This window comes from Granulosicoccus antarcticus IMCC3135 (assembly GCF_002215215.1).
GTDB lineage: Bacteria > Pseudomonadota > Gammaproteobacteria > Granulosicoccales > Granulosicoccaceae > Granulosicoccus > Granulosicoccus antarcticus.
Window position 1 is genome coordinate 2229414 of record NZ_CP018632.1, and the last position, 57671, is coordinate 2287084.

42 protein-coding genes and 6 pseudogenes (1 of these 48 only partly in view) are annotated in these 57671 nt (G+C 50.0%); 22 read left to right on the forward strand and 26 right to left on the reverse strand.

Features of this window, described 5'->3' with window-relative positions; translation table 11 throughout:
• From doeA to IMCC3135_RS09745, 3 genes are all read left to right on the forward strand, one after another.
• Positions 1-65: the 3' end of an ectoine hydrolase DoeA gene (doeA, locus tag IMCC3135_RS09735; RefSeq protein WP_088917431.1), read on the forward strand. Its footprint begins 1123 nt before the window's first position; 65 of the gene's 1188 nt are visible here — the last part of the coding sequence; its start codon lies beyond the left edge, outside the window; the stop codon is at positions 63-65.
• Positions 66-67: 2 nt separating this feature from the next.
• A complete protein-coding gene (gene doeB / locus IMCC3135_RS09740) occupies positions 68-1060 on the forward strand; it encodes a N(2)-acetyl-L-2,4-diaminobutanoate deacetylase DoeB (RefSeq protein WP_088917432.1) in 993 nt (330 codons plus the stop codon).
• A gap of 153 nt (positions 1061-1213) precedes the next feature.
• Positions 1214-2587, forward strand: a complete 1374-nt coding sequence (locus tag IMCC3135_RS09745) for an aspartate aminotransferase family protein (RefSeq protein WP_088921778.1) — start codon at positions 1214-1216, stop codon at positions 2585-2587.
• Positions 2588-2615: 28 nt separating this feature from the next.
• Here IMCC3135_RS09745 and IMCC3135_RS35455 read toward each other — a convergent pair whose 3' ends face one another.
• Complete coding sequence (locus IMCC3135_RS35455; protein ID WP_418251437.1) at positions 2616-2879, reverse strand: winged helix-turn-helix transcriptional regulator; 264 nt, start codon at positions 2877-2879, stop codon at positions 2616-2618.
• On the opposite strand from IMCC3135_RS35455, the gene IMCC3135_RS09750 reads away from it, so the two are divergent.
• Complete coding sequence (locus IMCC3135_RS09750) at positions 2868-3083, forward strand: IS4 family transposase (RefSeq protein WP_088917433.1); 216 nt, start codon at positions 2868-2870, stop codon at positions 3081-3083. The genes IMCC3135_RS35455 and IMCC3135_RS09750 overlap by 12 nt on opposite strands.
• A 355-nt stretch (positions 3084-3438) precedes the next feature.
• On the opposite strand, the gene IMCC3135_RS09755 is transcribed toward IMCC3135_RS09750, so the two are convergent.
• The 6 genes and pseudogenes from IMCC3135_RS09755 to IMCC3135_RS33995 all read right to left on the reverse strand — a co-directional run bounded on the left by IMCC3135_RS09755 (position 3439) and on the right by IMCC3135_RS33995 (position 9574).
• A complete protein-coding gene (locus IMCC3135_RS09755; RefSeq protein WP_088917434.1) occupies positions 3439-3909 on the reverse strand; it encodes a YaiI/YqxD family protein in 471 nt (156 codons plus the stop codon).
• Positions 3910-3992: 83 nt separating this feature from the next.
• Entirely contained in the window at positions 3993-4373 is a 381-nt protein-coding gene (locus IMCC3135_RS09760) for a hypothetical protein (protein ID WP_088917435.1), read from the reverse strand.
• Positions 4374-4592: 219 nt separating this feature from the next.
• Positions 4593-5936, reverse strand: a complete 1344-nt coding sequence (locus tag IMCC3135_RS09765; RefSeq protein ID WP_157735886.1) for a hypothetical protein — start codon at positions 5934-5936, stop codon at positions 4593-4595.
• A 378-nt stretch (positions 5937-6314) separates the two neighbouring features.
• Positions 6315-7715: pseudogene (locus IMCC3135_RS09770) on the reverse strand (IS701 family transposase).
• Between the two features lie 240 nt (positions 7716-7955).
• Entirely contained in the window at positions 7956-8498 is a 543-nt protein-coding gene (locus IMCC3135_RS09775) for a VF530 family protein (protein ID WP_088917438.1), read from the reverse strand.
• Positions 8499-9403: 905 nt separating this feature from the next.
• Complete coding sequence (locus tag IMCC3135_RS33995; protein ID WP_157735887.1) at positions 9404-9574, reverse strand: hypothetical protein; 171 nt, start codon at positions 9572-9574, stop codon at positions 9404-9406.
• A 231-nt stretch (positions 9575-9805) separates the two neighbouring features.
• Here IMCC3135_RS33995 and IMCC3135_RS34000 point away from each other — a divergent pair, with 231 nt between their 5' ends.
• Positions 9806-9994 (forward strand): hypothetical protein, encoded by a 189-nt coding sequence (locus IMCC3135_RS34000; protein ID WP_157735888.1) that lies wholly within the window; start codon positions 9806-9808, stop codon positions 9992-9994.
• 197 nt (positions 9995-10191) lie between these two features.
• Here IMCC3135_RS34000 and IMCC3135_RS09785 read toward each other — a convergent pair whose 3' ends face one another.
• The 6 genes from IMCC3135_RS09785 to IMCC3135_RS09810 all read right to left on the reverse strand — a co-directional run bounded on the left by IMCC3135_RS09785 (position 10192) and on the right by IMCC3135_RS09810 (position 25076).
• The gene (locus tag IMCC3135_RS09785; protein WP_088917440.1) at positions 10192-11655 is read right to left on the reverse strand and encodes a hypothetical protein; all 1464 of its coding nucleotides are present in this window, start codon (positions 11653-11655) and stop codon (positions 10192-10194) included.
• 14 nt (positions 11656-11669) lie between these two features.
• The gene (locus tag IMCC3135_RS09790) at positions 11670-15932 is read right to left on the reverse strand and encodes a hypothetical protein (protein WP_088917441.1); all 4263 of its coding nucleotides are present in this window, start codon (positions 15930-15932) and stop codon (positions 11670-11672) included.
• Positions 15929-18526: a hypothetical protein gene (locus IMCC3135_RS09795; RefSeq protein WP_088917442.1), complete on the reverse strand. Its 2598-nt coding sequence runs from the start codon at positions 18524-18526 to the stop codon at positions 15929-15931. The genes IMCC3135_RS09790 and IMCC3135_RS09795 overlap by 4 nt, the downstream gene beginning before the upstream one ends.
• Positions 18523-21873, reverse strand: a complete 3351-nt coding sequence (locus IMCC3135_RS09800; RefSeq protein ID WP_088917443.1) for a DUF6603 domain-containing protein — start codon at positions 21871-21873, stop codon at positions 18523-18525. Before IMCC3135_RS09800 ends, IMCC3135_RS09795 begins: the two co-directional genes overlap by 4 nt.
• Positions 21870-23684, reverse strand: coding sequence for a hypothetical protein (locus tag IMCC3135_RS09805; protein WP_088917444.1), 1815 nt, complete (start codon positions 23682-23684; stop codon positions 21870-21872). Before IMCC3135_RS09805 ends, IMCC3135_RS09800 begins: the two co-directional genes overlap by 4 nt.
• 369 nt (positions 23685-24053) lie before the next feature.
• Positions 24054-25076 (reverse strand): IS5 family transposase, encoded by a 1023-nt coding sequence (locus IMCC3135_RS09810; protein ID WP_088917445.1) that lies wholly within the window; start codon positions 25074-25076, stop codon positions 24054-24056.
• Between the two features lie 189 nt (positions 25077-25265).
• Here IMCC3135_RS09810 and IMCC3135_RS34955 point away from each other — a divergent pair.
• The 3 genes and pseudogenes from IMCC3135_RS34955 to IMCC3135_RS09820 all read left to right on the forward strand — a co-directional run.
• A pseudogene (locus IMCC3135_RS34955) lies at positions 25266-25457 on the forward strand (IS3 family transposase); the annotation flags it as partial.
• Positions 25458-25501: 44 nt separating this feature from the next.
• Complete coding sequence (locus tag IMCC3135_RS09815) at positions 25502-26740, forward strand: ISL3 family transposase (RefSeq protein WP_169727435.1); 1239 nt, start codon at positions 25502-25504, stop codon at positions 26738-26740.
• Positions 26741-27257: 517 nt separating this feature from the next.
• Positions 27258-28169: a pentapeptide repeat-containing protein gene (locus tag IMCC3135_RS09820; protein WP_088917446.1), complete on the forward strand. Its 912-nt coding sequence runs from the start codon at positions 27258-27260 to the stop codon at positions 28167-28169.
• A 339-nt stretch (positions 28170-28508) separates the two neighbouring features.
• On the opposite strand, the gene IMCC3135_RS09825 is transcribed toward IMCC3135_RS09820, so the two are convergent.
• The 4 genes and pseudogenes from IMCC3135_RS09825 to IMCC3135_RS09840 all read right to left on the reverse strand — a co-directional run.
• Entirely contained in the window at positions 28509-29627 is a 1119-nt protein-coding gene (locus tag IMCC3135_RS09825) for an SEC-C domain-containing protein (RefSeq protein WP_088917447.1), read from the reverse strand.
• 246 nt (positions 29628-29873) lie between these two features.
• Positions 29874-30677 (reverse strand): hypothetical protein, encoded by an 804-nt coding sequence (locus IMCC3135_RS09830; protein WP_088917448.1) that lies wholly within the window; start codon positions 30675-30677, stop codon positions 29874-29876.
• Positions 30678-30857: 180 nt separating this feature from the next.
• Positions 30858-32104: pseudogene (locus IMCC3135_RS09835) on the reverse strand (IS256 family transposase).
• A 353-nt stretch (positions 32105-32457) separates the two neighbouring features.
• Positions 32458-32664, reverse strand: a pseudogene (locus IMCC3135_RS09840) (transposase domain-containing protein); the annotation flags it as partial.
• 88 nt (positions 32665-32752) lie between these two features.
• On the opposite strand from IMCC3135_RS09840, the gene IMCC3135_RS35460 reads away from it, so the two are divergent.
• The 4 genes from IMCC3135_RS35460 to tnpC (IMCC3135_RS09860) all read left to right on the forward strand — a co-directional run bounded on the left by IMCC3135_RS35460 (position 32753) and on the right by tnpC (IMCC3135_RS09860) (position 38427).
• Positions 32753-32917: a transposase domain-containing protein gene (locus IMCC3135_RS35460; RefSeq protein ID WP_157735889.1), complete on the forward strand. Its 165-nt coding sequence runs from the start codon at positions 32753-32755 to the stop codon at positions 32915-32917.
• 366 nt (positions 32918-33283) lie between these two features.
• The gene (locus tag IMCC3135_RS09850; protein ID WP_088917449.1) at positions 33284-35749 is read left to right on the forward strand and encodes an SIR2 family protein; all 2466 of its coding nucleotides are present in this window, start codon (positions 33284-33286) and stop codon (positions 35747-35749) included.
• A 576-nt stretch (positions 35750-36325) separates the two neighbouring features.
• The gene (locus IMCC3135_RS09855; protein ID WP_157735890.1) at positions 36326-37210 is read left to right on the forward strand and encodes a hypothetical protein; all 885 of its coding nucleotides are present in this window, start codon (positions 36326-36328) and stop codon (positions 37208-37210) included.
• A 200-nt stretch (positions 37211-37410) separates the two neighbouring features.
• On the forward strand, positions 37411-38427 hold the full coding sequence (gene tnpC / locus IMCC3135_RS09860; protein ID WP_088917451.1) for an IS66 family transposase: 1017 nt from the start codon (positions 37411-37413) through the stop codon (positions 38425-38427).
• A 106-nt stretch (positions 38428-38533) separates the two neighbouring features.
• Here tnpC (IMCC3135_RS09860) and tnpA (IMCC3135_RS34005) read toward each other — a convergent pair whose 3' ends face one another.
• Positions 38534-38863 carry an IS66 family insertion sequence element accessory protein TnpA gene (tnpA, locus tag IMCC3135_RS34005; RefSeq protein ID WP_157735891.1) on the reverse strand — a complete coding sequence of 110 codons (330 nt, stop codon included), beginning with the start codon at positions 38861-38863 and terminating at the stop codon, positions 38534-38536.
• A gap of 573 nt (positions 38864-39436) precedes the next feature.
• Here tnpA (IMCC3135_RS34005) and IMCC3135_RS09875 point away from each other — a divergent pair.
• The 6 genes from IMCC3135_RS09875 (at position 39437) to IMCC3135_RS09900 (ending at position 46664) form a co-directional block, all read left to right on the forward strand.
• Positions 39437-39898 carry a hypothetical protein gene (locus IMCC3135_RS09875; RefSeq protein WP_088917454.1) on the forward strand — a complete coding sequence of 154 codons (462 nt, stop codon included), beginning with the start codon at positions 39437-39439 and terminating at the stop codon, positions 39896-39898.
• Positions 39899-39912: 14 nt separating this feature from the next.
• Positions 39913-41169 carry a hypothetical protein gene (locus IMCC3135_RS09880; protein WP_088917455.1) on the forward strand — a complete coding sequence of 419 codons (1257 nt, stop codon included), beginning with the start codon at positions 39913-39915 and terminating at the stop codon, positions 41167-41169.
• Between the two features lie 59 nt (positions 41170-41228).
• Complete coding sequence (locus IMCC3135_RS09885; protein ID WP_088917456.1) at positions 41229-44651, forward strand: hypothetical protein; 3423 nt, start codon at positions 41229-41231, stop codon at positions 44649-44651.
• Positions 44648-45484: a hypothetical protein gene (locus IMCC3135_RS09890; protein ID WP_088917457.1), complete on the forward strand. Its 837-nt coding sequence runs from the start codon at positions 44648-44650 to the stop codon at positions 45482-45484. Before IMCC3135_RS09885 ends, IMCC3135_RS09890 begins: the two co-directional genes overlap by 4 nt.
• 12 nt (positions 45485-45496) lie before the next feature.
• On the forward strand, positions 45497-45916 hold the full coding sequence (locus tag IMCC3135_RS09895) for a hypothetical protein (protein ID WP_088917458.1): 420 nt from the start codon (positions 45497-45499) through the stop codon (positions 45914-45916).
• 124 nt (positions 45917-46040) lie between these two features.
• Positions 46041-46664 (forward strand): hypothetical protein, encoded by a 624-nt coding sequence (locus tag IMCC3135_RS09900; RefSeq protein WP_088917459.1) that lies wholly within the window; start codon positions 46041-46043, stop codon positions 46662-46664.
• A 225-nt stretch (positions 46665-46889) separates the two neighbouring features.
• Here IMCC3135_RS09900 and IMCC3135_RS35465 read toward each other — a convergent pair.
• Both IMCC3135_RS35465 and IMCC3135_RS09905 read right to left on the reverse strand, forming a co-directional pair.
• Positions 46890-47024, reverse strand: a pseudogene (locus IMCC3135_RS35465) (ISL3 family transposase); the annotation flags it as partial.
• Between the two features lie 177 nt (positions 47025-47201).
• Positions 47202-47498: pseudogene (locus IMCC3135_RS09905) on the reverse strand (transposase); the annotation flags it as partial.
• A gap of 98 nt (positions 47499-47596) precedes the next feature.
• Between IMCC3135_RS09905 and IMCC3135_RS09910 the strand changes: the two are divergent.
• A complete protein-coding gene (locus IMCC3135_RS09910) occupies positions 47597-48484 on the forward strand; it encodes a hypothetical protein (protein ID WP_088917460.1) in 888 nt (295 codons plus the stop codon).
• Between the two features lie 265 nt (positions 48485-48749).
• Here the strand turns inward: IMCC3135_RS09910 and IMCC3135_RS09915 are convergent, their stop codons facing one another.
• The 3 genes from IMCC3135_RS09915 to IMCC3135_RS09925 all read right to left on the reverse strand — a co-directional run bounded on the left by IMCC3135_RS09915 (position 48750) and on the right by IMCC3135_RS09925 (position 51041).
• Positions 48750-49550: an HNH endonuclease gene (locus tag IMCC3135_RS09915; RefSeq protein ID WP_157735892.1), complete on the reverse strand. Its 801-nt coding sequence runs from the start codon at positions 49548-49550 to the stop codon at positions 48750-48752.
• Positions 49551-49675: 125 nt separating this feature from the next.
• Positions 49676-50275, reverse strand: coding sequence for a hypothetical protein (locus IMCC3135_RS09920; protein ID WP_088917462.1), 600 nt, complete (start codon positions 50273-50275; stop codon positions 49676-49678).
• A gap of 169 nt (positions 50276-50444) precedes the next feature.
• A complete protein-coding gene (locus IMCC3135_RS09925; protein ID WP_157735893.1) occupies positions 50445-51041 on the reverse strand; it encodes a hypothetical protein in 597 nt (198 codons plus the stop codon).
• A gap of 552 nt (positions 51042-51593) precedes the next feature.
• On the opposite strand from IMCC3135_RS09925, the gene tnpA (IMCC3135_RS09930) reads away from it, so the two are divergent.
• The 3 genes from tnpA (IMCC3135_RS09930) to tnpC (IMCC3135_RS09940) all read left to right on the forward strand — a co-directional run bounded on the left by tnpA (IMCC3135_RS09930) (position 51594) and on the right by tnpC (IMCC3135_RS09940) (position 53983).
• The gene (gene tnpA / locus IMCC3135_RS09930) at positions 51594-51917 is read left to right on the forward strand and encodes an IS66 family insertion sequence element accessory protein TnpA (RefSeq protein ID WP_088917464.1); all 324 of its coding nucleotides are present in this window, start codon (positions 51594-51596) and stop codon (positions 51915-51917) included.
• Positions 51914-52282, forward strand: coding sequence for an IS66 family insertion sequence element accessory protein TnpB (gene tnpB / locus IMCC3135_RS09935; protein ID WP_088917465.1), 369 nt, complete (start codon positions 51914-51916; stop codon positions 52280-52282). Before tnpA (IMCC3135_RS09930) ends, tnpB begins: the two co-directional genes overlap by 4 nt.
• A 69-nt stretch (positions 52283-52351) precedes the next feature.
• Positions 52352-53983 (forward strand): IS66 family transposase, encoded by a 1632-nt coding sequence (gene tnpC, locus IMCC3135_RS09940; RefSeq protein WP_205737987.1) that lies wholly within the window; start codon positions 52352-52354, stop codon positions 53981-53983.
• 493 nt (positions 53984-54476) lie between these two features.
• Here the strand turns inward: tnpC (IMCC3135_RS09940) and IMCC3135_RS09945 are convergent, their stop codons facing one another.
• From IMCC3135_RS09945 to istA, 3 genes are read right to left on the reverse strand one after another with little or no spacing between them, the layout of a single operon-like run.
• On the reverse strand, positions 54477-54986 hold the full coding sequence (locus IMCC3135_RS09945) for a hypothetical protein (RefSeq protein ID WP_088917073.1): 510 nt from the start codon (positions 54984-54986) through the stop codon (positions 54477-54479).
• Positions 54983-55774: an IS21-like element helper ATPase IstB gene (gene istB / locus IMCC3135_RS09950; RefSeq protein WP_088917074.1), complete on the reverse strand. Its 792-nt coding sequence runs from the start codon at positions 55772-55774 to the stop codon at positions 54983-54985. Before istB ends, IMCC3135_RS09945 begins: the two co-directional genes overlap by 4 nt.
• Entirely contained in the window at positions 55755-57296 is a 1542-nt protein-coding gene (gene istA, locus IMCC3135_RS09955; protein WP_088917075.1) for an IS21 family transposase, read from the reverse strand. Before istA ends, istB begins: the two co-directional genes overlap by 20 nt.
• Positions 57297-57671 lie beyond the last annotated feature (375 nt).

Sequence of the window (57671 nt, forward strand, 5' to 3'; positions counted from 1 at the left end):
GCATCGGATCCAATGGGCCTGAATGTCTTTCCGATGTTCCACGCAAGATGTTTGTGAAAGACTGATCATGACTACAAACCCGATAAGTCCGACCATCGCCCTGGATCAGGATGGCAAGCACCACGGATTTCTGAAACTGCCTTACAGCCGGGATGATAGTGCCTGGGGGGCCATTATGATGCCCATAACGGTCATACAGAATGGCGAGGGTCCGACCGCACTGCTTACTGGTGGCAATCATGGGGATGAATACGAAGGTCCGGTGGCGCTGCAGGATCTGGCATTGACGCTCGAGCCTGCGCAAGTTTCCGGGCGCATCATCATCCTGCCTGCACTGAACTATCCGGCCTTTCGTGCTGGTACGCGTACATCACCGATTGACAAAGGCAACATGAACCGATCGTTTCCGGGGCGGCCAGGTGGTACAGCGACACAAAAGATCGCGGATTATGTGCAACAGTGTCTGTTGCCACTGGCCGAGTTCGTTCTGGATTTTCATTCGGGCGGCAAGACGCTGGATTTCGTACCGTTTGCTGCCGCTCACATTCAAGATGATAAACGCAACGAGAACGCGTGTTTCGAGGCCATGAAAGCCTTCAACGCGCCTTTTTCCGTACAACTGCTGGAAATAGACAATGTAGGCATGTATGACACTGCCGCCGAGGAAATGGGTAAGGTGTTTGTATCGACCGAACTAGGCGGTGGTGGCAGCTCCTCGGCCAGATCCAACGCCATTGCCAAGAAAGGCGCACGCAATTTCCTGATTCATGCCGGTATCATCAAAGGTGAGATGGAAGTCGCTGCAACGGTCAATCTGGACATGCCGGACGGCGACTGTTTCACGTTCTGTGATCGGGATGGCATGCACGAGCCCATGGTCGATATGGGGCAGAGAGTGAAAAAAGGGGATGTGGTGGCAAGAGTCTGGCCACTGGATCGCACCGGAGTAGCCCCTACGGAGTATCACGCCAACCGAAGCGGTCTGCTGATCAGCAGGCATTTCCCGGGTCTGATTCAGTCGGGGGACTGTATTGCAGTTGTGGCAGTAGAAGTGGATTGACAGCCTTGTCACAGGCTCGCATCAGAAAAGATTGCAGAACCTGATATTTCCGGCTGGGTATATTGAATAGCCCGATTTATCAATCAGAAAATAGCAGTAAACCTATCATTGATTTTCAACATGCTGAAATTTCGGCATTATTCAGGACATGACATGAGCACAAACGATTTTCTCGCCGAATGGGACCGAGACAATTTCTTTCACCCATCCACACATCTGGCGCAGCACGCTCGCGGGGAAACCCCCACCAAAGTTATCAAGACTGCATCGGGTGTCTACATCGAGGATCGGGATGGCAATCGCCTGCTCGATGCCTTCGCAGGCTTGTATTGTGTCAATGCAGGCTACGGTCGAAAGGAAATTACTGATGCCATTGCCCAGCAGGCAGGCGAACTGGCCTACTATCATTCGTATGTTGGTCACGGCACCGAAGCCTCCATCACACTGGCCAAAATGATTCTGGACAGAGCTCCTGCGAATATGTCCAAGGTGTATTTCGGGCTGGGTGGGTCTGATGCCAATGAAACCAACGTCAAGCTGATCTGGTATTACAACAACATACTCGGACGTCCTACCAAGAAAAAGATCATCAGTCGATGGCGTGGATATCACGGCTCGGGTCTGGTAACCGGTTCCCTGACCGGTCTGGAATTGTTCCACAAGAAATTTGACTTGCCAGTTGAGCAGGTCATTCATACGGAAGCTCCGTACTACTTTCGTCGTGAAAACCTTGATCAGAGTGAATCAGAATTTGTAGCTCATTGCGTAGCAGAGCTGGAATCCTTGATCGAGCGGGAAGGGGCAGACAACATCGCCGCCTTCATCGGCGAGCCGGTATTGGGCACTGGCGGCATTGTCCCCCCACCCGAGGGTTATTGGGCTGCCATTCAGGCGGTTCTGAAAAAACACGATATCCTTCTGATTGCTGATGAAGTGGTGACAGGTTTTGGTCGACTCGGCACCATGTTCGGCAGCGAACACTACGGCTTCGAAGCTGATATCATTACGATCGCAAAGGGCCTGACATCCGCCTATGCGCCGTTATCGGGTTCCATCGTTTCTGACAAGGTCTGGAAAGTCCTGGAGCAGGGTACCGATGAAAACGGCCCCATCGGTCATGGCTGGACTTATTCGGCTCACCCGATCTGTGCCGCAGCCGGTGTGGCCAATCTGAAACTGATTGATGATCTGAACCTGATTGCCAACGCCGGTAGCGTGGGTGCTTACCTGAATCAGTCCATGAAATCGGCGCTGGCGGATCATCCGCAGGTGGGTGATATTCGCGGTGAGGGCATGCTGTGCGCCGTTGAATTCGTCAAGGATCGTGATAGCCGGACCTTCTACGATGCGGCGGACAAGATAGGTCCACAGGTGAGCGCGGCCTTGTTGTCACAGGACAAGGTGATTGCCCGGGCCATGCCACAGGGCGATATCATCGGCTTTGCTCCGCCGTTCTGTCTGAGTGAACAGGAAGCAGATAAGGTTGTTGCAGCGACTGTGCGTGCGGTAAAGACCGTACTGGGGTAAGTGGTCAGCGCGGTTTCAACAAAGGCAGTCAGTTTATGATCCGCCCGTTGAAACCGCACTGGTGTTCATGAATCCAGTCTGCATACGTCAGTAGAACGGGTTTCCAGGCCAAGCCTTTCTCGGTAAGCTCGTAGGCGTAGCGGCGAGAGGCGGCTTCCGAGTCTATCCGCTTTATCACGCCGTGCCGGGTCAGCAGTGATTTTGGACTTCGCTTTATAGCTCTTCGATCTTGTCGTCCCAGGCGATTCCCGACCCAACGCCCTGCAACCGCTCGGAGTAAATGGGTCGTCAGTGTCCTGACATGAAGGCGTCACTGATATTTGAAGCCGAGGAAATACGAGCGATCTATGCCATGAATCGAAAGCAAGTGCCGAAAGATACAGTGCCGACGATAAACGGAGTCGTTCGGTTAGTTGCCATGGCGGAAGGCTTTAACGGGCGCAAGAGTGACGGAGAGTCTGGTGCAAAACGTTGTGGCGTGGCCTCGAGAAAATAATGAGCTTCGCTGACGGGCTGCGTTATGCAGGTGCCAACCCTGAGAGGGGATGACTTAGGGGTCGTGAAATAATTACCTAGACATTTCGGTTGGTCCTGCGCCTGCCCGGCAAGGCGTGAGGAGGGCGAATAGCCTGCTATTCAACCGACAAACAACGCAGAAGGGCAGGATGCAGGGGCGGCTGAAATGTATAAGTAATTATTTCACGACCCCTTATGTATTACGAGGTGATCTGAACATTAGCAGGCTAGGCATGCGGTGGATGCGATTTGAATCAGTCATATTCAAGTTTGAAATGAAGCCGGTATTCAGGTAACGATTACCTGCTCTAGCCAAGTCAAACTGTCTGCAATCACTAAGTGCGGTTTGCCGCGACCAGCCTTATTAAAAGACGATCAAGTTGATTGGCAAAATTACGCCGATCTGTCTGGTTGAGGGCGGGTGGTCCACCAGTTTCAACGCCACTGCCGCGCAAAGTGTCCATGAAGTCGCGCATGTTCAAACGTTCTCGAATGTTGTCGGCTGTGTACAACTCTCCCCTGGGGTTGATCACCGCACAGCCTTTTTCCACCAGTTCTGCGGCCAGTGGAATGTCCGCTGTGATGACAAGATCACCTGAATTAGCGTGTTGCACGATGTAGTTGTCGGCCACATCGAATCCACTACCGACCTGGACAGTTTTAATGAACAGAGATTTTGGCGCCGGTATTGGCTGATTTGCGACCAGTGTGACCGTCAATTCCAGCCGCTTCGCGGCCCGAAATAGAATGTCCTTGACCACGCGCGGGCAGGCGTCGGCATCTACCCAGATTTTATTGTCAGACATGATGTTTCCGTTTGGCTGGTCGACGGGAATATTCGTTGATGATATAGGAGGCGAACACGATAGGCTGGATGCGTAGCATTATCCTATTCGTTGAGCTGCAAGTTGTCCGTCAATAAGTGGAAGCGCTTATAACGCGACACCTTTTGGAACATGGCTGGTAACTCTTCACCATCAAATTCAACAGATACTTCAATGTCATCAGCTGTCATTTTCTGGCGCAGATCTTCAATGCTCGGAACCATATCATCAGGGGCGTATGGCGCAAGAATCAGTGAAACTGCATCAGGGAGTTCAACGCCGATTTTTCCTATCCAACCTGGATTCCAGTTACCGCCGACGAAATCATTGGCTGCATCGAACCCGTGCGACCTGCATTCAATATTGTGGGGGTGGGCCGCCCAGTTATTGATCGGGGGGCTAGTTGTTTGATTGAGTGGGCTGACGGTGCTTGGCAGAGGCGTCATCCACCATACTGTTCAAATCATCCGGAAATAGGTTTCCCGTCTGGCCAAAAGCCAGTCCTATCGCTGCACGCTCGGATAGTCTGTCTCGTGGTCGGAACGGGCAATTTCCACCAGCAGGATTGCACTGACACGCTCTATATCCAGAGCAGAGACGACCTCGGCAGCATGGGGTTCCCACGCTGCTGAGATCTTGTTTCGTCTCCAGCCCTAAGCAGGGTATCAGTGGGTATGACGGCGCCGTTCGCCTTCTAGTTGACGTCGGGTCGCGGCGTTTAGTTCAAGCGATTCAGCGCCTGAATTTTTCAAGGCAGCAATCGTCGTAACGCCATCTCGGTTGCTACACCAGTCAAGTCCAACGGTCATGGGAACAGCCTCCCCCAGTTCGTTGGCAAAGAAACCGTCTATCAATGTATTTGGTCCATAGATACTTTCCGCTACCCAGCGTGCACGCGCCGCAACCAAAGTATCTGCCAGTCGATTCTTCACACCCCATCCGACAAGCAATTCGTCGCAACGATATTGCGATTCGTCCACGGGTTTGTTAACAAACGCTGAATAATAGTCGATATTGAATTCACGTTTCATCATGCCTGCTGTAAATAAAGTCGCAAAATCTTCGCGCAGAGTGTTATATCCGTAGAACTCAGCAGCCCCATCATTCGCCATCTCAGAGCCAACGAAAGTAGGTGTGAAACCTTGCTGCTCTTCCGTGGCTATCTCGCCTTGGAAACTAACCTGCCCCAAGTCGTAAAGCGTCTGAGAATACAATGGCAAATCCAGATTAAGCCGAGGCGACAGGAAGAGCTGACTGTTATTGTCGAGCGCCCTTGCTGGCACAAGACTGCTATCAAGTGTAGCGATGCTTTCAGTTGGCAGGTAATCAACCGCATGCGATAGCTCGTGATACAGGAGCCTGTAAACCGGTATCTCTATGTCTTTGAGAGTGCGCTCTTCTCTATCGCTCAGATCGAAAAATTGAATGGCGGGAGCATCCCCTATGCGCATGGAAACAAATTCCCAGAACTGCAGATCCTTGTCAAATTCGCTGCGATAGTCGTCGGCTATGGAGACATTCGCCTTTTCTTCCAGACTCAACCAGAGCGTCGCCGGGTCCAACTGAATTCCGCCGGTGCCGGCCCAGTAGTGAGATGGCCGCACGGTACTGCCAATAACTATTGAAGTCAGTGACCCAAAAAGCGGAATCATGCTATCGGGGGCATCCTCCAGCAATGTTTCAAAACGCTCCCCCATCCAGTCGTGAGTGACCAGGAGGCGGTTCATGATGTCCTCCTTCGTAAAATCAGGCGTTGCCTGAGCAATGAACGGCAGTGCTTCCAGCGTACACGCCTCATCAGCAGTTTCGACCAGTGCACATTCCTTGATCAGTGAGGCGTATGGACTGTCTGTGCGGTAAACAGCAAGTTCATCGACATCCCGGATATCGTTCCTCGCCAATACGTCTGGGTCATCATTTTGTGGTTCGGGTGTATCACCACCTGAGCCGCCGCAACCCGTTAAAATCGCCGCGATAAGTAATACCCACATCCTTGTCTTTATCATCATTACTGCCTTTCAGGTTTGAACTTCGAGGCTGAACCTTACTTCAATTTAATCTCCTTGCCTTGATTCAATGCACGGCCGTTGGCCGTGTTGTTGCTGACGAGGCGTACTGAGCAAAGGTTACACATTAACATTCAAGTGTTTTCTTGCCGACAATGGTGCCATACAGAAGTCGTCGACACTCAGGGCAGAGACGGAATGGTTAGGGATTGTGAAATAATTAAGTATCAATTTTCAGTTGGTCCTGCGCCTGTCCGGCAAGGCGTGAGAAGGGCGAATAGCTGGCTATTCAACCGCCGAACAACGCAGCAGGGCAGGATGCAGGGACGACTGAAAATGATAGTTAATTGTTTCACGATCCCTTAGTCCCACTGTGTTAAATTATTTTACGATGGTGCCGGTCGATTTGCACAGCAGGGACAGCGAACCAATGTTGCTGCAATGGCTTGCGCAATATACCAACGCAGTGTGCTGATCGAATCATCGACATGACGTTGTGCTCGCTGGGGAACCGCGTGGGATGTAATCGTCGGGTAGGGCAGATTCTTTGCGTGGTTGGGTACTTTTTTTTTCCTCTCCCGGGTGCGTCAAACGCTCGGCAACCAAAAATGCGTAGGCCGCTATGCACAAGCTGGCATGGTGATGAAAACCACGCCAGTTACGTCCTTCATAGTGATTCAAACCCAGCTCGTCCTTGAGCTCCTGATAGTCTCTCTCAACTTGATAACGCATCTTGATGTTATAGACCAGTTCCTTGATTGGCGTGGATGCTGGAAGCGTGCCTAGCGAGTACTTGGTCGGTGCCTCCTCACCCTCTGGCCATTCCACCAAGAGCCATTGTGTGGCTCTGAGGGTGCTTGTCAGATGATCCCTGTGGGCTGCTCGCACGCGTAACGCGATAAACCAGGAGCTCAACGTCTCATTGGTCCCCTCACGCCATTCCACGAATTGCCAATCCTGCTCGCTTACCGCCAATGCCACCTCTTCACAGCTTTGTGGTTCGTGACCTTCGGCAAAGCGATGTCGGGTTGGCGTCCTGCCTCGAGTGCCTGGTTCCTTGGACTTCGGTGGCAAGGGTTTTACACCAGGTGCCCAGATGCTGGTACTGGGATTGACGCCCACCATATACTTCAAACCCAATGCATCAAGCCCTTCGCGAAACGCCGTGTTGTTGCCATAGGCAGCATCGGCAAGCACCACGCCGGGTGTCACATCACGCTCAAGGGCCGCTTGTATTTGCTGCAAGGCGATCTCGGGCTTGGTCGCAAACTCTATCTCCTCGGGTATGCCTACTGTGTCCCGACGTTCGCTATCCTCACACCACAGCTCTGGCAGGTAGAGTCGATAATCCACTGGCAAACTCGCCTTTTGTGTGGCGATGGATAAGCTCACTGCCACCTGACAGTTGGCCTTTTTACCCAATTGCCCGCAGTATTGGCGAGCCACTCCGGCAGAGTGTTTACCCTTCTTTGGGATACCCGTATCGTCCACGATCCAGTACAGGGCTTCACCCGCGCCCATTCTTGCCACCACCCATGACCAGCACTTATTCAGTATTTTTCGATCAGACCAATTGGAATCGGCAACGAAGTGATGTAGCCCTTGATGCTGTGATCGCACGTTGTACGGATCCACGGCTGCCGCCATGGGCTCAACGCTCTTTCGATCAAGCGTCAGCATCAATGCTGAGCAATAGTTGATCAGGTGCGGATGTCGAGTGGCATGACCCAGCCCTTCGCAGAGGTATTTCAAGTACTCGTTCAATTTATCCACAGAAACCATGATCGCCTCAATTAAGTTTTGACACATGGTTTTATATAGACTATAAATTTAACACAGTGGGATTAGGTATCGAACCTTCGTAAAGCTGGCCGCGAGTCAGTAATGATTATGCGTTGCCAGAAGCTCTATTTCGCACGACAAAATATCGACCCGATTCCCCTCACGAGGGATTCGATAGCTTGGAGCACGCGAGGCAATGCGTGCGCTCAATTTGTCCAGTGCAAGTGTCAACCAGATTGGCTACTTTTTTGGAATCCCCCATGGGTTTTCAGTCGTGCTAGGCAATCGTCTTGGTGATGCAGGCGAATTGCGGCTATCTCTGGCAGCTTCTTTGTTGTCTTGACTGCTGGAGCGCAGACTGATTTTATCAGCATTACTATTCTTGCTATTTCTTGGGCCAGAATTCGAATCAAATTCAGCTGCTCTGATTTCACGCTCTTTGCTCAACCGTTCTGCACCTTCCAGGCTTAGCTCAGCTGGCTCGCTCACAGTTTGATCATCTGGAATAATGCGATCTCTAGGCGGTAGTTGAGACTGCTGGTATGAGGCCTTGGGCAGATTTTTAAAAGAATATAAATAAAACCCTTCTACTTTTTCTCGCGCCCAGTCTGTTTTTTTCAAAAACTTCACGCTGGATGCAAGGCTTGGATTGTTTCTGAAGCAATTGATATTCAAATAGGCCAAGAGAATATCAAAGCCATAATGGTCTATCAGCTCAGTCAGCATATGTTTCAAGCCAACACTATTTAGTGGGTTGTTTTTGTAGTTGATTTCGTCATTCATCGTAGGGTTCATTAAATGTGGTTTAGTTTTCTGTATGGACGCAACAAAGGGGATTGAGTGATTTCGACGAATAAAGCGAAATCAACACCTCCGCCTACTTTATTACTGACGTTAGCAGCGAGAGTAAGCGGGAAGTATACGAGTCATTAGATGTTATGGCCAAACTGGCAGCGCTGGTGCGGAGACTGTCTAATGCTTCCTGTACTCTTGCAAGCGAGTGATCAGATCGGCTCGGGACTTAGCAATAGAACCTGAATGTGAGTTTATGGTCACAAGGCTTTTTCCTCAGGTAAGGTTACCCCCAGATATCGCTGTAAGCAAGACCAGTCAAAACCGGAAAAGATACAATTCCACAGGCATCGCTACGGTACAATTCGCCCACCGCCAAACGGACAGGGCGGCTATTCAAACTTAGGAGAAAAACATGGCACGTGGTGTAAATAAAGTCATTTTTTATCATACGCAATAAACTATACGTTAAATCTATAGTTTCATTGATTTGTTCATATCACAGTTTGTACAGGTAAATCTGATTGCGGTCTATTCCATCTACAGATAAGGTTCTGGGTCGAAGATTGAACACACTGAATAAAGCAGGCTGAAGAACTATCAGAGCCTCCAGAGTCGTCTAAGTAGTGTTTCGCTTTATTGGTGAATTCCAATCAGGCACAATTGGAGATATTTCAATTGGCATTGACAGTAATACGTCGATCAAGACAGGCCTAGCAATTCGCACTGGCGTGTGAAGGAGAGCAATTCCTCTTTACTCACTAACTTCTTCCTCTGGGCCCGTGAACCCGTTCGAGCCCTCTTGCTAAAAATTCACCTCCATGGTCAGTTCTCCGACCTAGGCACATAATTCGAGTACGGTTTTCTAGTTGTCTTCGGCGACCTTGTCTCCCTTGTCAAAAAGTATCCCCGGCACTGGCCAACAACTGTTTCTTCCATTGGGTAACCTGAGGGGTTTGAACATCGAATTTTTTGACCATTTCCGCCATGGTCAATTCACCTTTGATTGCGGTTAGAGCAACCTTGGCTTTGAGTTCAGGTTTGTGCAATCTTCCTGTCTTTCTCATCTGACTCTCACTCCAGAATAATGGAAGAGAGCGCTCAGGTTATCCTTGAACTGTCCAATGACTCGGGTCCACTACTATTTACTGTGCGATTCGCGGAAATCCAAACTGTGGATTGCGTCGTTTCAACTCAACAACTGTATCTATGATTTCATTTGAGGGGCCTTTCGGGCCAGGTTTGGTTTTTCTAGCAGACGCTTAAAGCAGTCAATATTTGCGCTGTTTGAGAAATTTATGAAGTTTCAACAAAGTGGACGGCCTGATGATCACTGTCGCTTGTTGAATTCTGCGGTGAATGAGGACAAGCGACCAGAATCCCAGCAGGAATCGATCCAGTGGCGTAAGTCTCGGTGCACGCTTGCGATGGCGTTTGATGATCAGGAGCTGCTGTTTCATCAGCAGGCTGTCGGCAATAATGGCTAGTGCGCCGCCAGGCCCCAGAAGTTTGGCAATCGTGGTCAACAGATGTGCAATGGGTATCAGCAAGTCCTTAGTGATAGAGCAGAATAGTGAAAGTTTCTGACAAGATCAAGACTATTCAAATGACCGAATTCACGTCATTATTTGTAGTTCGCTATGTACAGCTCCTCATAAACCTGTATATTCCGATTGCGCGTAATTTAGAGGGCGGGTCGCATGATGACGTCATGTGCGAGTCCGCTCGACGAGCCCGGACGCGGTGCCGGTCTTGCGTATGCCACCAACCATGCCAGCCGACGCCCCGACGGTGCGCGGCCAAGCATTGGGCAAAGCGCGTAAGCAAAACCGCGCGCTCCGATTTGAGAGGAGCGCAAAGTGAAGCGAGCTTTGGCAAAGTATGTATGGCCCTCGCCGGGTTGCCGACCTTCTTGAAGCGGCAGATGCTGCAAAGCGTCACCGTCCACCGCGAAGGGCAAAAAGTTTTCCGGCGGCGCTTTTCGAATAGCCAGTACGGGCTCGTCGGATTCGTCAAATTTGGGACGTGGCCGCCACTCCGTCCCGCGACCTGCGCTGTCGCGGACGGTGGTTTCCTCCAGCCACGCAAGATTGTCTGTAGGATCGGTGCGGAAAATCGCCTGTTCAAACGGCGCACCCTGCATCAATGGTGCAGTAGCAAGTAATGGCATCGCACCATTGTTATCACACCAACCGCGCAACGCATCGCTTTGGCCATTCTCGACAGTTGTAATGCGTCCGAATGTATCGGTCACCCGAACGGTGCCTATCGTCACTAGTGTATTGGTTGGCGTTTCGATATCACAGCGCCACATGAGCTGCCCCTGCTCGGCGAAGGACGCAGCGATCAATAGCTGGCCCAAATCTGAAGGGCCGGCAGGTACGGCGGTCCAGTCTAGTTGCGTATCTTCGAAACGCCACCACCTGTCAGGTTGAGCACCCGGAACAGAGAGACGTGAAAGCGGCTTCTTGAACACCGTCAGGGGCGCATCTCCTGCAGAACCGGTGAAATCAAACCAGCGCAGTTGGGGCCCCGTCGCTGCCTCAGCCTGCAAATTGGCACCATTCTTACCCGTTAACGTTGTTGCATGGCGACGGTGATCGTGATCAAAACTGTCATTAGAATCCATCTGTAAAACGGCCCATTCACGCACAAGATCTAGCAGATCGGCTGGCAAATCCAGATCATCGCTCGACCAAAGATTAATTACAGCGAGCCCGTCGATACGCCTGTTTTCCTCCATGCGGTTCAGTATCGGATGATTGTCTTGCAAGGTGACCTGATGCAACAGCGCCTGCGCAAGAGTGTCCGCTTTTGCGTGACGTTCAGCATGGGCGAGCAGGCTGTGACCCAGACGCAACCGATCACGCCAGTGGAAATTGGCCCAAGTAGAGAGTGCGGCAGACGGAATCAAGTCAGGGGAGGCCAAACCGAGTGCGCGCACCGATGACAACGGTTCTGCACCGACTTGGACATCGGCTTGCAAGGGTGTCCCACCGTCAAAAAAGTCCATCTCGCCCACCCACCACTGGCGACCCAATAGCCACAGCGGATCACCCAGAGGCACCTGCGCACCGCTGACAGGGCTGATATTGCGTGGGTCAGGCTCAATGCGTCCGACGCGGCGCCATGGACGTTCTTTGGTCATGAGACGTTTCTCCTTTACATGTCGGATTCGTTGCGTTTCACACAATAACCAGCGGCCAGCGCTGCAATGTCATGCTCGACCATCAGCATCGGAAGCGTAGCGCCAAGATTGCGAATCAACGGCTCTATTTGGATTTCGTCAGACCAATCGGTCGGGCCAAGCAGTCGGGCTTGTGCGCGATCAACGACTTGGTGAACAAGCCAGGCCACATTTGTCGGGTTCCATTGCTCGGAAGGGGTGGTACGAACACCAAGGATTGCCACCTGTGGTGCGCGGGCAGAGGGTGCATCAATATCAATCACGATGCCGGTTTCGCCCGTCAGTGGCGGTATGGTTTCAGGCCACCCGTCTAGATACAGACCGGCAATTTGTCTCGAACGGGTGCTGATATCACCAACAACGACGCAGGATGCAGTAGCGGGATATACGTCGTCTTTCGTGCGGGGGCCACCGATCCAATCTGTTTCAGGGCCGTTAGGCACGGCGCCATCCTCGTTCCATTGCATTGCTGTAGCGGGCATGTCACCGTTGCGCGCACTCATCAAATCGGCCAGCGGTTCGAGAGTGTCCTGCACTGTCGCGCTGTCCTCCATCCAGTGCAGCAATGCACTTGGTCCAGCATGTTTCAGGCGCTTGCCCTGATCAAATACAGATGAATCAGCAAGCCGGAAAGGTAGGACAATCGGCAAATCGCCAAGCAGCGCCTTGAGCGCATCTTCGGGTGTTCCAGCGGCATCGGCATCGGTCAGACGTTGACCGAGAATGTTGCCGATTTCCATCAGTCCGCGCGGCCCGGTGGATACGTTCAGATTCCCCAAAATGCGGTCAAGTATTGGGTGCGGGGTGATGAATGTATCCGCCAGGGTGATGCTATCTGTGCGAATCAAATTGCCTGGCAGAATCGGCAGCGTGATCGGGTCTCGGACGACTCGTTCGCCGATGCGCCTGAACTGTGCGCGCCATTTCTGAACTGTGCTGCGCGTCCGTGCCATCGCCTGGGTGATTGCATCCTCTCTCCAGCCCTCTTGTACTACCACGCCAAGGTGTTGCGGCATTAGGGGCCCATGGTTGGCAAGCGCGAGAAAAAGCCTGCCTGCCAACCACAAAGTATCGTCGGCGGCACGGTCGAATGCGAAAGTTTGATGTGGCTCCAGGTTAAGACGGGTGCGCGCCTGCGACATCAATAAGGCGCGTCCGTCACGGCCCGGCGCCATGATATACGCCAGTTCCAGAGCCGAACTGACCATAGCGGACAACAGCAATGTTCTACCGTCCCTGGTGTTAACTTGTCCAGCGATCGGGCCCAGTAACAGGTTTGCAATTTGTGCAAGTTCCGGTGCAAGGATCGCTCGCAAATCTGTGCCGGATGCGCCGCTGTCCAGCCAGTCGGTTGCCAGAGCCACGTGAAGCGCGACGGTTTCACCGGCCATTCGCGCATGCGATACGCTTATATCATCTGGCGGAGCCGCGCCTGAACCGAGCCCCGCCAACGCCGCCTGAGCAGCTTCCGGGCGGCCTTCTGACAACGCTGATGCACCTTCTGCTACAAGGACCTGTCGCAAGGCCGCCGCAGCAGCAGTCAAAGCACCGTGGGCATCGCTTACAGCAACTGGCACGTTCGACCACCTTTGCAACGAGGTATCGTCCAGAAATGCCAGGCCATCGAACAGTGCGGTGGCGGGCGTCGCATTTTGCGCAGGGTAAACGCCCGCAATGTCGGCCTCCAGCCCCGCTGCGCCCACCCGCTGCAAATGGTCGATGACCAAAACGGCAAGACTGTCCGATAGATCATCGCCTCGGCGCAGGGCCGCCAGAAGTGGCTGTGCGGTAGACATGGTTTCGCGCGAAAGGTCGGCAGGCAGCAGTGCTTCAGAACCGGGATCATGCCACGCCAGACCTTTGCGCGCACGCCACAGGATTGCCAGCGTTGTCGCCAGTCTGGCAGACGGCGCGGTGATGTATTGCGCGGGCGCCTGCTGTGTAATTGGGACAGGCAGGGGGCCTTCGATAACACCGTACGCCCCAACACAAAGCGTGCGGTCGGCATTGCTGCGCTGAAGGTCCAGAATATCTTTCGCGGCAAGCTCTTCCCACACGTCCGCACGGTGGGACACTGTATCGAGAAGGCCAGCCATCACGCGATGGGTGATCCGGGGCGGTGTTTTCGCCAGCTGTTCGAGCTGGTCGGGCAGAACCATGAGAATCTCGAGCGCGTGGCGCGGAGTGCTCTGGGAACCTGCGGCATTCTCAGCCAAATCACGCAAAGGCCCCCCATTCAGGCGCAGAATCGCGGCGACAGCCAGACGCAGGCGTTCAGGCCCCTCTTTGGGAATTTTCCAATGTCCGTGACCAAGAAGTTCAGAGCGCTCCTTAGAATTAGATGTTCGGTGCGCAGCCTCTATCTCGGCCAGAGCGCGCACGAATAGGTGTTCTGCAAAGACCGCCAGAAGCGATAAGGGACCATGCTCTATTTGCTCTTTAAGTTTGGGATCAAGCCGCTGCTGCAAGCGGCTCAATAACGGGCCTACTGCCAGAAGGTTTTCCAGATTTGGATCATTAAGTTCCAAAGTAGTGCTGTCCTCTGCCCCCGGCGCGACAAGCGACCCACACAGTTGTGCTGCAAAGTCGGAAAACTGCGCACCATCACTGGTTGCGTGAGGGCCGGCGACACCATGGGCTGCGACCAACAGACCCGCACGGTCTGTGATGTTTGCAAAGGCCCGCTCTGCCGCCAGACGGCGATCCGGATCTGGCAAGTTGGTGAGGATATCCAGCACAAGTTCCGGAGGCAGAAAATCTCTTGCCCTCCAAATTTGGCCTCTATCGTGGCGGGCTAAAGTGGTGATTGTGGGTTCGTAGCCGGGCAAGGCCGCTTCGGACCTTCTAACATCACGGGATTCTTGCGCCAGCATCGCGCGCGATTCAATGATGGCACGCAGCGGGTCCATGCCGTTTCTTGGTGTCGCATCGAGTGCCGCGATGGTAAGTGCCACCGGATCCTCGCCGACACGTAAAATCGGCAACACACCGTCAGGGCGCAGTGCAAGAAAGCGTTTCTTGAAATTGTCGATCTGTTGTGACGTTTCTCCACTGCTCAGAGCAGGATCGGAATCAAACAAAAATTCGGCCGCCGGACGAACTGCCGCTTCAAAAATCAGATCTGCCAGAACGGTGCGCACCTGTTCGATATCGGGCGCATCCTGAGACAGAGGTACGGCATCAAGACCAAGGGCACCGGCAAGCCGCGCGCCGCCTGCGCGTGTGCGCTTGGTCGTAGGCGAAATCACCCCGCCTCCCTTGGTTGGCTGGCCGGGTTCCGGCAAGGTTACCCCATTGGCGCGCTGGTTATGACTGTGCATAAGCGCCTCCAAGGCGGACTGGTCCTGCCTTGCATCCTCGCCAACGCCAAAAACGACGAGCCGGTCAAAACTGTCGCGGTCCGGCAGCGTCATTTCAAGTGCCATCCCGATCGCCAGCGCTGCGTCGAAATCCGACAACCAGCTAAGGGCAGCCGCACCAAGAAAGTCGGTATCTCCGGGTGCCGGACCCACTGGCACCTCGCGTGGGATTTCGAGCCCCCGCGCGGCCGCGATGACCCGACCACGTCGAAATGCAGCACCAAACAGCCTGTGAGGCAGACACCGCGCGACCGGACGGGCGGTTGCCAGCGGTTCGTCAGCACGTTTGGTCGACCCAACCCGGATCTGTTCCAGAACAAAGCTGGCACGGGCGCTACCCAGCGCAGTGTCGATCGCAGGTCGCAATAGTGCGGCGGGCTGACCCGCCGCCACCGCAACAAGATACTGACGCGCGAGCAGCTCTTCGCTCGCGCTGATCCGACTCTCATCGGATGCAATATGTAGGCTATCAGGAAATGCGCGTAATCGCAGTTGCAAGCCTTCAAAGGCCGTCTCGATGCGCAATGGCAAAAGCAAGGTCGGCCCACCGGCAATCGTTCCGTCGAATGACAGATCAGACAATTTCAGAATCGGTTGTCCAGGCTGGTCGGGCCGCGCGCTCTGAACTGTGCCGCCAAGTACGGGCAGAATCTCAAGTAGCGCAAAGGTCATACCTACCTGCGCGCCTTCCGGGGCTGTCTGCGCGGCATTGCCCCCGACCAGAAGCCGCGTCACGCTAGTGCGCGTTTCGCCTGCGGATGTGCTTACGCTCACCGAATCACCAACAGCTGCAGCGCCCCCTTTCAGCGTCCCCGTTACGACCCTGGTGCGGGCCCCCGCAAATCTAAAGATATCCTCTATGACTAGCGTAAAGCTCATGACCGTGGCCCCAATAAATCAGACCCGTGAAGCGCGACCATCGGGGGTCTTTCCAGTAATATTCCCGCCATAGCAGCAGCAGAAGCCCCCCACTCAAGGCCATCGAGCCTTATCCCAGCGAAATCAGCACTCGTCAAGAGGTTTGCATCTAGATCATCCCAGTCAAGCGACTGCCAGCCACCTTCCGCCTTGATCTGTGCGGGGCTGCGTTTCGCCGCACCATTGCGCCCCCCCAGCCCAAAACTAAGTCCGTCCTGGGGCACCTCGAACACCAAAAATTGCCCTGCCGAACCGGCGGATGTGAGCTCGCCGCGCATGTTATCCGCGGATGCCTCAAACCCCAGATAAATCATGTCCAGGCCGATCTGGCCCATCGCAACTGGGTAAGACAAGTTTCTGTTAGGGTCTATTTCCCGTCGATCGTTCGACCATTTAGCAGCACACAGATAACATAAAGTATCTGGGTGCTTAAAGAATATCTCCGAACGGATGATCGCCATAAATCCAACTTTCCCGCCCCAATGCGTACCCAGTGGTGTCGAACCGCCCCACATGCTTACCGGTTCAAGATCAAAACTGGCAGGTCCGCCGGTATCCAGCACGGGAAAAGCGCGCCGCACGGGGCTTGGGTGTTTCGTCACCGGCAACCCACGCCAAACCAGCTCGCGCAGGAGTTCATGGTTCGCACCGACTGTGACCGCCTCTAACGCAGCACCGTCCAGTATCAATCCGACAACACTGTCTGCCGGAACGTCAGACAACCCGGGCGCCAGGGCGTTCGGGTCCAGATCAAAAAGTAGTTCTACGATGGGTTCAGGCCAGACCGGATCATGCAGAAGGCGACGCGGCAACGGTGTGCGTCCCATCTCAGGTGCCCCCTTTATTCGAGCGCGCAGACGCGGGGGAATGCTAACTGCCGGGTTGAGCGCGCCACGGATTTCGCGCACTGCCGCGCTTGAAATTGACGCAGTCAGCGGTTGAGGACCGGCAGGGTGCAATTGCGTTTCGGTGACGTCCACTATTGTAGTATCGATCACGCCGTCGCGGATTGTGTCGGCCTGCGCGCGCAGACTTTCCGGGCCTTCGAAGCGCATATGGCTGATCAAGGCCGCGGGATCGAGCCGTTTATCGTCCTGGATATAGATACGATCAGTGCGCCTTATGATGCGCTGCCAACCGCGCAAACCACCTGTTCCTGCAACATCATGCGCTTTGCGCGTCTCTTGACTGACGTTCACGATGGCATCAGCGAGCGTCCCGCCTGATCCTTTCCCCATCAGGCCACGGCTGACCCTGCGACGCAGCGCGGGATGACCAGCTGCCTCATATGCCGTGCCGCGGATGATCTTGGCACCCGAGCCGTCAACGGTCTTGATACGTGCCAGCGCCGGAGCGGCGAACCGGAGAAGCGCCTCGTCGGAGAGCTTTGCCATTCCGGCATAAAGAGCAGCCGCAAGGCGTTGTGACAGATGTCCGCGAGACAAGAGCGCGTTGGCGTCATCGATGGCACCCGCTTCATCGCGCAGAAAACCGATGATATTGTCCTGATGGCGCCGCACGACCTCTGCACCCAGCGATGCCATGATGCGATAGCTTGGCGTGCGATTAAGTTCGGCAAACCATTGCAGCTCAGTGTCCGGCAGGTCCGGACCTGCATCGTTGACCTTATCGTTGACCTTTTTTGCGTAAAGGCGTCCGTAGCTTGGCAACGGCATGCGAAGCTGTCCTCGATCATCATGCGGCGACAAAGCATTGAGCAGAGCGGCGAGGGGTGAGAAGTCGGGCAAATCATTGACTAAAAGCGGGGCGCGGCGAGTTGTGGTGTCAGGCGGCAGGTTCAAGAGTTGAGTGGATTCTGCTGAAAGGGGCAGGGTTTCGGGATTGGCTTTCAACTCGATCCTTCGCAGGTCGCGCAGCATGTCTTCGGCACCTCTGGATGTGCCGGTACCAAAACGCCACCAGTGCAGGGCCGGCACTGTCAATGCCGCAGTGCCCGTATCCCACGCCGGGCCGCCACTCCCCTCGATGTTGGGATCCGGAACATCACCGAGGGCGGCAATCCGGCCTTTAACGGTCAGCGGAACAAGGGCCGCCAGATATCGGGTATTGGGATTAAGTTCCTGAGGGCAGAGCAACCGCGCGAAGGCGGCTCCGTCGCCGTTGTGAACATGTGCCATTAGATCGAACGCGACGATCGGTGGTAAACGCGCGCCGCCTCCCTTAATCGTAACCACAGGGTTGGGCACCCGTGTTGGACTAAATTGTATTTCATCGTCATCAGGCATACACAGCAAACCAAGTGTCGGCTTGCCGGTAAACGAAAAGCTCCACGGTAGATTTGGATCGCGCAGTTCGAGATAGGCCAGCGCACCAGCGCGGTGATCGCCTGCGCCGTGCGCTGGTACCATCTTGCGGACGGCCCCTTGGTGCAACCCGACCATCTGGCCCGGACCGGCAAGCGGCAGCGTTACAGAAACAGTATCTGCCCCCTGATCGGTGGCCAGCTTGACCCCGAAACTGACGGTGCCGGCCGATGTAACCTGAGAGCGCAAGCCAGTCAGACGCCAGCTGTCAAAAGTGATGAATTGGCTCATGCGGCAACCTCCGTCGTACGGGCGACAGTAGAATTTTCGGAAGCTGCAGACGCACTGGCTTCGGTATGGCTGGTGGCTGGCCCGCCTGCGTTCAGATCGTTATCGGCATGGGTCCATGTTTCGGACTCGATGCTGATACGGCCCTGCGCCGTGGGGGCGGTTGGCATCCGGCTGGCGTCAGGCGCGCGCGGGGTAGCAATGGATAGCCGAACGCGGCGCGACTCGCCCGTGGTCTCATCTGCGGGCTGTACGATAAAACAGGCACGGCCCGCGTCAACGCGGGCTGTCGAGCCGGTATTGTCGGAATTCCCTTGCCCGAAACGCGCTCCTGACGGCAGGGCCTCGTAACTTGGACCCGACAGTTTTTGCGCGTCCGACACGGCTAGGAACTGTGCCCGTGCAAATGGTGCGCGCAGGGTTTCGGCCACCTCCAGACGGGACTGCCCAAGCTGCAATCCTGTGATGCCGAAGCGGTGCGGTCCTTCGATGGGGTTGGCACCGACGGTTGCCAGATCAAGATCCAGCGGGATCAGTTTTTGATCCACCGACAGTTGCGCACCAGGCGGCACCAGACCGTCGGCGTGATCCATGATGGCATCACCCTGATCGGATTCCCCCGACCAATTGCGGGGGTCGCCTAACGCAGCATAGAGGATTTCGCGCGCGCGCACAGTTGAAAGTGGCGTTGATTGCTCTTGTCCGATGGTCTTGGAAAACTTGGCAGTAATGTCGAAAAACAGAATCTCAATCGTGGCCTCACCATTGACGATCCAGGGCCCCGGCCCGCGCAGCCGTCCCCGGACAGACACTGAACACAGGTTGGTACTGCCGCGCCTGATTGAGGCGGAGGCATAAATTTCCAGATCGAGGCCGAATGGCTCGAAGATCACCAATGCGTCGAAACCCAGTTCGCCTGTAAGCGTGAAACCGGCTGCACCAGCTTTTAACATGGCCCGCGCGCCAAGCTGAATCGAGTTAGAGGTTATCGCAAAATAGCCCTCCAACAGCAGCGTCATTCCCTTGGTAGACAGATCGACTCCAAGGCGCGGCACATCAGGAAAACCAGCGGGGCGTTCAAAGGCTGGGTGCAGCCCACCAACGGAAAAGGCGAGCGTCGGCATCCCGCCCCAGCGAGTCAGCACGGCAAAGCCACCTTTGACAGGCAGCCCCTGAACCTGACTGTCGAACAACGCGCCTTCGGCTTCGAGGGTTCGGGCGGTAAAATCAATGACGCCAAAGACGTTCATGTTAAGCTTAACTAGTGCTATTTTTGGGTCCGGCACGGCCACCGCGACCTTCCCAATTAGCACCAGCCGCAGCGGATCGGGCAAGGTCAGGGCAAGTGCCAGATCGAGCGAAACGAGTTCTTTCGGTTGCCCCCATCCCAATTTGACCGACGGGCCGAACACATGCTGGCCGCGCGTAATCGGGAACATCCCGCTTGCCAGTTTGGCGATCCTCGGTGCATCTCCAATCGGATCCTTGGGTGACAGGATATCGCCCGCCGTGCCTGCGCGCACGGCCTGTTTCAAGACATCGATGTTGACATCGCGGTGCAATCCCAACAGCCCACCCACGCTGCTCAGCGTAAATCCGAAGCCCAGCGGAACCGGCGAAAACCGGCCCGCGACAGTTACAAGTAACGAATAGCCATCAGCGCCATCCAGCATTTTTGTGTCGAGCATACCGAATGCGGACAAGCCGAGTTCGGCCACATTGAGCGACAGGGTGCCGACATACTGCCCCGTATCTGCGTTGAACGCGATGTAGCCACCACCTTTCACCGGCCCGGCCTCCAGCGTCAGGCCAAGGCCGCTAGGTTGCTTGAACTTGACCACAAGGGCGCTGACATCTGCCAGTGAGGTCGGCAATCCGCCCTCCAAATTGACGCCGATGCCCTCGATCGTCACACCCAGCGGGCCGAGCTTTGCCTTTCCCGACAAAACCAGCGCAAGGGTTTGCCTTGCCGCTTCAGTGCCTTCAGCTGCATCTAGCGCCATGCCCACCGACAAGATCGTCACAATCGTCCCAATGCTGAGACCTGCGGGGATTTCGACGCCCAACCCGCCACCGCGTTGCAAATAGAAACCTGTTTTAACGTCATAACCCAAGGTCAGCGAAATTTGGGTCTCAAGCGGTTTGGGCACCAATTTGCCGATAAACCCATCGGGGTCAGTTGGCGCAATAATGACCTTAGCATCCTCAAGCGTCGCCTCAATCGAAAGGCTTTGGGTTTTGCCTGTCTGGAAAATCGAGCGAAAAACTGGCCGCGCGGCGTTGATCGCCAATGGGCCAAGCGCGATACGCTCCTTGTATTGGGGGGGGGACTGCTTGATCGTGATACTGGCTTTTGCGGCGACAGCGTCCGAGGCGGCGGTTGCCTCAAAGCTCAGCCCTCCCGGCCTGGCAATCAGACCAAAAGGCAGGTTGCCAGAGAAATCGCTAGAAAATTCGGCTTGCCATCCCGCATCAAGATCGAGCACTTTGCCGGCGTCGCCTTGCATCCGTAAAAGGGCCAGGATGCCGGGCTTGGTCGGACCATCTGCGGCAAGTTCGGCGATAACAGCGGTAAGACTCAGTTCGACAGTGTCACCCAAAGCATCGTCAGGCAGAGGAAGCTCTGCCGTCAACGCAGCGAGGTCGGCGTCGGGGGGGATGGCCGCAAAACTGTGTTGTGGGCTTTCGATCATCCGTGTTGTCAGTCCAAATTCGGCGGCCAGTCCCTCGAGATGGGCAAAAAGCAACTCTGCATCCAGCCCTGTATTCCATGAAATTGTCTGTGCAAGAGCGGTTTGAGGGCTACTTATCGCAGGCCAGATTTTTGCGGCATCGAATTGACCGCGATTTTGCTTACGCACCGCGTCTTCATTGCCGATGCCCAGAAGACAGCAACCATGCCAGATCGCGGGCGCACGGTCGCGCAAATAGCGCACGGTAAGATGCTCAAGAAGTGCCGCCGCGATTTCATTCGGCGGTGGCAACCCCCCAACGCTGCCGATACCGTCGGTGACGCTCGTAAGGGCGCTGCGAATGGCGGTAAGGCCTCTTTGCAGATCAGGCGATTGACCTTTGTTCAGTGCATCCAGAACGGTCCAAAGCGCCTGACCGGCGGCGACTAAATCCGCAGTGGCACTTGTGATGTCGTCAAGATGCTCCCGTAATTCGAGGCCTGTCGCCACCAGCAACGACGTCATTTCTGCTGCGGGGTCGTGGGGCATGTCCTCCATCATTTCGGTCGTGACATTGAACCAGCGCAATGGCTTGTCAGGACGTTGCGTAACGATAGCTACCGGCGCGAAAAACTGCACCAATTCGCGAAGGATATCGTTCTCGCCAATGTCACTCATGGCACTTCCGCGTATTCGATAGTTCGGGTGCCGTGTTTATAGGTGAGGACCAATTTAAAGAACTGGCCCTTAACATTCTCATAATCACTCGCGAGAAGATTGATTATCCCTGTGCGGAACGCCGCCTCGTCAAATCCCTTAACTTTCTCGTCGACAATATTATTCAAGCCATCGCCTATAAAACTCATCGACAACTCCATCTCCTTTGGCAGAGCAGGAGCAGCATGCGTGAGAGAGATGCTAAGTGCTTGTGAGCCCGTAGGCGTGGCTTTGAAGCCAACAGAAGTTTGCAACGAATAGAGACGCTCGATCATGGTGTCGGTATTTATGGCGCCAGGCTTGCCAAAGTCATAGGCGACGTGGCCCGGTTTTTCTTTCGTGGAATCTCTGAAACGCCTACCAAATGCACAACGTTCCGCGAATATTAGCAGTTGGTGATCCTTTGTGAAGTTCACCAGATAGAGACCGAGAAGCGTCAGCCCAAGAATAATGCCGGTCGCCAGTGAAATGATGAGACCCGCCGGACCAGCGGCTGCTGACGCGACACAAAATGAAAGATAGAGCGAAAACGCGACTCCGACCACAGAGGACAGTCCCAGAACCGCTGCCCCAAAAGCGACCGACAGATCACCGTTGTGTTCAGCCGAAGAGAACTTTGCGTGGGCGTCAGCTACCTCAAATGCGAGCATCGGAACGGCCAAGACAGAGCAAAGCTTACCGGCAACTTTTTTAATTCCATCGCCTCCTAACGTTGTAGCGGCAGTGCCGATCAGCTTGATTGCCTCACCCAGTGTCTTGCCGGCTTTTTTTATATCAATCTTGCCTTTTGGTGACGTGCTGAGCTCTAGCAGCCCGGTCGTGGTTTTGAGAAATCCAGTGATCAGGCTGATTGGAATACTTACCGCTTTCAGTCCCGCCATCAGTTTGGTCGCGACGGTGGGATTTAATCCCTTCAATCCAGCATTAGAGACAATCTCACTCATTAGCTTCACCTTTTCAGCAGGGTTTGCCGCTTTACTAATTTCCTCAATGTCATTAAGACCAAATAGTAACTTGGAATAGTAATTGAACATCAATTCGCTCTGACTGGTCTGTTGCGGTTCCAGATGCGTGATGATTGTCAGGATTGCACCAAGCCGCGCTTTCGCCGTGAGGACCCACTTCAGAATTACCTCGACCTTCATCTCACCCAAAAAACTCGCTTGCTCCAATACCGATTTGTCGTTCAGCTTGAACTCCGGCTTGTTGTTGTCCGGATTTAACTGATCAGGTAGATTGTTAAGCAAGACTTCGAAATTGATAGGCTTGAAGATTGACTCACGGCCTTCGCTAGCATCCAGTATGAAACGGTCAGATTCGGAGCTGGAGTTCCCAGTAGTCGTTATGCGAGGATCGTAAAGATCGATCAAATGAATGACGTCCGTCAGACGGTCAACCACATCAAGCTGCCTGAAAACATTCACTTTGCCCCAAGCATTGATAAATGCCGGTGAACGAAAGCAAACGATGACTTTGGACGCTAAGATCTCTAAATCTTTGCGCGACTTGGTGCGCTGCCATTCGATGTGCTGCACTAATTTAGGCAAAAGCGGTTCTTTAAATTCAACACTGGTAGGCGTTGCTGTCGCGCTAAGCGATGCTTGAGTGTCACGGATCGCATAGGACAGCCTAAAGGCGTCGTCCATAGTCATTGTGCGCAAATCACCGGGGATGCCAAAGGAAGTTTCTTTATTCAGGCGTTCCTGAAAATATTCAACAGATCCCTTGAAGCGCCTAATTGCTTCCAATGCGTTTCTAATTTCATCGCTCATACTCGTACCCCTCTTTGCGAAGAATACACGTCACAAAAATTAACGCAAGTTTAAACTGAATTATAAAGCAGCCGGTCAGTGTAAGATTTCATCTGACATGTTCGCTTGGACTTTATAAACGGTCTGTGGTGGGGGCGACGGAAATATTGAGGTACGTTGCGATGTAATTCGTTTCTTGGAATATTAAGGGGACCTCTATCAATCACGAATTTCGGTGATTTTCTAACTCAGGCTCATGATTTACCAATTTGACTGGAAAATTATTCACTCCGTATCCGTGAGTTATTGAGCGGCAACTTCATCAATTGCGTGTAATAGACGAATAACCAGTCGATTATTCAGTCTTTAGCGGTTTTTTTTTCCTCTTCATCAAGCCAGCTGCCCTTGCAACCAGGAAAATCGCTTCAAGTTGTATGTCAGATTCATCAGCCCAATTTTCACCCCGGCCCGAGCCTTGCCAATAGTTCGAACGAGCATCCCGCCCATCGCCTCCTGCGTGCCGAAGACATGCTCGACTCGACATCGCACTTTGGAACGGTTGTAATTGGCCTGCTGGGCCCTGTTCGACAGCGGCTTGTTGCGCCTGCCTTTGGTATTGATATGACTACGATAGCCGTTAGCATTCAGTGATTGTTCTTGCTCTGTAGAGCGGTAGGCGGAGTCAGCCCAGACGTTGGCATTAGTGTTGTCAGGATCGAGTAAAACATCGAATACCTGGCTATCGTGCACCGAGGCGGTAGTGACCTCGTAGCGACGAATCAGCTTGTTCTCATTATCGACGCTGACATGGTTTTTGTAACCGTAGTAATTGACGAAATTCTTCTTGGTCCAGCGCGCATCCACGTCCTTTTGCCTGAGAACTGTGTCCGACTTGTCCTCCCAACCCTCAGGGGTCTGACCCTTCTTGATTGCCGCGTTCTCATCGCGTGAATTTCGCTGGCGAGGTGCTGTGACAAAGCTGGCGTCCACAATCTGACCCTTACGAGCGATGAAACCTGCGTCATTGATCTGCTGCATCAGCAGATCGAACAATTGCTCCACTAACTCTTTCTCCTTGAGTCGCTCACGGAAGAGCCATACCGTGCGGGCGTCAGGTACCTGTCCCTCGGGGCTCAAGTCAAGAAAACGGCAGAACGAATAACGATCACGTATCTGATATTCAATTTGCTCGTCAGAAAGATTGTAAAGATGCTGCAGTACCAGGATCTTGAACATCAGAACCACGTCGTAAGGCTTTCTACCGGCATTGCTCTTGCGCTTTTTCTCGTGAACGACGTTCAACAACGTCCTGAATGCTTCCCAATCGACGCTGCGCTGAAGCTTTGGCAACGGATCACCCAGCTTTTCAAGCAGCTGTAGGCGATTGTCAAGATCAAAAAAGCCTGGTTGCATAGTCAATCTCTCAATAAAGGGCCTTGTGTTGTATTATAGCGCTAAATTTGATGGATTTTTAGAAGCCCCCTTAACTGTATGTTGATAGATGCGCGTAGGCGTTTTGGCTACGAAATAGACGCTGACCATGATTCGACTATTTACTAGTGCTACACGAGGTATTTATCACTGCCGGACCACAATGGGGTAAAACGCAAAGAGATGGCGCGCTGGATCGTCGAAACACACCCAATCAGCATCCGCCTTGCCTGTGGGTCAATGGGTATCAGTGAAAGCTGCTACCGATACACACCTAAGTTATCTACAGATAATGAGATTATCGTGCAATGGCTTTTAACGCTGACTGACACCCATAAGCACTGGGGGGTTGGTCTTTGTTATTGTGGGTCTTCCGGTTTCCGTGTGGGTAAGTTAGCCTTGATGGCATGAATGATAAAGACCTGTACCAGCAAATTCTGGGGATTCCGAAGCCATGGAGCGTCACTGACGTCGGTTTGAAGTTGGACGGTGGCAAGATTGAAGTGCGTGTCAGTGCTCCGTCCTCAGCTGACATGCACTGTCCGGTGTGCCAGAAGGTATGCCCACGCCATGACAAGCGAGAGCGTCGATGGCGTCACTTGGATACGTGCCAGTACCAGACAGTCCTGGTTGCGCAGGTGCCGCGCGTGAAGTGCGACGAGCATGGAATCAAGCAGATCGATGTCCCTTGGGCAGAGGAGCGTTCTCGATTCACGGCTTTGTTCGAGATACTGGTTATCGACTGGCTTAAGGAGGCTTCTGTCAGTGCTGTTGCCAGGCAACTGGAAATACGGTGGGATGCCATTGACGGGATCATGCAAAGAGCCGTTGCACGCGGCCTCAAGCGTCGTGATGATACGGGACTGTATCCGGATCTGGATGTCGACGAAACGGCTTTTCGTAAACGCCACGACTATGTCACTGTTGTCAGCGATCCTGGTACTGGCGCGGTGATACATTTGTGCGACGATCGCAAGAAGCAAAGCCTGAAAGACTTCTATAGCAGTCTGAGCGAAGAGCAACGTATCGGAATCAGAACGATATCGATGGACATGTGGCCTGCGTTCATCAGTGCCACACTGGAGGGGCTTCCCGGTGCCGATAGCAAGATTTGCTTTGATCGATTTCACGTGGCTCAGCATCTCGGTAAAGCCGTCGATAAGGTCCGCCGGGACGAGCACAAGAAGCTTAAGGCAGAAAACAATGCTGTCCTCACGGGGACCAAGCATGACTGGCTGCGAGCCGAACAGAACGTACCGAAGAAACGACTCGGCGCTTTCAGGAAGCTGTGCAATAGCACGTTGAAAACGGCCCGCGCCTGGGCGTGGAAAGAGGCAGCAGCGTACCTGTGGCAGTACCGATCTCGCACTTGGGCTATCAAGGCGTGGAACCGTTGGTATTCAGGAGCAATTAGAAGCCGCTTGGAGCCTGTCAAAAAGGCTGCCCGAATGATCAAGAAGCATCTCTGGGGAATCGTCAATGCTATCGTTACTGGCACAACCAACGCCGGTGCCGAGAGTATCAATAGTCGCATCAAGATGGTGAAGGTCGGATCACGCGGTTTCAGAAACAAGAACCGATTCAAGGCAGCGATCTATTTTCATTTGGGCGATCTCGACCTGTATCCAGAAACGGCTACAGAATGAGACTACCCACACGAATGTCGGAAGACCCAAAAAAGGAATCCACATTGATGCAACAGCAGTGGATCCTAATCATTGGACAGTTCAAGGGAGTTCAGATCAGGACTGTTGTCTGACACTGCCGGCCGTAAATGTTTAGTTAACTTTCAGCTAGGTCCGCTGTGTGCTTAAACTAGACCTTGCTATACTTGAGATTGAACGGATACTAGTCAGCTAAAAGCAGTCATAGGAAAGAAATACGCCTTACGGTTAACTCCTAATTTTACGGAAATCTATCTTGGCTTATATGGCCTAAGCTACTGGGGTGTCGGTATATTTTGAGGAAACTCAGAAATCACAACAAATGTATCTACCGGGTAGGTGCATAAGAAGTATTAAGCAGGTTTTACACTTAAAACATTCTGTTATGTACAGAAGTTCCCCGTTTCCAGCGGTAATTCAAAGCATGAAAAGCGCTAGAAACACTGATAATCAGTATTAAATTAAACTAGCTCCTAAATAACAAGGTAGAAAATAGTAAATGGAAGAGATTGTCAGTTATATATCAACCAGTGAATCATCGGTTCTAATTGAAAATATCAGAAACATTGCACTCGTTGTAGCGACAGTAATAGGTCTATGGTTGTTATGGGTGCGTTCGAGAGCACTGGAGAAACAAGCTGAAATAGCACAGAACGGTTATAACCATGATCGTTTTACGGGATTTCTCGAGCTACTTAATTCAAGTAACAATAATATAAGAATTTCTGCAGTTGAATCACTCAAACTTCTCATACAGGAGGACACTAGATATTTTTGGCCGGTAATTAAAGTGTTTGCAATATACGCAAACCATAACCTGCCTTTAAAAAGCGAACAAAATGAAACCAAAGAAAAAAGTGATTTAGAAGCAAATAAAATAACTACAATTGATCGTATAGTAGTGCAAGAAATGATTAATGCACTTGGAGATGAAGAAATTGGCTGGTTGCCATACTATGCAAATCATGCAAAAGGAATGGAATTGCCATGGAACATTGCTAGAGGTCTAGTGCTCTTCTTGACCGGACAAGGACAATACCGTCGGTACGTAGATATCGGGCTGCAAGCACAGAAAAATAAATACACCATAGTATTTAAAAGAACTGACTTGTCACGAATGAATATGGTTGGTCTTTTTCTTTCGGTCGCTGAATTTCACCTTTGTCAGTTAAATAGACTGTACTGTACACATACCAGTTTTGAGAATTCTAAATTCGTAGAATCCAAATTGAATGATGCCAAATTTATTAAGTGCAACCTAGTTAATGCAGTTTTTAATGGATGCGACATGAAGAATGTTAGTTTTTTAGATTCGGATATTAACGGAGCAAAATTTATTGACTGTGACTTAATTGATGTCGATTTATCTAAGGCGAAAAACTATAAACTAGCAAAAATATCAAACAACTAAAAGAGAACATAACAAGTCGCGGCAGGACCGACAGTGTACGCGGTGGCAGTGAGCGTGGCGTTATGAACTTCCGCTTTGGGTTGAGTGCAGAAGCAGATCAAAGTGGAGTTCTGGCACAAGCGAACGTCTGCTGTGAGGACAATTCAGACCTGCCGGTAAAAAGCTCACACCTGGAAGTTATGCCTGCTTTGTCCTCATTGCTGACACTGATTATATCGGTGACTTGCTGAATATCTAGGAAATATCAGTGGCTCTAATTATCCAAAGCAGACATTGAATATTCAGAATAACGCACGCGTAATAGGTGCGATCTTACAGGCGCCCTAGTTGCCGCGTTTGTTAGAAGTTAATTTTCCGGATATTGTCGATATTCCAACCAGAAAAATTTACCCCATCATCAATTAGTAAGCCTTTAGGATCAAACTTAAAGGGATTTACTCCTGACATTATAAGGCTTTCTATTTTTTTCTTTTGTGCGTCAGGTAACCCATCCCACCACTCTGGTGATATAAAACTATTCTCAGCCAGACCGAAGAATAAACGAATTAGAGCACCAAATATCCCTGCCTTATCTATAGCTATAAGAGTATTAACAAAGCCTAAAATTATAGCCGATTTTGTTAGCCAACTAAATACTACATAGCCTTTACCGTCACTAGAAAACGAATTGAAAACAATCTGCTCAGCGACAACATTAAGATCGCCCAAATCTTGAATTATCGTCCCATTAAAATCAGATACTGGAGATACAATTGATGAAACCGCTACAGGCATTGATCTAGAAGATTCGAATATCAAGTGGCTCAAGTTGTTTGTAAAATTCCCAAGCAGCTGACCATCTAACTGGTCTTTAAAGTCAGATAGTTCACGTAGCGCAGCTTTTATACCTAATTGATTATCGGCAGCAAATTTCTGAATAGACAATTGATCAGCTAATTGCTTGCCTTTGTCTCCACTTTTAATTACCTCTGAAGATAAAAGGCTACCTTCTTTTGCATACAACTCTTTTGCAACTGAGCGAAACATTAAAGCAAGGCATTGCTCTTCTGTCGCATTAAATGGATGATCCTCGATACATGAGAATAGTTGTTTGTCGTGTTTAGAGCAGAAACCTTTGAATGTAGATGCTTGATTCACGCCAATTTTTTCTGGCACCAGCTTGCCCTTATTCTTAAATATATTTGCCAAGTTAATTTTCAACCCATATACATGGTTTGTTGAGTCAGCAATTTCAATTAAACTTCCACTTTTAGAAACTGTGTGAGCATTAACTATCCTTCTGTCACATTCATGCTGAAGTGCTTTAGGTACATAACAACACTTCCTTGATCTGATATTTTTTGACTGCCCGATTAACTCTCCTTTTGTAATTGCCTGTTCACTCTCTCGACCATAATGACAGTGCTTAAATTTCTTCCCTGAATTACACCAACACTTTTCATTGCGTCCAATTTTCATTACATTCCTGCTCGATTTCACGTTTCTATCGGGAGGTAAAATCCCTGGCACGATTTCTAACGCCTAGCACAGCGTCAACTTGACAGTGTGGCAGGTTCTGGCTCATTGCGGACCTTGACGAACATCCGCGATAACCGACGTTTGCAGCCGCTGCGCGTTCTGAGGCACTCAAGGTTGCGTGACGGCTGCAAACGATAGGGTTCATCGTTTGAAATGACTCAGGGCAAGTAGAGCCAATTAAAAAACCTATGCGACTGGAGGCCATTTCGCGTTAATTCCATCGAAAAGCGCCATCAGAAATGTCTTTATCGAATTGAAGTATTGAGTGAATTTCTCTTGGTCCATGTGCATCACCTTCCCTTCCCATTTTGCCAATGAAGGAAACGCCTCAACGTCGCTTGACTCAATCTTGCCATAGCGGTGCAGGAGAATGTTTCTTACACAATTCGCCTCGGCCAGAATGGCAGCATCACTATCGCGCACCTCTACATCAAGTCCGAGAAAGTAAAACATCTTTGCATAGCGAGCAGAGACATCCGTGCGCTTGACAGATACGTCTTTCATCGCTAGACGCTCAATCCGCTTTGCCACGGCTAAACTTGAAGCACGACTCCACGGTCGAGCATCAGGGCTCACTTGTTTAGGCATAAATAAATCGATAACTTTCTCGGCTATATCATCGTCGCGCTCTACATACGTGGCAATAATATTTTCTATTCCAGCCTCAAAAGATGACCATATGCCGATGAATGCGTGAACATGAAGATCATGGAAACCTTCGTCTTTCATTGTTACTGCCCACGAACTTAGCTCCACGGCTTGCTTCTTCAGAAGATCAGCTTTCTTTTGGTTCTCACTGCCTGTAGTGGTACGACTGTCTATAAACTTACTGAAGGCCTCCCCGTGCCTCACGGCCAGACCGATACTACTCTTGTAGTTCAACGTGTCAAAGTACTCTCGTAGCAAATGCGAGGTCATCATTTGGTGGTCATAGTAGGGCCACCCAGTATCTTTGGGTGTTCCTAAGATAGGCTCGTTGAGTGTGGTCATCAGACAATTGTGTTGATCAAACTAGGAAGGTAACTATCTTGGACTCGCTGAGAGGTCTGCGAGAAAAGCTAATAAGTATTGAAACAGATATGAACTTGATGTCTTGATTCTACCTTATTCAATACGTCATACATTAATCATATCGGAGCTATAGTCAATAGTGGTGTCCAGACAGTTGAATCAAGCGACTTTCTGATTGATCTCCTGCACTTCAACGCCGTCGTTGAATTTGATTCCGGTGATAACCTTGGCCAAGTAGTCAAAGCCCCTGAGTCTGCGCCAGCGCTTCTCGGCGCATAGTCCAAGCTTGAACATCATGTGCAGCATCGTGTCTCGTGACAGACAGCCTTTGGAGCGCTTGGTCCGATGCCGGATGGTGGCAAAGGTTGACTCGATCGGGTTGGTCGTACGGATGCTCTGCCAATGTTTTGCTGGGAAATCATAGAACGTCAGAAGCTCCAGCTGATCCTTGAGTAGACACTGTGCCACTTTCGGGTACTTGTCCGCGTACGTTTCGATGAATAAATCGAAGGCTTTCACAGCGTCGGCCTTGGTCTCCGCCATCCAGATATCTTGCAATCGCTTCTTGGCTTTTGGCTGTGACGACTTGGGCAGCTTGTTGAGCACGTTGGCTGTCTTGTGCACCCAGCAACGTTGTTGCCGTGTGTCAGGATAGATCTGGTCGACGGCTGCCCAGAAGCCCAAAGCACCGTCTCCGATAGCGAGATTGGGAGAGTTCATGCCGCGAGCCTTGAGCTGAGCAAGACCTCACGCCAACTCTGCGTCGATTCCCGGGTGCTGTCCTCGATAGCCAGAATCTGCTTCTTTCCTTGCTCATTTACGCCGATAACCGTTAGTGCACACAGTTTGCTGTCGTCACTGCGAAGACCTGAGTGGATACCGTCAACCCAGACGTATACCCATTGATCTTTATCCAGTGGGGCCTGGCACCAAGCCTCGTACTCCTCGCCCCATACCTGCTTGAGTCGTGAGATTGTGCTGGCTGATAAGCCCTTGGCTTCCGGGCCGACCAGCACTTCCAGAGCGCTCTGCATCTCGCCGCTGGAGATGCCTTTGAGGTACAGCCAGGGCAAGGCAGCTTCGATTGATTTCGTTCTGCGAACATAGGGTGGCACCAGCGCTGAGCGAAAGGTGACCGGCTCTCCATCACGTGCTCGCACCTTCGGTACTTTCACTGTGACGGGGCCGATTCCGGTCTGGATCTCACGCTCCGGCTGGTGGCCATTGCGCACGACTGCCGCACGTCCATTGGCCAAGGTTCTGTCCTGGAACTGCGACAGAAAATCACTGACTTCTGCTTCGATGGCTTGGGCTAGCAACTGCCGTGCTCCTGTCTGCAATAGCTGAGTCAAGAGATCTGTATTTTCGTCTCGACCTTCGAACTGAACAACGTTATCCTTCTTCATGGCGGTGTTTCTCTGTTGGTGGATTGAACGTGTGGTAACGCCAATCAACCAGAAACGCCGCTTTTTTTCAACCTTGCTCAGACACCAGAATCAACCATACCTCATCATATCGATGTCAACAGGCCTACGTGTGCCCGTGGAAGTACAGAGTCTGATATAGAAGGCTGAAAATCAAGCCCAAACCTTCAGAAAGTACAGCACAATCCCGCTGGCTTCAAATCCATAGCCGTCACAGATTTACCAACTTAGGCCTCACGCACAGTTAGATTTGCAACAAATCTACACACTAACAAAGTCCGCTTCAAGGTAAGCGTCCGAGCTGAACCGCATTGACCATTCGGGCAACGCAGTAGTTATCCGACGACAGCCTCTTCCAGTGTGACATTCCATGGCAGGAACTCGTCAACACGGTTTACCGGATGATCAGCGATCTTGCTCAGGACATGACGCAAATAGGCTTCAGGATCCAGGCCGTTTAACTTGGCCGAGTTGAGCAACCCATACAGCATCGCTGCCGCATGACCACCCGCATCTGAACCCGCGAACAAGTAATTTTTTCGCTTATGGAAAATATTCCATAAGCGAAAAAACTTTCTCTTCGCCGATACACCCGCTGGCGCCGAGGCCAGCGCGATAATTTGTAGTCTGTTGAAAACTGCGAAAATCAGCGGACAACATCCACAGAGATATCTTGGTGTTCTACTGAGCGAACTACCCAATGTGCAGAGGGTCGAGGACGTCGAGGCACTGTTGCCGTGGAACATCACACCTGACGAGATCAATCGTCGGTATGCAACGTATCCAGTCCCCTAGCGCTACCACACTGCGACAGCAAATTGTTTGAGCCTCATGGATGTGAGCGGTGCGTCGCTTACCTGCAGCTGGCATTGTCTCCGACCGGTTGCAAGGCAGGCCGCTGGCCTGGGCACCGCTTTACCTAATTCTGCGAACTCACGAAACTTGGGTCAGATATATCGCTTACGCGTTACACCTTAGAGGTTAATTGTTGTTTAGCAAAGTTCGTCGTCCCAAAGTCAAACGGCGGTATTAGTACCGTATGACTCTATTTGATAGAAAAAGGGTTCCACGAAAGCGACCATTTACATTGTGAAATGGCACAATGTTAAAAGTGACTTAATCGACACATGATTTTTTTGGTGCATTTTGTTGGGGAAGAATATGCCGACCGATCTGAATGAAGTAGCGAGACGGATAAACCCAGAGGAGACCATTTTGTTTCTCGGTGCTGGAGCGTCAGTACCATCAGGTGCACCGAAAGCCCAAGAACTGTCTCAAGCAATTGCTGCCCAGTTCAGTTTTGAATTATCTGACTATTCTCTCTCCGAAGTAGCAAGTATTGCCGAAGAAAAGGTTGGAAGAAGAAGCTTAGTTGAATTTGTCAACTCTAAAATTGGCAAGCTACGCCCAACCCGAGGTCTTCGTAACATTCCACTTTTCGACTGGCGACGAATCTATACCACTAACTACGATGATCTCATTGAGAGTGCATATCGAGATTCGGATACTGTACTGCAGGTAGTCAGCTCTAACTATGAGATCACGAATGCCTCACGGGAAAGTGCCACTACGCTTTACAAAATTCATGGAACCGTAGGGAGTGACACTTCGACTGGACAAACCTCGAAGCTCATACTTACTGAGCAAGACTATGACGACACACAAACTTACAGAGAAGCTCTCTATTCGCAACTCGAGAGAGATCTCGTACAAGGTAGCTGTGTAATTATTGGGTATTCGTTATCCGATGCGTACATGAAAGAACAGATCAATTTTGCGTTGAAGGTGCGAAGCAAGAGTGACATTCCGGGACAAATATACCTAATCACATATGCGAGTGACGCCGGGCGGGCGATGTTGTATGAAAAGCGTGGTTTCGTTGTCGCCAATGGATCTATCGATGATTTCATTGCTGCTATGGCAAATGAAACAGATATGCGATCTATAGTTTACTCAGCGGGAGGAGATCCTCTTAATCGAGCGCCACGACTTAGGGTATCGACTGTAGTAGTGGAGCACGAGTTAGCGCAGAACAAGCAATCGTTACCTTCGATGTTTGCTGGTTGGCCCGCAAATTATTCAGACATTGAGGCTGGGCACACGTTTGAACGGGACGCAATTTCGGAACTTGCTAACGAGCTAATCGAAAAAAAGTGTGCTGTGATTGTAGGTGCAAGTGGTACAGGAAAAACTACCGCTGCCAGACAAGTTTTGTACAAATTGGAGAAAGAATCATTTGTTTGTTGGGAGCACTTCAGTTCGCATCAGTTGCCTGTAGATGATTGGATTGAAGTCTCGCAAGCTCTCGTTTCAGAAGATCGTAGAGGCGTACTTTTTGTAGATGATGCACATGAACATCTACGTGAGCTGAATAGGCTGGCGGATCGCCTGTCTACCAATGAAACATCTGGCCTTATGCTGGTGGTTGCCGCTCCGGCAAATCTATGGAATCCAAGAGTCAAATCCACTTGGCTAACACGGAATGCTGCCAGAAAAACTTTTTCAAGGTTGACTTCGAATGAAATTGACAAGCTCATATCTCTTGCGGAAAATCTACCCGATTTGAGGCCACTTCTTGAAAGTTCTTTTGCTGGTTTTTCCAGAGAAGACAGAAAGCGTCGGTTGCAACACAAGTGCGAGTCCGAAACGTTCGTGTGTCTGCGTAATATTTTCAGTAGCGATAGCTTTGACAATATAGTACTCAGGGAGTACGCGTCACTGCCAGAAGATTTGCAAGAATTGTATAAAACATTGAGTGCGTTGCAAGCTTCGGGTGTTAGTGTACATAGGCAATTGCTTATTCGTATGTTGGGCATAGACTCATCGTCTATTTTGGCCATTCTGGCCCGTCTTGATGGAATCGTCGAGGAGTACACTGTGTCCGCAAAAGACGGGACATATGGCTGGCGGGGAAGGCACGATGAAATCACTCGCATAATTTACCAATACAAGTTTCAGTCACCTGTAGAACGAGAGGAGCTTGTTGAGAAGGTCGTAGATAACTTGGTGGCTACAGACGCGTTTGAGCGAAAGACTGTGAGTCGGCTCTGTTCATTCGAAGCGGGGATACAGCAAATTTCGTCCAAAAGTAAACGAGACCGGTTACTTCGCAAGCTTATTTCGAAAGTGCCCAGCGAAAGACTGCCGAGACATCGATTGATACGCAGTTTGATGGATCAAGGTAAATTCGATGAAACGGAAGCCGAGATACGCGTGTACAAGTCGGAACTGCATCGAGATACTACGATACAGAGGTACGAAATTATGTTAGGCATAAGACGCGCAATGAACTCTACTGGCATTATGCAAGAAGATAGGCGCGCAATCGCACTGACCGCTTATGAAGCTTCAGTGAGACTCTCCGAAGCGCAACCGCTGAACAAGAATGTCTTAAAAACTCGCTACGATGCTGCTTCCGCTTTAGTAGAATTCGGCGGTTCCACTGACGTACTACATGACGCGATGGTGGCTTTAAGGAAAGCGGAAAGAGAGACTGGAGATCCTGATGTCATCAACTTAATTTTCAGGCTTGAAAAGGAAGTGCTGGCGATATCTGAAAACGATGTCGAAGTATCAGAAGTAATGCCTGAATCGGAAGCCATGTCTCAGGAAATCGTGAGTAATTGACTTACGCGTAATCATTGGGATGATAAAAATTTTGATCAGGCGGCTCATGGTGTACGGTACAAGTTGAGGGATTTTTACGAAGAGTGCTTCCTCTGTGTAGTTTCTCGACATCATAAAGAGAGCGTCGTAAGCGGTGCACTTGGGACAGTTTGTGCCGTCAATGCATTTTCTGTAGACGAATTTTCAGTGGTGAATGGCAGCCTTTGCCAACGCTAAAAGGAATTCCATACGTTTGTGGCGACGGTGCGGAGCGCAGTTAGCGATACGTGACCAGTGTTAGTGCCGGTGGCAATTCCGTCAAAAGCACCGAAAGGTATTGGTATTGGTATGGGTTGTGTTTGTTAGCACAGTGCGTTAGGCCCTGATATCCCGTCTCGGGGATCCAAGCCGAGCGCAAACGTTAAGCTGATACACAGAGATATCAAACCGAATGATCGAATACTTGCAACGCCGAAACTTGGCGGGCTTTATTATGACTATCAATTTATGGCAACATAACCATTATTTGAATATTCTCGGATCACAGGAAGCACAGAGCTTGACTATGACCTGTGATTTCATGTGAAGAACAAAGACATGCATACACCGACGACTTGGCGATTAAAGACAAAGCCTGCTTCTCTGGAACAAGAAGTGCGAGCCCGGTACATCAAAGCGATGCTAGACGACGGATTTATCGGTACTGGCTGGCCATTAAATTCCTCACCACGCGACTTGGATGATTGTTTGAATCTTCTTGCAGAAAAATATCCGCGTAAAGATGCTACCGCCGTCCGTTTCGTTCGTGACACCGCGATCGGTGACCTGGTCTGGATTGCGGATACGGCTCGCGGTTGCTTCCATCTTTGTAGGATCTGTAGTGAATACTATTACCTAAAAACCGCTGAGCCCTACGGCGGAGAGGCAGCACATCGTTTTGACGTCGACTGGCTTGCTCGTGACCTTTCACCCGAACACGTTCCCGGTGGCGTTAAGAATGCGCTACGTATCGGAACGACTTACTGCAGAATACATTGCCACGCGACGTGCCGATACAGCGAACGACTTGCAGGACTCGAAGTGGAGTCGGCTACAAGCAATGACTTTCTTGAACTTTTGGACGATCAAGCACTTGAGGATCTCGTTGGGCTGTATCTGCAGATGGAGCTCAAAGGAGCGCTCATTCCTTCCACGTGTAAGTCAGATACAGCGGCTTACGAGTATGTTGTGAAGTCATGGGACGGGAAACGTAGTGCTATCGCGCAAGTTAAGTCAGGTAAACAGCCTATTACCAATTCTCTTGCTAGCGATGATCGTGAGCGTTATCTTTTCGCTGTGTCTGGAATATATCCTGTCGAGCTACACGGCGCCATAAAGATCGAAAAGTGCTCATTAATCGATTTCGCCGATAGTTTTAAAGACCTGTTACCGAAGACGGTGACCTGCTGGATGTCTACAGCAGTCTCGAAAGTGGTGACTTGAGGGTGGCTTAAAGGATATCAGTGAACAGCTGGATATCATTCCAGCCTAGGCCCAAGTGATTGAGTATATGCGCAAAAAGGTACTCCTGCAAACACTGCGAGGAGCACGTAAAGCTAGCACCTCGACCGCGCCGGTATTACTGCCAAGGTCGATCGCGTCGTGCAATACCATGGCGTTCATCATCACCTTGAAGTACACTGATGGAAATCAGCCTGAGCGACGAGGAGCGCAAATGCGCACTGAAAACCTTTTTCGTCAAAGTCAAAGAAGAGCTCGACATTATTCCTGCCCAGGTTCAGGTCATCGAGAACATGCAGGAAAAGGCTGTGTTCCTTGACGAATGCGGTGAACGCAGCCTGATGGCTGCTGAGCGTGTGCCACACCCCATTGGACGAAGCGTTGCATCCACAAATCTGCTGGCTTGGGTTGGTACAGCCAAATACGCTGATGCCTTGCCACTCTATCGGCTAGAGAAAATTCTAGTCCGATACGGCGGAGAGATCACTCGAACAACGCTGGCCAACTGGATCATCCGGTTGTCTGTGACGTTAGACCCTTTGCTGAAGCGACTCTTTGAACAGTTGATGAAGGCCGATTACATTCAGGGTGATGAGACTCGGCTGCAGGTTCTCAATGAGCCGGGAATGGCAGCAACCGGTGACAAGTGGATTTGGGTTTTGAGGGGCGGCCCGCCCGGAAAAACGGTAGTGAGTTTCAACTATGACAAAACACGCGCCGGGAAAGTCGTGGAACGGTTGCTGGAGAGCTATGAAGGGCGCTTTTTTCAAAGCGATGGCTACAGCGCCTATCACAAACCGTGCGCGGCGAAAAATGTTGCGCATCTAGGTTGCTGGGATCATGCCAGAAGAAAAGTGGCGGAAGCTATCAAGACACAGCCAAAACCGGGCAAAGGAAAACCGAGTGTGGCCATGGTTATGCTCTCGCACATAAATGCACTGTATCGTCTGGAGCGCGAATGGGCAGAGCTTGATGATGATGAGCGCAAAGAGAGACGCCAGCAAAAAGCTATTCCAAAGTTAAAGAAGTTCAAAATCTGGCTAGAACGCAAACAACCAACAGTACCCAAAGATACGTTGACCCGAACGGCAATCAACTACACGCTCAATCAGTGGGAACACCTGGTGCGCTATTGCGAGCATGGGCAATGCACATCAGCAACGTGCTGGCGGAGAATGCTATCAGACCCTTTGTGGTAGGTAGAAAAGGATGGATGTTTAGCACCAGCCCCGAAGGTGCTCACGCATCGGCTGCTATGTTCACCTTGGTCGAAACGGCAAAGGCCAATGGCATAGAACCGTACGCCTACCTGTAATACGTCATCGAACGAATTGCGACTGCTGACACGGATGAGGCAATAGATGCGCTCATGCCGTGGAACATGAAATAGGGGCAGGTTGAAACGTGGGGTGCCCGGTAACTTTGGCGCTTACCAGCATTCGGGTCCTGATCATTGCTGAGGATCGGGATTTTGGACGCAGAATTTTTTCGTGACCAGTTATAAAAGCTACCGGCTTTGAGTTTGTGCTTCTCACAATAGGCCGCCTTGCTCAACCCGCTGTACTTCCAGCGTTGAACATGATCGAGCCAGAACTGGCGGTCGCGGCGTGGTTCTCGTGATACGGTATTGGACATGCGGATTCTTCAGTGGCGATCGGGGTACTCAGATTGCCACTGACGACATAAGAGGGAAATACTGTCTTTGGCCGCAGGCTTACTTTCGTGCCAGCTTCAACATCACCATGCGACATCCAGACTGCGACATCACTGAAAAAGGACTGGAGCCAGTCCTCAAGGTCTATCGCAACTTGCCTGCTGACCTCTCCCGATCAGCTCATAAAGATTTGAGTCATCTCACTGTCCAATAACTTAGCTAAAAGTATCGTGCATTTTAGTAATACTGCAACGCGTAATGTTTTAAATTAAACAATAACGGCACTGTCCGTCGCGATTGATTGTAGTCATGGCTCTGACCGCAGTATAGCGAAATATCCTGTCATTAGATTGACAGAAAATTATTTGATTGGTCGCTAAAGACAGTGTCTGAACTGCCATGTTTAATCAGATACTTACGGTGGAGTGCCTCGGTAATATGCCAAATGCAAACTTGAGACATCGTATTTATATTAGCTATCGTTCGTCCGACATCGCTATTGCCATGTATGCGGTCCTCCAGTGTAAAATTGATATAAGAAGAGAGTATATATTATGGTGGTAAATAAAAATAAATCTCTAGCATCAACAAAAAAGCGTGCATCTAAGAAAAAAGTAGCAACTAAAGCATCATCAAAGAAAAAAAACACGAACAAGACGCTGAAATGGGACGTCCCAGGATATGCGAAGGCGACGTTGTTTTTCAAAAGCCCAAGAACGAAAGTATATGTTGAACTTTCACCAACTTTTGACGGGAGCCATTCAGTCGATGCACTGATCGGTGATGAAGTGACAGAGGACGATATTCTCGATATTGAAGGCTTCGACTCAGTATTGTTGTCAACAGACCCCAAACAAAGATTTGTTAATGTATTGCTGGTGAACTGGTCTGGTCAAGACGTAGATGTAGATCTTGCATTTATGTTTGTCGGGACAAACACCGAATCTGGAGCGAAGTATACATTTAGTATTAGTAGCAACGATTCATTTTCAACATCTATTCCAGTGGCTATTTAGAAGGTGAAAAGATTATGAGATTTTTCGTATGGAGTAAGATGAAGGCAGTTATTTTCCTGGCAGTATGGATGTCTGTTACAAGCAGTGTTTCTTTTTCTGCCGAAGAACTAGATGAATGTATTGCTATGTCTGATGGCAATTGTCTAAGTAGTTCTGACATACAAAGTAATTTCGATTTAGCTACTCCAGAAAACCCACTGTTTGCGTTGATGAATGCATCACCAGAGACAGTTATCCGACCAAAAGTAGGAGACAAACTGATGGTTTCGTATTTGCCATTAGTCGCGGACACATTCGGAAAGGACAGTTACTCAATTGGTCTTGAATTGAATCCTGGACAGTTGTACCAACCACAAATTTTCACCGCTGGCGAGCTTATGGGTGTCGAAAGTGGATGGGATGGCACAACAGAAAGAATAAAAAGGTTGCGGCGCTCGAAAACATTGTCGCGTTTCCTAATTTCAGCTGCCGCTAGTGAAAGTTTGGCAGACACCATTAGTTTGAATAGGTTTGGGTTTGGTCTAGCGTACACGCTAGATACGGGCTCCAACTGGGAAACCACAGAAGAATATGGGAGTTGTATTAGGGAAAAAGGAGCACTAGATGTCGGCCGGGCTATTGCGAAATTGCAAAAAGACGAGCTTCAGAACAATGCTAATAAATACGCGAATAGCGCAGATAAAGCTGGTGATGCATTAAAAGAGATCAAGAATAGCGATATTTATAAAGAAACAGTCTCTAAGCAAATAGCAAGCATCACACACATGTGTGCCAAAGGAGTGTCTCCATGGAATCGAAATGTCTTTGGCATCGGCCTCGCGGCGTATCATGGGCAATCTACAGATGCTGAAGACAATAAAGAGAGTGAGAGCGGGTATGGGCTCTGGATAACGCTGGTGAAGAAAGTTGGGCGGAATGGTCAGTTGTCTCTAGGAGCAAGAATTAATGATGGATATTTACAGCCTCTAGATGATGCTGTGGTTGAGGTTGATGATGGTGTGAGATTTGGAGTTCGCTATGCGCACCAGATGCTGGGAATTTCTGACGCAGATAGAGCATTCCGTGGATTTATCGAAATTGGCAGTGTATCTGAGAAAATCGATAACATGGATGACGAATACACTCAAGCATCACTAGGATTTGAAGTCCAAGTTAGTCGGGATCTCTATTTCCAAGCTGCTATCGGCGATACATTTGAAAGTGAGGCTGATCGCGAACGTCATCTGAGCGGAAAATTTAAGTGGTCGTTTACTTCCAAAACAGTCAAATAGTTTTATCTGAGAATGAAAATACCGAAATACACTGTCGTTCGGATTAGGACTACGTACAAGTGCAATTAACGCAACTCATACTAATACTTACAATCATCTGCATTGGAACAAGTGTTTTCGCAGCGGATAAAGAGAAGTCGACGCGAAAAAGCCTGAGCTATTGGTTTGAGTTTCGGAAGTTGGCCTCACACCATTTTCAAGATTGGATTGTAGCTGGGGATGGGCCAACCTTTACTCTCATATACTCCGAACCGCCTCCAGCGTATAATCCATCTGAATACGAGAAACTTTTTCAAGATACATTCCGCGGGTTGGTGAGCTTTCAAACCAAGTCTGAACAATTAGGTTTCAACGGTTCGTTCACCGATATCGTCGCGCACCTTGACTACAGCTTTGCCGACGAAGATGCACTTCGGGAATTTGAAATTGACCTCCGTGCATTAAGTCACGAAATCTATGGGACCAGCTACGGCGCTCGTGCTCTGAGACTGCGCGATCTTTCCAACGACCCTCCGGATACGGATGCTGGTGCTCCCGTTCAGATCAATGCTTCGGATTTGGCAAGTTGGCTCTTCGACGACGACCTAATATTTGGTTCGCCCGAAACTGGGTTAAGCGGGAATATTGAGGCACTTGGGAACAATCGATTAGGTCGTTACATCTCAACAGACGGCACACTCGTCACCCTGATTTTTGATAGGACACGCAAAGTTGAATTTTCTGACATCAAACACATTCGTCACTTCGTTCTCGATAGTGATTTGATTCTAGGTGGTGTGGTTGATGACAAACGAGATCTCATATTTTTGGTAGGACGCGCCAGGCAAAAGGATTTGAAGGATTTTCCGCCACTTCGGGTAGAAGACGTTCTGAACCTAATTGAGCAGGAAAATGGATCGCTTGCACAAAGCTACGATCGCACAACACCGGGAGCCGGCCGGGTCACTTACGAAGGGAAAGACCAAGACTGGGCGCCTAGTTACTTGTCGGCCGAGCTTCTCGATACAGAATTTGGCTCTCTGTTAAACGAGGCAGACGCTATTCTGAAGTCTCAGTCCTTAGCGAATTCCACATCGTATGCGGGTTTTGAAATTGCCCCGATTCCTGGGCCGCCGTTCGAAAAAGGTGTATGGGTCGAATTGAATAAGGTTACGCCGCTGACATCCTTGATCTTCAATTTCAATACACTTGGTTCAGGCCATTGGCTGAAGGTAGATTCGAACACCAAGATATATGCTTCCAATCGCACCGGTAGTTATTCTGTAACCTACTCACCCTTCGCATCAGGTGAGGCTTCTTTGTCCGACGAGGCGTCCCAAATAGCCGATGCGGAAAAACAATATGGAACTTGGTTCAATGAGTCCCAAAATTTAGCACTAACACGTACTGTCCAATACACATCGTTGTTTCAAATCTTCAAAGAGCCGAGCCAGGTTGCTTTTTCGGGTTATCCAGATAGAAGTAGTCGTTTTGATAACGTTGGGTTGGCCTTAAAAAATTCAATAATTCGCGGCTTCCAAGCTTGTTTGCCTGAAAGTGACAGTGGTAGTGCTAACTTCGGGGCCTTGAAGGAGGCTTTCGTGAGGGTAACTTCTGAGCGAATCCGAAACGACTACGCAAACGTGACTGACGCTTTTGTGGCGGAAGCTTCTGAGCAAATCCGTAACGACTTTCCAAAAGACAAACAAGAGCTGCTTGAGCTACTTAGCGGAGTTGCCACGAAGCTTCGGTATGATGGCAACCTGTTCGGTTCCCAAAACCGAGAGCTCATGGACCAGTACAACGCTCTCTTGCGCCAAGAAGAGGCGGTTTTACCAAAAGCAAGAGCGGCACAAGAAAATTACGTTGTTCATACGGAATACCTCAAGCAACAGTATCGCGTCGATGAACAGGTTGTGCGCGGATCTTTACAAGAAGATGGCAGAGATACCGTGGAGGTAGTACTCCTTCGAGGCTCCAGAGAGTGGAATCCTCAACAAGGCAAAGATGGTGAAGATAGGTCGAAGTGGGCCGAACTGCTTTCGATAAACAATCGAGAGGTGGGTTACTATAATAGTCTGTTGTACAAGCGATCTCAAATAGATTCGACACTCGATAAACTAGAGTCGGAGTGGGGCAACAAAAAAGAAATCGCCGACTTCGTTGCGTCCAGATGTGATGTTATCGAAGGAACTAATGATACGATCTTCGACACTTACCAGAATTGGACATTCGAAGACGGCGCTGGAAAGGAAGCCGATTCGAATTTTCTTCGTACACCTACAATCGTTCTCTCAAGAAATAAATTGGATCCGGAATTCCTTGGGGGGCACAACGTTAAGCGTCAGGGTCTAGAAATAGAGTTTTCATCTAGTGTAGGTGTAGATGGATTTACCTTTCAGGGAAACACACTAGAGTTACACCCTCAGCACGGCGGAAGATTGGCCGATTTGTCTGAGGCAATGGCTAAGGTTAAGAATGCTGATCCAGCGGCACAAAAATCTGCTTTCGAGACTGGGACCAGTTCGAACGCAAGCGGTGGCGGCACTCGGGAAAGCATTCTTAAAATCTCGAGGAATGATCGGACCGGCACCATTCTCGACGGATTGGCGATCCACGAGGCTAGTGAGGCTGCAGCCGCCCCTCTCCCGAACAGCGTTCGGCTTGGTTGGGGTGAGCGCGGTCTTTACCTAGATCAAACCATAGATGGCAAGGTGCGTCGTTCTAATCTCTTTGGCGCAAGTTATGGATTGCCGCAACTGCTTGAGAGCCGCCTAGCCTTTCACCGTACCGCCGTGGTTGAGTTCGACAGATCCATTGATGCCGCTACACGCAACGAATTGATCTCAGACTTTATTAGAGAAAGGCCTTCAACTGCGGCTGGAGGCGGCGGGAGAGGTGGAGACGGAAACGGACGCTGGCGAATCTCAGGAACCAGTCCAGACGGGCCGGGACGTGGCCCACGGCTGATCATTTTCACAGACATGCAGACTGGAAGACAGAGGGTTGTAGCCGAAACGACTCGAGGTCGAATAGAGATTTTATTTGACAGATCAGTAAAAAGCGAGGCTTTGTTGAGAGCCCTGTCAAAGCCGATTGAAAGAGGGGCGTCACTTGAGCTGCAGACAAAGATAGCCGCTGATGGGTTGGGTGCAAGAGTTGTCATCGCAGATTTCAAGGTACAGCATACTTCCGAATTCAGTGGGTCAATTGCTGGTTTCATCCACTACGCGATTAAAGCCACCAATGCTCGGATCATAGAGGCGTTCACAAGCGCTCTTAAGGGAGCGTTTTTACGCGTGGCGCGATCCGAGCCTGAAAAGAGTACGCACGCTGACGTTCTTATTGAGATGAGAGAGTCAGCTATGGCAACTGGCTACTTTCGGAATGTCGTAGGTGGAGTTGTGATCGACAAACTTGGGTTGCGCTTCATCCTGTTCCACGGTGCTGCACCTGAAACAGGTCACGAACTTCAGGTCGAAGTTTACTCCTCAGAAATATGATTAACGGCGTTGCGATATTGTCAGCCTTGCCCGAGTCACTGGACGAGATCCGTGCTGGAGCTGCGGACCAGACTAAAGACTACATACGAACCCAGCTTCTTGTGCGACTTCATACACCTGAAAGTGCTTGGGATATTATGAATCCAGTACTAGGCGACATGGCACGAGACTCATTCGCTTGGTGTCGGGCGCAGGGAGTCACAGTCAGACAGAAAGCAGGTTTAGCCGAGTTACGTGACTCGTTGGCAACCCACGACCTGGTTATAGTTTTAGCGCATTGGAAGGGGCCACTTGTTCATTGGATGGATTTACCAGATTCAATAGATGAACTTAAACAGATTCAGACAAGTCTGGACGACGTAGTTTGCGCTCAAGAAGGGGTAACTGCCTCAACGCTGAAGAAATCATTGAAATCTTCTCTTAACAAGAAAATTGAATCATGGTTGAATTGGTTGGATCTTTCGTCACTAGGTAGGGACGATGTAGTTATTGGTGAGTACTACGGGCAGTGCCTCGCTCGCGAACGTCTTGATGCATGGCTCGGGCGCTTAATCGTTCCAGGCGCACGGCTTGAGTTAAGCGACGGGCTTTGGTCGGCACAGGAGGTAGCCGCTTGCTTTCCTTTTGAGTGGGATGGTATCTGTGACTTCTCTTGCTGCCGCTCGTTATACTTGTCTGACATAGTAAAGGCCAAGACACGGCGAGGACTTATTCGAGCCGATGCGCGTTACTTGAAACCAAAAAAAGTATTTGAGGCCCTAAACCACAATGTTGGGGCAGTTGTATCTGGCACGTCGTACTTGGATGCGGCGCATGCTTTTGACAAACTTTGAGGAGAAAGATAAATGATAGTCTCTACAAAATCCTTATTGGATGTGTATAGATCCGAAATCGGTGATCTAGGAGGAGATGACGAAACGTCAGGTACCAGTCTGCGGTTTGATCGCTTCGTTATGATCCTGATCATAGCCTTTAGTCTTGCGATTTCGGCCATGGGCGTGATGGGTATGTATAAGTTCCTATCATCCGAAAACTTTGGATTATCGATTCTGTCGCTGTTTTTCGTTGTTGTCGGCGTGTATAGCGCGTTAGGAGTTTATCGCGAGTTTGTGAGTATGGATATGATTTCAAAAATGCTGCCAAGTATACCCGGTGAATCGCAGATGGAGGTCATCAGGGTTCTCTTGGATAAAGACCGGAATTTAACGTTGATCGATCGGCTTTTGAGTATGATTGAGAATATATTTCCGACAAAACAAAAGTAATAAGAACAGAAATCAGCAGGAACTCATGGATTGGGAATTTTTTCGATGTCAAATAGTGTGTTTTTTCTGGTGATTGAGGGTGGCAGAGCTGGGAAGGTTTGTCTGATTTTAAGAGGGAAAAAGATTGAACCAAGAAGACAGCAAAGAAGATGAAGTAAATTTCGTTCTTGTCGGAGGTGTTGCCGATAAAAAGAGGTCACATATGAAATTTTTACCTATGATTGCCTTAGTGGTGGCTTTGGTTGCGCTTGTGCACACATTCTGGTTAGCAAATCGAATTGCTGCTAGGTTGTCTTCTACTGAGGCCGACAACGCCACGTTTGAAAGGGACTCGGAGGCTGCATCAGCGGAACTAGAGCGCCTAGCCGAAGACAACACTTCTGAAATCAAAGCTGTGAGAGAAAAGGCTGCTTCTGGAGTTGAGAACCTCGAGCTGCGCCTGAACGAATTAGAAATAGAGCTGCGAGACGAAGTATCATCAAAATTAACCCAAGAATTGGTGGAAGAGGCTACATCAATGGCTATTGAGAAGGTAGTCAGTAGCCACTTACCGAAGAGCAGTGACTTTTTGTTGGACTTGGCTGGTGTGCTAGCCAAGAATTTCCATAAGGAGCTTCAAGGAGTACCAGGCGAAAAAGTCGACCCCGAATTACTCGCAACGTTCTTAGCGCGCGACCAGAGCTTTCTTGACGCCCTGCAATTCAAGACTCTGACAGAATTCGATTCGAGTGACACCGATGAGCGCTAAAAACAAATTTGATTTAACGTAGGGGGCGGGGCCCATCTTGGGCTCGCCAAAGAATGTCCGAAACCAAGATCAATTGAAACACCGGATCAAGGATACGTAGTTGCGTTTCCCCACGTTGGTGGGTTACATCACGAGTATCGGCGCGCCGCATGATTTCGGGATTCGGTAACACAATGCGCATTGCGATGATGGCGCGAAAGTTTGGGATAGAGTTTTTGGGGCTCCTCAAAAAAATCTGTGGGTATGTTTTGGCTCTGGAAGATCTCCCATCGCGTGATATAGCGCTATTTCTATGCCTTTGAAGGTACGGAATCCATAGGATTTTCTCATCGTCAGTTTTGCCTTGTTGTTCAGCAATTCCCGGCCAGCTAGATCCTGAGTTGCATTATATTCGAGAGCATGCTGTCAGTTTCCTGCAGGCGCAGTATGGCCTGCCAGAAAGTGACAAAACTAGCCAGGATGTCGAGGGAGGTGCGGTGGTGGGCCAATGTTGAGTGAATGGGAGCTATTGTCAATTCTGGTGTTTGAAAGGTTGAATCAAGCGGCGACCTGATCGGCGATTTTTACTTCGATTCCATCCTTGAATTTCACTCCTTGGATCACCTTCGCCAAGTGATCAAAACATCGTAATCTGTGCCAGCGTTTCTGTGTACACTGACCGAGCTTAAACATCATGTGCAGCATACTCGTGCTGGACAAACACCCTTTGGATCGTTTGGTGCGATGGCGGATAGTGGCAAACGTTGATTCGATCGGGTTGGTCGTGCGTATGCTCTTCCAGTGGGCGGCTGGAAAATCATAGAACGTCAACAACTCATGCTGGTCCTTGAGCAATGGCTACACCACGCATCAGCCTCGAGCGTCTCTGTTGGTGATGTTAGGCAGCAGTGCAAAGTTAAATATAAGATTGAGGAATTGTGGGATAATTTATTATGGGTTACGAACTTTGGACTTCACCAGTTACTGGAATACGCCGGCGTGGCTCAAAGCTTGTAGAGTTGAGACGGCATTTTGAAGATGCGATAACCGTAGAAGCTATCTATGAGCCAATCCAAGCTTGCGAAGTGGACATGCCCACTAAAGCGCTTTCTGAGATACTTGAAAAAAGAGGATTCGATATCTGCGGTGTGCGATACCCAGGCTCAGACGAGATACATAACTATGTTACCGCTGAATCTCTGACTTCAGCAACCCACGTTTCAGATTGCATTCAGATTATCGCATCTAATACTGTTATTTCTGAAACTACTGCTATTGCTGATTGCCTGCATTTTCTCGCTGATATGCAGTGGAAATTTGTTCTAGTCGGTACTTCTATTGCTGGGATCGTTACCCAATGGGATCTAAACAAACCACCTTCGCGGGTATATTTTTTTGGAATTCTTTCATTATTCGAGCAGCACCTGAATCTGTGGATTAGACGTTACTACACAGACGAAGAAATGAGGGCCGTCGTAGGCACCAATAAACATCGTAGCGCTGAAACACTTCAACAAAGGAAAAAGCTACGTGGCATTCCAACTGCATTGATAGAAAATTTTAATATTCCAGAAAAAAGACTCTTGCTTTTTTCGAATGAATATTTATTAGCGGCACTAAATATCGACGCTGAAGATGAAATAAAAATAGAGAATATTGCCACATTCAGAAACGCATTGATGCACTCTGCAAATAGTGTCCTAGATAGCCTAACATGGCAAGAAGTTGCAACAATGATACTTTTTATTGAAAAAACGCTGGAACTTTCAGACAAGCTTATCGAGGATGACGCGCTACGCACGAAAGAACCAGATAGTGAACATCTATTTGCTTCTGCCTAACGCAGCAATCATTAATATTTGACTCTGCCACAGTTTCTGGCTAAGTCATAATCTGAGTCATCCTCGAATATCTTGATGGCAAATGCTATCCGAAAACTTCCGCTATGAGGACGAAGCAGGCATAACTTACAGGTATGAGCTTTCTACCCGTAGGTCTGAATTGTCCTCAAAGCGGACATCATCATTGACGCTGTGCAGCGTATCGGTAACACTAATTTCGCAGCTACTTCCACTAGTTGTCTACTGTATAAACTTTAAACATATTTCAGGTTCGCTTCCATACACTCTTTACATCTGGATGCTTATAAGAAAGGAAGTCACAATACTCAAACGAAATATGCATCGCACTCCAAAGCGGATCACCGTGTAAGTTCACCATCGCCATTGGATTTACAAAATCTAACATGTATGAAAAAGGGGTATCGTATCCGCCTTCTTGAATATACTTAAACTCAAGTTTTAAACGATTCCAATCTGGAATAGCCCTGACAATCAGATTTTTTTCGACAGCATTGAACAATAGTTCCTTTAATTCATCTCTAAGTACGTGCCATTTCCTAACATGTCCCATGAACACATCGTTCTCGTGGAGAAATATGGAGTCATCCTTAAGCTCCGACTGCACCCTGATATAGAATTCCAAGTAGAAATTTGTAAATTCTTTCCAACCGCTGACAAAGGCAACTATTGCTGCAACATCTACGTTTTCTTCATTGGAATCAATCACAGAAACCAATGCCCAATCCATCTCGCCACGAACACGCATCTCGTGTTGCGACTTTAGAATGTAGAGCCTTTCAATAGGATAGCCGATAGGATCTTTATCAATAGTTGTATGGCATGTTGGGCACAATAAAATCAAGTTGAAATACGAATTTCTTTCTGCATCAACAAGAATGCTGCAGCCTCTAGGGCCTTTTTTATTCCCAGCTACAATATGTGCGGCTTCACCAACAACTACTGCCTTACCTTCCAAGGACACACCTTCTAGCTTATGTCGACACATGCTACATGTCGATGCAGCCCGTCCCCACAATTGTTTCACATCTGCAGCTGGGATTGTCATACATTACATATCCATATTTTTGTTATCACGAACACTGCCGGCTGACGCACCATCTTGCGTAGTCAAGTTGTGTGGCCGGGCCCAGTGCTTGCTGCATGGCTCAATTAGCCCTAGGACACTAAGGCTTATGACCCTACATGTTTTTTCGCAGCATCTGAAAGCTTACTGATGTAGTGAACGGCATCGGGCAGCAACCTTGTATATGTATTATTCAATGCACGCAATAGATCGCCTTCTACATACCCACTAAGTCTCGATAGTTCTTTACTGACCTTTGAATCAGTATGCTTTATTGAATTGTTAATGAGTCTCAGCTCTGTTAAGGAGCTTGTCTCCGCCACCTCTGGCAATAGCGGTAGCACATCACTATTTATATATCGCATGTCAGAGAGTTTTTTTTCTTTCAGATCAGAGAACACACATTTAACGATTTTTTTCCTTGCTACTTCCACTCGACTGTACAGCGTAACTATTGCCATAGAATATGCTATGTCTACGGCACCACCTGCATCATCGTACATTCCTTCTATATGCCACCGATATTCATCTTTCTCCTCTTCTGTAAGTGATGGATCATCAGCAATTTCTTTCAAAGTTATATCCATTTCATCATTTTTCGCCTTTTCGAAATTTCGGGCCATTCCAAGATAGGTATCTATATCGTCAACTCGAAGCTCACCTGCGTATTTCAGCAGCCACAGCTTTACCCTTTCAGTCATATTCATTTCATAAATGTGATATCGAAATAATTGTATATTTGGGAGATTCAGAATTAACGGAACGCGAGATAAGTTCGAAAATAACTCAGATATTTTCTAGCCACTGCCGCTCCGTGGGGCTGAGTTAGGCTTAGGGTGTAATAACTAAAGTAGAAGTGTGGGTCCAGCTGGTTTGCTATTTTACGTCATAAAGTTTTGCAGTATTTACGGTTACTTCATTTTCGTGATGGTCTAACCTAGCAAAATATACATCAGCTTTCAGGATTTTTGCTTCTATAACTATTCGTGTGACCGATTCAAACCAAGGTTGACTTGAATAATGAACGTAGGCGAATTCGTGTGCAACGGATTTGTTTAAACTCCATGATTGTCCAAAAGAATGCTGATTTAGCTCGTGCTCATCGCATCCTCTATAAACCCGCAGAACAGCGGGATGCCCCGACAGGTCTGCAGTATCTATATGTTGGGTCAATACAATTTTGGGATACCAGTCTTGATTCTCTTGATAAATAAAAAGATCTTCAATGCTGTATTCTGAGAATGAAGTAAATGCATGCCGAAGAGAGCACAGGACATTTTTAGACTCCGTGGATTTCATGGCGCTCTTGCGACGTATATGCTGGGCTGAAACATAATCACAATTCTGTTTCTTTGTTAATCTCTGCGCATAATAGTCAGTTACATCATTGAGAAAGGTAATTATAGAATCCATTGAAAGTACAACATCAGTAGAACCTAGTTTTAGTTGAAGGTTGTTGAGATCGATGCTCATCGTATTCGACAGGTACATCTTTGTACTCTTCTTCACCTGATATTTTTTCCAAAATAGTTACTTATTAGCCCTTGCTAGCCTCAGTAGGCTGCAAGACACCGTTAGATATTTCATGCAGAGGCTTTCCCACTAGTTCAATTTTGGATTCCAGTAAGACCCTTCTGCATATACACTAAATGGACTCTCACCTTTGTCTCGATAGTCTCGGCAAACACCATTCAATATATTTTTTACCACTTTTGTGATGAATGCTGTTGGATAGATCAACTCCCATGTCGAGTGCCATTGCAGCGTCGGAGGATATTGCAGCGCAGTCAGCGTCTGCATTTTGTGATAATAAGGATTCAACTCACGCCTAAACGGAGACTCTGACCCTTGCCCTGGTTTGCTAAATTCGTGAACGACACAATTTCTGTAAAGCCATAACATATTCTCATGGGATAAAAGCTCTGGAGTGAAGCCATTACATTGTAAGCGGTTCCAAATCGACGTAATTGAGTGAGTCGATGGTTCGCGCGAAGATGTGCTCACTGTTACAGCGAGCAACACGCCATGTCATCGATCAAGTCATCAGTCAGTCGCCGAGCGATCTGGGAAAGCCACGTCCTTACTTGGCAAGGCAGCGGATTGAGCAAAGCGAAGTATTGCCGGGAGAACAAGCTGAGATACCACCAATTCATTTATTGGATTTCCAAGGGTGAACAGAGAGTTCAGCCGAAGACCGTCACAGCGCAGACACCCAAGCTATTGCCGGTGGTGATCAAACAATCAGCTGTCTCACCAGAACTGCAGATCAAGCTTCCCAACGGCATCATCATCAGCGGCATCACAGTGGATTCAGTGGAGGTGCTTGGTGCTTTGATGGATCAGCTATGAAGAGCTACACGTTGCGTCCGGGTACCCATCTCACACAGATCTATGTCTACCGTGACCCAGTTGATTTCAGGAAGGGACATAGGGGGCTATCAACGTTGATCGAACATGAATTAGGACATAATCCATTCAGTGGCACACTTTACGTGTTCGGCAATCGCCAGCGTTCCAGAATAAAATGCCTGTTCTGGGAGGACAATGGATTTGTGCTGTATTACAAGGCGCTGGCAGAGGAGAAGTTCCATTGGCCACATGCCGATGATGAACTGATTACACTCACAGGTGAGCAATTGAACTGGCTGTTGGATGGTTATAACGTGGGACTGATGACACCGCATCGTCCGCTTCAGTATGAGTCTGTCGGGTAGCGATATTTGTGTGCCGGTTGACTCTGCCTGCAGGTCGGTTCACGCGGCAGTTGTGCTAGTCTTATTGCCATGCAGGCGACCAACAAAAGCGTTGATGATGTGTCAGTCACCCAGGCTGATATGCCAAGTGGTGATGCACTGCCTGCCGCTTTTCTTGAGCTGAAGAAACAACTCGACGAACAGTTCGATCTGGTCAGCAAGAAGAGCGATGTAATAAGCCAGCAGAAGGCACGCATCGCTGTCCTTGAAGAGCTACTGCGATCAAACAGAGCCGAGCGCTTTGGCGCCAGTAGCGAGTCGGATCCCCTGCAGACCAACTTCTTCAATGAAGCTGAGCTTTTGGGCGATGATGCCGACAGCAATGAGGACGAACAGCCAAGCCACGATGATGCCAACGGTGATCAAAGCAAGCCTGCGAAGAAACGGGGTCAGCGCAAGGCGCTGAACCCGGACATCCCTCGCGTGCAAGAACGCTTGCTATTGAGCGATGAACAGCGTGAAAACGCTATTGATACATTTTTCGTCACGGTCAAGGAAGAACTCGACATCACACCGGCACAGGTACAAGTGATCGAGTACTTGCAAGAAAAGGCGGTTTATCTGGACGATAACGGTCAGCGCAAGATAGTGACCGCTGAACGTCCTGTACACCCGCTAGGCAAGAGCATTGCCAGTTATTCGCTTCTGGCCTACATCATCATTGCTAAATATTGCGACGGTCTTCCACTGTATCGTCTGGAAGGCATTTTGAAGCGCTACGGCGGTTCAATCAACCGCTCGACAATGGCCAACTGGCTGATCAGATTGTCATTGCAGTTCCAACCTGTCGTGAACCTGATGCGTGAGGTTCAGCTCACCGCTGATTATCTACAAGGTGATGAAACGCGACTGCAGGTACTCAAGGAGCCTGGCATGGATCCGACGGGTCATAAGTGGATATGGGTGCTTCGAGGTGGCCCACCGGACAAGCCGGTGGTGTTGTTCCACTATGACAAGTCACGCGCAGGTTCAGTTGCGGGTGAGCTACTCGATGGCTTTGAGGGGCGCTATTACCAATGCGATGGCTACTCGGGTCAGATTGCTGCTGTGGATGGCAAAAAGGTCACCGTCATTGGCTGTATGGATCATGCGCGACGCAAGTTCGTGAAAGCCGAAAAAGCGCTGACCAAGAAGGCCAAAAGTGGGGCACCTGCCAAATGCACAGTCGGCCGAGCCAAGCTGGATGCGCTGTACCGCCTCGAGCGTGAAATGAACAAGCTTGATCTGACGGACGATCAGCGCAAAGCCTACCGCCAAGAGCATGCCAAGCCCAAGCTGGACGAACTGCACCAATGGCTCACCAGGAACTCTACAAAAGTTGCCAAAGACACGTTGACCTACAAGGCCATTAAATACACATTGAATCAGTGGGAAAGACTCATTGCTTATTGTGATCACGGTCAACTACACATCAGCAACGTGCTGGCCGAAAATGCAATCAGACCCTTTGTAATCGGCCGCAAGGCTTGGATGTTTTCAGATACTCCGAAAGGCGCTACGGCCAGCGCGATGTACTACACCCTCATTGAATCGGCCAAGGCAAACGGGATCGATCCGTTCAAATACATGCTGCACTTGTGCAAACATATCGCCAAGGCGGAAACGCTTGAAGATATCGAAGCACTGCTGCCCTGGAACGTGAAAGATCAGCTGGCACGATAGAAGTCAACAGACGCTGATTTGGGAGCGCTTACATTACATTGAATAAAAGCTCCATTGCTGTTTCGTGGCCAATGCAATTCAACTTCACTCAAATGCGGGTCATGGTCGAGAAATGTTTGACTTTGGCCGTCAGGCAAAATCAAGCCCAACTTCGTGGAGGCCCACTGCTTAATATGTGCAAATTCAATTGACGAAGGAGCTGTGTCCAATACCCTAGCCAAGTGCAAGATACTCACTCGACTACTGTCCGACCATTCCGAGTATTCATTGACTACATGTTTGAACCTATTGCCAATTCCTTCTATATTTTTGGCACCGGCTTTTGCAATTCTATCAAGAATGCAACATAGCAAAACACTGCTATGTATTGCGTTGTACCGTCGGTGTCTTTGCTGGATCAAAAGCGCGGCTATTTGCCGGAGAGTTTTTCAATAAATGAGACTGCCTGACACTGGACCCCGCAGGATCCAGATGCTAGAAAAGCATGTCTTTGTTAGAAGTCCTCGTCGTCCCAGTTGGGCATTGACGATCGGGACAGGCCACGCTTCCACGGGGGGTGAAGTTCTTGATGTCTTTGTTCGCCCATGCGCCTTATCGGATCCTTGTAGAGTTCTTCGCAGGCGTGCAATAGCGCACGGAGCAAATTATGCATTTCACCGATATCCTCGTCACTCAGTGAGGACAGAGCGTCGATTGATGGCAGTGCGTCCCATAGTTTGGTTTTGTCGTTCATCACACCCGGCTCTTGTGAGGTTCTACCGGACTGGTTACATGAGGTCGATTCCTGTTTATCATCCCCTGCCATTCGGTCTATTTCATCGTCAAAACAAAGATGCCGCTGGCGTGGATCACATTGCTCATCAAGCTCCGGCGTGCGGCACTCTATGATGTCCTCGCTGTAGAGCTCCCAAACCGTATCGCGCAAACGGTCAAGATAATCAACAATGGCGGCAGCTTCCTCTGGCGTCCAGTAGAAGGCCACATCAACACAACGTGAGTTCATGAGTCTTTGCCTTTTGGTTTGGGCGTTCTTGTCACTTTGGCTCGGGTCCCTTTCTTTGAAGCTGCTCTTTTTTTGGCCTCATGGACTCGATACGATTCACCCTTGATCACCAGTATTTCTGAATGATGCACCAGTCGATCAACAATGGAGACCACACTGCCGTTGTTGGGGAACATGGATGCCCATTCGCTAAACGGTTTGTTGGTAGTAACAATGATCGGCTTCTTCTCGTAGCGACGGTTGACGATCTCAAATAGAAGATCCGCATGTCGATCGCCATAGGACAGATAGCCCAACTCATCAATGACCAGCAATGAGGGGTGAGCGTAATATCTGAGCCGGCGTCGCAACGCGTTATCACCATCCTGTGATGCCAGATCTCCAAGCATTTCGGCAGCATTGACATACAACGCGGTATGACCTTGCATCACCGCTTCATGCGTGATGTTTTGAGCCACAGTGGATTTGCCCAAGCCATTTGAACCGATCAGTATGATATTGCTTGTCTCGTGAATAAACTCCAGATTCATCAGCTCCGAGATGGCGCCTTTGTCGCATTGTTCAGGCCATTGCCAGTCGAAGTCTGCCAGTGGCTTGAAGCGCCCAATGTGAGCGCTGCTTAGACGTCGTTCAAGGCCGCGCTGTGTTCGTTCTACCTCTTCCCACTGCAGCAAAGAGGGGATCCAGGCAATCTGATCCTTTGAGAGTTCATCCCAATGTGCTAGAAGGCCATGAAGTTTCAAGGCCAGGGCGCGTTGTTGTAATTCACTATTTAATGGAGTCGTCATCTGTCTCTCCCGGCACGCTATTGTCGTTGTCGTTGTCGTTGTCGTTGTCGCTCAACTGGTCATAGCAATCCAATGAGCCCGGGCGCACGACAATGTGATTAGCGCGTGCGTTAGCTGGCAAGGGTACGATCAGTGGTGGTGGACGGTTGTGCTCATCACGCCGTCGTTCAAGCACAATGCGCACAGCATTGGGATGTGGAACCTGTTGTCTCAATGCCTCTGCAATGGCGTGTTCAAGCTCCTGTGCCCCGTAGCTGTCCAGCAGGTTCAGTAGCTGGGCAACCACCTGGCTAGGCCGGTAGCCACGCTTGGCGCCTTGTGTCAGTAGTGCAGTACTGCTCGGTGCAGACTGCGAAAGCCGATCCTGGCCGCGGTGTGCACGCCCCCGACGCTTGTAGTTAACGAGTGCCTGCAGATGCGCAGGATCTTCAATCTGTTCGCCTTTACCATAACTGCGAACATGGCTGGCAATCACCTTGGCACCATCAGTGATTCGCACCGTGCCCATCGAGGCAAGTACTGTCAGCACGCGACGCACATGAGTGTGTGGCAAGCTATAATCGTTGAGATCGTAGCGTGCGTACGGTGTTTTTCCGATGGACACACTGACCCGATCATCGGCTGGATACGGATTGTCCGGTAATGCAATCAGGTGCTCCTTCTCCTTTTCAAACGCTTCACCGACCGTGATTGATGTATCCGCCTGGCAAGGGCGTTGGGTACTGTGCTCAGTGCACCATTGGTCGGCCTGTCTATTCAGATCATCCAGATCACGGAAGTCACGGGCCGCAAAGAAATTCTCGCGTATAAAACGAACTCCTCTTTCAACTCGGCCCTTCTCATTCCCCCTGTACGGTGCGCAGGGGCGCGGTTCGAAACGATAGTGTGCCGAGAGTTTTAGCAGTTCGGGATTGAATGTGATCGCATCACCGTGGCGTTGAATGACAGCCGATTTCAGGTTGTCGTACAATACAACTCGAGCAACGCCGAGATGCTCGAAGGCAGCAACATGTCCCCGCAGAAAACTCTCCATGCGTGCGTTAAGATAGAAGCGTACGAAGATCATGCGGCTCCAGGAAAGCACCATCACAAAGGCCATCAACGGACGCTTGGCCCGGCCGATTTGCAGATGACCGAATGAGCCCCAGTCACATTGCATTTGTTCTCCTGGAAAAGTCTTGAGACGCTGGAAGGCCTCCGGATTTTTCCGGGGACGCAGCTCCGCCACGCGAGCACGAAAGTGACTGGAACACCCGTTATACCCGCGATTACATGCCATCACATATAGGCGAGTAGCGGTCAGATCGGGGAACTTGTCCAGCGTGGCTACGATGAAGTCGTTGTAGGGATCGCGTATCGATCGTGACTCGGTTCGCTCAGATTGTGGCACACCAACCTGGCTCAGTACACGTTCAACCACGCTGTGATGAATATGCAGCTGGCGGGCGATGGTATTGACACCCCAGTGCTCGACAAAGTGAAGCCGTAGAATCTGGCTATGCAACTCAGCATGAATCGTCATGGTGGTGTCCCTTTGTAATTCCGATGTCGAGAGTGATGTCGTGTTGTTCGCAGGAAATCGATTCTCATAGCCTCATTGCAGGCACGTTGACACCCGTTGCAGTAAACAAAACGAGACTGTGTTGGCCTGGATATCAGTGGAGCACTGCCGGACTCCTCGACGGAACCCCGGTGCGTTACTATGGGTGAATCGCAGGGTGTTGCACTCGGTTCTGAGTCAGGTGGCTTTAGCGTGAGCGGGGGTTGTTTGCTCGACTCGAGATCCGATTCAAGCATTGCTTTACGCAACCGGTTACGACGTTGACGGGCGGCAGTGCTACGCCTGCCTTTAGGACTGCGTCGGTAGCGTTTTGCGTTTCGTTTGCAGCGTTCTTTA

Excerpts from the sequence above, each read along its gene's own strand:
- doeB (WP_088917432.1), top strand. The coding sequence starts at position 68 with ATGACTACAAACCCGATAAGTCCGACCATCGCCCTGGATCAGGATGGC.
- IMCC3135_RS09745 (WP_088921778.1), top strand. The coding sequence starts at position 1,214 with ATGAGCACAAACGATTTTCTCGCCGAATGGGACCGAGACAATTTCTTT.
- IMCC3135_RS09750 (WP_088917433.1), top strand. The coding sequence starts at position 2,868 with ATGGGTCGTCAGTGTCCTGACATGAAGGCGTCACTGATATTTGAAGCC.
- IMCC3135_RS09755 (WP_088917434.1), bottom strand. The coding sequence starts at position 3,909 with ATGTCTGACAATAAAATCTGGGTAGATGCCGACGCCTGCCCGCGCGTG.
- IMCC3135_RS09760 (WP_088917435.1), bottom strand. The coding sequence starts at position 4,373 with ATGACGCCTCTGCCAAGCACCGTCAGCCCACTCAATCAAACAACTAGC.
- IMCC3135_RS09765 (WP_157735886.1), bottom strand. The coding sequence starts at position 5,936 with ATGATGATAAAGACAAGGATGTGGGTATTACTTATCGCGGCGATTTTA.
- IMCC3135_RS09775 (WP_088917438.1), bottom strand. The coding sequence starts at position 8,498 with ATGAATGACGAAATCAACTACAAAAACAACCCACTAAATAGTGTTGGC.
- IMCC3135_RS33995 (WP_157735887.1), bottom strand. The coding sequence starts at position 9,574 with ATGAGAAAGACAGGAAGATTGCACAAACCTGAACTCAAAGCCAAGGTT.
- IMCC3135_RS34000 (WP_157735888.1), top strand. The coding sequence starts at position 9,806 with ATGAAGTTTCAACAAAGTGGACGGCCTGATGATCACTGTCGCTTGTTG.
- IMCC3135_RS09785 (WP_088917440.1), bottom strand. The coding sequence starts at position 11,655 with ATGACCAAAGAACGTCCATGGCGCCGCGTCGGACGCATTGAGCCTGAC.
- IMCC3135_RS09790 (WP_088917441.1), bottom strand. The coding sequence starts at position 15,932 with ATGAGCTTTACGCTAGTCATAGAGGATATCTTTAGATTTGCGGGGGCC.
- IMCC3135_RS09795 (WP_088917442.1), bottom strand. The coding sequence starts at position 18,526 with ATGAGCCAATTCATCACTTTTGACAGCTGGCGTCTGACTGGCTTGCGC.
- IMCC3135_RS09800 (WP_088917443.1), bottom strand. The coding sequence starts at position 21,873 with ATGAGTGACATTGGCGAGAACGATATCCTTCGCGAATTGGTGCAGTTT.
- IMCC3135_RS09805 (WP_088917444.1), bottom strand. The coding sequence starts at position 23,684 with ATGAGCGATGAAATTAGAAACGCATTGGAAGCAATTAGGCGCTTCAAG.
- IMCC3135_RS09810 (WP_088917445.1), bottom strand. The coding sequence starts at position 25,076 with ATGCAACCAGGCTTTTTTGATCTTGACAATCGCCTACAGCTGCTTGAA.
- IMCC3135_RS09815 (WP_169727435.1), top strand. The coding sequence starts at position 25,502 with ATGAATGATAAAGACCTGTACCAGCAAATTCTGGGGATTCCGAAGCCA.
- IMCC3135_RS09820 (WP_088917446.1), top strand. The coding sequence starts at position 27,258 with ATGGAAGAGATTGTCAGTTATATATCAACCAGTGAATCATCGGTTCTA.
- IMCC3135_RS09825 (WP_088917447.1), bottom strand. The coding sequence starts at position 29,627 with ATGAAAATTGGACGCAATGAAAAGTGTTGGTGTAATTCAGGGAAGAAA.
- IMCC3135_RS09830 (WP_088917448.1), bottom strand. The coding sequence starts at position 30,677 with ATGACCACACTCAACGAGCCTATCTTAGGAACACCCAAAGATACTGGG.
- IMCC3135_RS09850 (WP_088917449.1), top strand. The coding sequence starts at position 33,284 with ATGCCGACCGATCTGAATGAAGTAGCGAGACGGATAAACCCAGAGGAG.
- IMCC3135_RS09855 (WP_157735890.1), top strand. The coding sequence starts at position 36,326 with ATGCATACACCGACGACTTGGCGATTAAAGACAAAGCCTGCTTCTCTG.
- tnpC (WP_088917451.1), top strand. The coding sequence starts at position 37,411 with ATGGAAATCAGCCTGAGCGACGAGGAGCGCAAATGCGCACTGAAAACC.
- tnpA (WP_157735891.1), bottom strand. The coding sequence starts at position 38,863 with ATGTCCAATACCGTATCACGAGAACCACGCCGCGACCGCCAGTTCTGG.
- IMCC3135_RS09875 (WP_088917454.1), top strand. The coding sequence starts at position 39,437 with ATGGTGGTAAATAAAAATAAATCTCTAGCATCAACAAAAAAGCGTGCA.
- IMCC3135_RS09880 (WP_088917455.1), top strand. The coding sequence starts at position 39,913 with ATGAGATTTTTCGTATGGAGTAAGATGAAGGCAGTTATTTTCCTGGCA.
- IMCC3135_RS09890 (WP_088917457.1), top strand. The coding sequence starts at position 44,648 with ATGATTAACGGCGTTGCGATATTGTCAGCCTTGCCCGAGTCACTGGAC.
- IMCC3135_RS09895 (WP_088917458.1), top strand. The coding sequence starts at position 45,497 with ATGATAGTCTCTACAAAATCCTTATTGGATGTGTATAGATCCGAAATC.
- IMCC3135_RS09910 (WP_088917460.1), top strand. The coding sequence starts at position 47,597 with ATGGGTTACGAACTTTGGACTTCACCAGTTACTGGAATACGCCGGCGT.
- IMCC3135_RS09915 (WP_157735892.1), bottom strand. The coding sequence starts at position 49,550 with ATGACAATCCCAGCTGCAGATGTGAAACAATTGTGGGGACGGGCTGCA.
- IMCC3135_RS09920 (WP_088917462.1), bottom strand. The coding sequence starts at position 50,275 with ATGAATATGACTGAAAGGGTAAAGCTGTGGCTGCTGAAATACGCAGGT.
- IMCC3135_RS09925 (WP_157735893.1), bottom strand. The coding sequence starts at position 51,041 with ATGAGCATCGATCTCAACAACCTTCAACTAAAACTAGGTTCTACTGAT.
- tnpA (WP_088917464.1), top strand. The coding sequence starts at position 51,594 with ATGTCATCGATCAAGTCATCAGTCAGTCGCCGAGCGATCTGGGAAAGC.
- tnpB (WP_088917465.1), top strand. The coding sequence starts at position 51,914 with ATGAAGAGCTACACGTTGCGTCCGGGTACCCATCTCACACAGATCTAT.
- tnpC (WP_205737987.1), top strand. The coding sequence starts at position 52,352 with ATGCAGGCGACCAACAAAAGCGTTGATGATGTGTCAGTCACCCAGGCT.
- IMCC3135_RS09945 (WP_088917073.1), bottom strand. The coding sequence starts at position 54,986 with ATGAACTCACGTTGTGTTGATGTGGCCTTCTACTGGACGCCAGAGGAA.
- istB (WP_088917074.1), bottom strand. The coding sequence starts at position 55,774 with ATGACGACTCCATTAAATAGTGAATTACAACAACGCGCCCTGGCCTTG.
- istA (WP_088917075.1), bottom strand. The coding sequence starts at position 57,296 with ATGACGATTCATGCTGAGTTGCATAGCCAGATTCTACGGCTTCACTTT.